The sequence below is a fragment of the Photobacterium lipolyticum genome (assembly GCF_003026475.1).
Classification (GTDB): Bacteria; Pseudomonadota; Gammaproteobacteria; order Enterobacterales; family Vibrionaceae; genus Photobacterium; species Photobacterium lipolyticum.
Genome location: NZ_PYMC01000011.1, coordinates 1 through 56,629 on the forward strand (window position 1 = coordinate 1; position 56,629 = coordinate 56,629).

Annotated in this window: 52 protein-coding genes, 13 tRNA genes and 1 rRNA gene (1 of these 66 cut by a window edge); 20 read left to right on the plus strand and 46 right to left on the minus strand. The window is 47.6% G+C overall.

Annotated features, from left to right (window positions below):
* The first annotated feature begins 3 nt into the window (after positions 1–3).
* From rrf to C9I89_RS14970, 4 genes are all read left to right on the plus strand, one after another.
* Positions 4–119: ribosomal RNA gene (gene rrf / locus C9I89_RS14955) — 5S ribosomal RNA — on the plus strand.
* 31 nt (positions 120–150) lie between these two features.
* Positions 151–227: transfer RNA gene (locus C9I89_RS14960), tRNA-Asp, on the plus strand.
* Between the two features lie 38 nt (positions 228–265).
* Positions 266–342, plus strand: a tRNA-Trp gene (locus C9I89_RS14965).
* 262 nt (positions 343–604) lie between these two features.
* Positions 605–1,447 (plus strand): endonuclease/exonuclease/phosphatase family protein, encoded by an 843-nt coding sequence (locus C9I89_RS14970; RefSeq protein WP_107284145.1) that lies wholly within the window; start codon positions 605–607, stop codon positions 1,445–1,447.
* Here the strand turns inward: C9I89_RS14970 and C9I89_RS14975 are convergent.
* The 3 genes from C9I89_RS14975 to gloB all read right to left on the minus strand — a co-directional run bounded on the left by C9I89_RS14975 (position 1,437) and on the right by gloB (position 4,520).
* Positions 1,437–2,126 (minus strand): Yip1 family protein, encoded by a 690-nt coding sequence (locus tag C9I89_RS14975; protein ID WP_107284146.1) that lies wholly within the window; start codon positions 2,124–2,126, stop codon positions 1,437–1,439. The two genes, C9I89_RS14970 and C9I89_RS14975, sit on opposite strands and share 11 nt — an antisense overlap.
* Positions 2,123–3,691 (minus strand): lytic transglycosylase, encoded by a 1,569-nt coding sequence (locus C9I89_RS14980; RefSeq protein WP_107284147.1) that lies wholly within the window; start codon positions 3,689–3,691, stop codon positions 2,123–2,125. Before C9I89_RS14980 ends, C9I89_RS14975 begins: the two co-directional genes overlap by 4 nt.
* Positions 3,692–3,761: 70 nt before the next feature.
* On the minus strand, positions 3,762–4,520 hold the full coding sequence (gloB, locus tag C9I89_RS14985) for a hydroxyacylglutathione hydrolase (protein WP_107284148.1): 759 nt from the start codon (positions 4,518–4,520) through the stop codon (positions 3,762–3,764).
* Between the two features lie 41 nt (positions 4,521–4,561).
* On the opposite strand from gloB, the gene C9I89_RS14990 reads away from it, so the two are divergent.
* Positions 4,562–5,305: a methyltransferase domain-containing protein gene (locus C9I89_RS14990; protein WP_107284149.1), complete on the plus strand. Its 744-nt coding sequence runs from the start codon at positions 4,562–4,564 to the stop codon at positions 5,303–5,305.
* 27 nt (positions 5,306–5,332) lie between these two features.
* Here the strand turns inward: C9I89_RS14990 and rnhA are convergent, their stop codons facing one another.
* Positions 5,333–5,803 carry a ribonuclease HI gene (rnhA, locus tag C9I89_RS14995; protein ID WP_107284150.1) on the minus strand — a complete coding sequence of 157 codons (471 nt, stop codon included), beginning with the start codon at positions 5,801–5,803 and terminating at the stop codon, positions 5,333–5,335.
* 51 nt (positions 5,804–5,854) lie between these two features.
* Here rnhA and dnaQ point away from each other — a divergent pair, with 51 nt between their 5' ends.
* Entirely contained in the window at positions 5,855–6,583 is a 729-nt protein-coding gene (gene dnaQ, locus C9I89_RS15000; protein ID WP_211315263.1) for a DNA polymerase III subunit epsilon, read from the plus strand.
* 7 nt (positions 6,584–6,590) lie between these two features.
* Positions 6,591–7,832, plus strand: coding sequence for a TIGR03503 family protein (locus C9I89_RS15005; protein WP_107284152.1), 1,242 nt, complete (start codon positions 6,591–6,593; stop codon positions 7,830–7,832).
* A 72-nt stretch (positions 7,833–7,904) separates the two neighbouring features.
* On the opposite strand, the gene fadE is transcribed toward C9I89_RS15005, so the two are convergent.
* Positions 7,905–10,361, minus strand: coding sequence for an acyl-CoA dehydrogenase FadE (fadE, locus tag C9I89_RS15010; protein ID WP_107284153.1), 2,457 nt, complete (start codon positions 10,359–10,361; stop codon positions 7,905–7,907).
* Between the two features lie 586 nt (positions 10,362–10,947).
* On the opposite strand from fadE, the gene dauA reads away from it, so the two are divergent.
* The 3 genes from dauA (at position 10,948) to C9I89_RS15025 (ending at position 14,139) form a co-directional block, all read left to right on the plus strand.
* On the plus strand, positions 10,948–12,675 hold the full coding sequence (dauA, locus tag C9I89_RS15015; RefSeq protein ID WP_107284154.1) for a C4-dicarboxylic acid transporter DauA: 1,728 nt from the start codon (positions 10,948–10,950) through the stop codon (positions 12,673–12,675).
* Positions 12,676–12,737: 62 nt separating this feature from the next.
* Complete coding sequence (gene lpcA / locus C9I89_RS15020; RefSeq protein WP_107284155.1) at positions 12,738–13,316, plus strand: D-sedoheptulose 7-phosphate isomerase; 579 nt, start codon at positions 12,738–12,740, stop codon at positions 13,314–13,316.
* A 43-nt stretch (positions 13,317–13,359) separates the two neighbouring features.
* Positions 13,360–14,139, plus strand: a complete 780-nt coding sequence (locus C9I89_RS15025) for a class II glutamine amidotransferase (protein WP_107284156.1) — start codon at positions 13,360–13,362, stop codon at positions 14,137–14,139.
* Between the two features lie 105 nt (positions 14,140–14,244).
* Here the strand turns inward: C9I89_RS15025 and purN are convergent, their stop codons facing one another.
* Both purN and purM read right to left on the minus strand, forming a co-directional pair.
* The gene (gene purN / locus C9I89_RS15030) at positions 14,245–14,889 is read right to left on the minus strand and encodes a phosphoribosylglycinamide formyltransferase (protein ID WP_107284157.1); all 645 of its coding nucleotides are present in this window, start codon (positions 14,887–14,889) and stop codon (positions 14,245–14,247) included.
* Positions 14,890–14,893: 4 nt separating this feature from the next.
* Positions 14,894–15,934: a phosphoribosylformylglycinamidine cyclo-ligase gene (gene purM / locus C9I89_RS15035; RefSeq protein WP_107284158.1), complete on the minus strand. Its 1,041-nt coding sequence runs from the start codon at positions 15,932–15,934 to the stop codon at positions 14,894–14,896.
* A gap of 196 nt (positions 15,935–16,130) precedes the next feature.
* Between purM and upp the strand changes: the two genes are divergently transcribed.
* Entirely contained in the window at positions 16,131–16,757 is a 627-nt protein-coding gene (upp, locus tag C9I89_RS15040) for a uracil phosphoribosyltransferase (protein ID WP_107284159.1), read from the plus strand.
* Positions 16,758–16,868: 111 nt separating this feature from the next.
* On the opposite strand, the gene C9I89_RS15045 is transcribed toward upp, so the two are convergent.
* Positions 16,869–18,122, minus strand: coding sequence for a uracil-xanthine permease family protein (locus C9I89_RS15045; protein WP_107284160.1), 1,254 nt, complete (start codon positions 18,120–18,122; stop codon positions 16,869–16,871).
* A 293-nt stretch (positions 18,123–18,415) separates the two neighbouring features.
* On the opposite strand from C9I89_RS15045, the gene C9I89_RS15050 reads away from it, so the two are divergent.
* Positions 18,416–19,645 (plus strand): DUF2066 domain-containing protein, encoded by a 1,230-nt coding sequence (locus C9I89_RS15050; RefSeq protein WP_245905500.1) that lies wholly within the window; start codon positions 18,416–18,418, stop codon positions 19,643–19,645.
* Positions 19,646–19,741: 96 nt separating this feature from the next.
* Here the strand turns inward: C9I89_RS15050 and C9I89_RS15055 are convergent, their stop codons facing one another.
* The 4 genes from C9I89_RS15055 to bepA form a co-directional block, all read right to left on the minus strand.
* Complete coding sequence (locus C9I89_RS15055) at positions 19,742–20,179, minus strand: DUF2069 domain-containing protein (RefSeq protein WP_425440418.1); 438 nt, start codon at positions 20,177–20,179, stop codon at positions 19,742–19,744.
* Complete coding sequence (gene wrbA / locus C9I89_RS15060; protein WP_107284162.1) at positions 20,172–20,756, minus strand: NAD(P)H:quinone oxidoreductase; 585 nt, start codon at positions 20,754–20,756, stop codon at positions 20,172–20,174. The genes C9I89_RS15055 and wrbA overlap by 8 nt, the downstream gene beginning before the upstream one ends.
* A complete protein-coding gene (arsC, locus tag C9I89_RS15065; protein WP_107284163.1) occupies positions 20,756–21,106 on the minus strand; it encodes an arsenate reductase (glutaredoxin) in 351 nt (116 codons plus the stop codon). Before arsC ends, wrbA begins: the two co-directional genes overlap by 1 nt.
* A 167-nt stretch (positions 21,107–21,273) precedes the next feature.
* A complete protein-coding gene (bepA, locus tag C9I89_RS15070) occupies positions 21,274–22,731 on the minus strand; it encodes a beta-barrel assembly-enhancing protease (RefSeq protein ID WP_107284164.1) in 1,458 nt (485 codons plus the stop codon).
* A 350-nt stretch (positions 22,732–23,081) separates the two neighbouring features.
* Here bepA and C9I89_RS15075 point away from each other — a divergent pair, with 350 nt between their 5' ends.
* Both C9I89_RS15075 and C9I89_RS15080 read left to right on the plus strand, forming a co-directional pair.
* Positions 23,082–23,309: a sulfurtransferase TusA family protein gene (locus tag C9I89_RS15075; RefSeq protein ID WP_107284165.1), complete on the plus strand. Its 228-nt coding sequence runs from the start codon at positions 23,082–23,084 to the stop codon at positions 23,307–23,309.
* Positions 23,310–23,317: 8 nt separating this feature from the next.
* Positions 23,318–24,391: an AI-2E family transporter gene (locus C9I89_RS15080; RefSeq protein WP_107284166.1), complete on the plus strand. Its 1,074-nt coding sequence runs from the start codon at positions 23,318–23,320 to the stop codon at positions 24,389–24,391.
* A 130-nt stretch (positions 24,392–24,521) separates the two neighbouring features.
* Here C9I89_RS15080 and C9I89_RS15085 read toward each other — a convergent pair whose 3' ends face one another.
* From C9I89_RS15085 to C9I89_RS15095, 3 genes are read right to left on the minus strand one after another with little or no spacing between them, the layout of a single operon-like run.
* Complete coding sequence (locus C9I89_RS15085; protein WP_107284167.1) at positions 24,522–24,797, minus strand: hypothetical protein; 276 nt, start codon at positions 24,795–24,797, stop codon at positions 24,522–24,524.
* Positions 24,797–27,352 carry a ferrous iron transport protein B gene (gene feoB, locus C9I89_RS15090; RefSeq protein ID WP_107284168.1) on the minus strand — a complete coding sequence of 852 codons (2,556 nt, stop codon included), beginning with the start codon at positions 27,350–27,352 and terminating at the stop codon, positions 24,797–24,799. Before feoB ends, C9I89_RS15085 begins: the two co-directional genes overlap by 1 nt.
* 21 nt (positions 27,353–27,373) lie before the next feature.
* Entirely contained in the window at positions 27,374–27,616 is a 243-nt protein-coding gene (locus C9I89_RS15095) for a FeoA family protein (RefSeq protein ID WP_107284169.1), read from the minus strand.
* 256 nt (positions 27,617–27,872) lie between these two features.
* Between C9I89_RS15095 and C9I89_RS15100 the strand changes: the two genes are divergently transcribed.
* Together C9I89_RS15100 and C9I89_RS15105 are read left to right on the plus strand one after the other, a co-directional pair.
* Positions 27,873–28,187: a hypothetical protein gene (locus tag C9I89_RS15100; RefSeq protein ID WP_107284170.1), complete on the plus strand. Its 315-nt coding sequence runs from the start codon at positions 27,873–27,875 to the stop codon at positions 28,185–28,187.
* Between the two features lie 47 nt (positions 28,188–28,234).
* Positions 28,235–29,023 carry a DUF4198 domain-containing protein gene (locus tag C9I89_RS15105; RefSeq protein ID WP_107284171.1) on the plus strand — a complete coding sequence of 263 codons (789 nt, stop codon included), beginning with the start codon at positions 28,235–28,237 and terminating at the stop codon, positions 29,021–29,023.
* A gap of 78 nt (positions 29,024–29,101) precedes the next feature.
* Here the strand turns inward: C9I89_RS15105 and bcp are convergent, their stop codons facing one another.
* Entirely contained in the window at positions 29,102–29,572 is a 471-nt protein-coding gene (gene bcp, locus C9I89_RS15110) for a thioredoxin-dependent thiol peroxidase (RefSeq protein ID WP_107284172.1), read from the minus strand.
* 11 nt (positions 29,573–29,583) lie between these two features.
* Positions 29,584–30,123, minus strand: a complete 540-nt coding sequence (locus C9I89_RS15115; protein WP_107284173.1) for a glycine cleavage system transcriptional repressor — start codon at positions 30,121–30,123, stop codon at positions 29,584–29,586.
* Between the two features lie 161 nt (positions 30,124–30,284).
* On the opposite strand from C9I89_RS15115, the gene dapA reads away from it, so the two are divergent.
* Both dapA and bamC read left to right on the plus strand, forming a co-directional pair.
* On the plus strand, positions 30,285–31,166 hold the full coding sequence (dapA, locus tag C9I89_RS15120; RefSeq protein WP_107284174.1) for a 4-hydroxy-tetrahydrodipicolinate synthase: 882 nt from the start codon (positions 30,285–30,287) through the stop codon (positions 31,164–31,166).
* 30 nt (positions 31,167–31,196) lie between these two features.
* Complete coding sequence (gene bamC, locus C9I89_RS15125) at positions 31,197–32,225, plus strand: outer membrane protein assembly factor BamC (protein WP_107284175.1); 1,029 nt, start codon at positions 31,197–31,199, stop codon at positions 32,223–32,225.
* Positions 32,226–32,299: 74 nt separating this feature from the next.
* Here bamC and lipA read toward each other — a convergent pair whose 3' ends face one another.
* The 12 genes from lipA to leuS all read right to left on the minus strand — a co-directional run bounded on the left by lipA (position 32,300) and on the right by leuS (position 45,227).
* Positions 32,300–33,268 carry a lipoyl synthase gene (gene lipA / locus C9I89_RS15130; RefSeq protein WP_107284176.1) on the minus strand — a complete coding sequence of 323 codons (969 nt, stop codon included), beginning with the start codon at positions 33,266–33,268 and terminating at the stop codon, positions 32,300–32,302.
* The gene (lipB, locus tag C9I89_RS15135; protein ID WP_107284177.1) at positions 33,269–33,913 is read right to left on the minus strand and encodes a lipoyl(octanoyl) transferase LipB; all 645 of its coding nucleotides are present in this window, start codon (positions 33,911–33,913) and stop codon (positions 33,269–33,271) included.
* 164 nt (positions 33,914–34,077) lie between these two features.
* Complete coding sequence (gene ybeD / locus C9I89_RS15140) at positions 34,078–34,356, minus strand: DUF493 family protein YbeD (RefSeq protein WP_107284178.1); 279 nt, start codon at positions 34,354–34,356, stop codon at positions 34,078–34,080.
* Between the two features lie 213 nt (positions 34,357–34,569).
* Positions 34,570–35,745, minus strand: a complete 1,176-nt coding sequence (locus C9I89_RS15145; RefSeq protein ID WP_107284179.1) for a serine hydrolase — start codon at positions 35,743–35,745, stop codon at positions 34,570–34,572.
* A gap of 203 nt (positions 35,746–35,948) precedes the next feature.
* Positions 35,949–36,752, minus strand: a complete 804-nt coding sequence (locus C9I89_RS15150; protein ID WP_107284180.1) for a septal ring lytic transglycosylase RlpA family protein — start codon at positions 36,750–36,752, stop codon at positions 35,949–35,951.
* On the minus strand, positions 36,753–37,874 hold the full coding sequence (mrdB, locus tag C9I89_RS15155; RefSeq protein ID WP_107284181.1) for a peptidoglycan glycosyltransferase MrdB: 1,122 nt from the start codon (positions 37,872–37,874) through the stop codon (positions 36,753–36,755).
* The gene (gene mrdA / locus C9I89_RS15160) at positions 37,871–39,817 is read right to left on the minus strand and encodes a penicillin-binding protein 2 (RefSeq protein WP_107284182.1); all 1,947 of its coding nucleotides are present in this window, start codon (positions 39,815–39,817) and stop codon (positions 37,871–37,873) included. The genes mrdB and mrdA overlap by 4 nt, the downstream gene beginning before the upstream one ends.
* Positions 39,818–39,823: 6 nt before the next feature.
* Positions 39,824–40,294: a 23S rRNA (pseudouridine(1915)-N(3))-methyltransferase RlmH gene (rlmH, locus tag C9I89_RS15165; RefSeq protein ID WP_107284183.1), complete on the minus strand. Its 471-nt coding sequence runs from the start codon at positions 40,292–40,294 to the stop codon at positions 39,824–39,826.
* 6 nt (positions 40,295–40,300) lie between these two features.
* Complete coding sequence (gene rsfS / locus C9I89_RS15170; RefSeq protein WP_107284184.1) at positions 40,301–40,618, minus strand: ribosome silencing factor; 318 nt, start codon at positions 40,616–40,618, stop codon at positions 40,301–40,303.
* A gap of 135 nt (positions 40,619–40,753) precedes the next feature.
* Positions 40,754–41,785 carry a DNA polymerase III subunit delta gene (holA, locus tag C9I89_RS15175; protein WP_107284185.1) on the minus strand — a complete coding sequence of 344 codons (1,032 nt, stop codon included), beginning with the start codon at positions 41,783–41,785 and terminating at the stop codon, positions 40,754–40,756.
* The gene (locus tag C9I89_RS15180) at positions 41,782–42,477 is read right to left on the minus strand and encodes an LPS-assembly lipoprotein LptE (protein WP_107284186.1); all 696 of its coding nucleotides are present in this window, start codon (positions 42,475–42,477) and stop codon (positions 41,782–41,784) included. Before C9I89_RS15180 ends, holA begins: the two co-directional genes overlap by 4 nt.
* Positions 42,478–42,650: 173 nt before the next feature.
* The gene (gene leuS, locus C9I89_RS15185; RefSeq protein WP_107284187.1) at positions 42,651–45,227 is read right to left on the minus strand and encodes a leucine--tRNA ligase; all 2,577 of its coding nucleotides are present in this window, start codon (positions 45,225–45,227) and stop codon (positions 42,651–42,653) included.
* A gap of 185 nt (positions 45,228–45,412) precedes the next feature.
* On the opposite strand from leuS, the gene C9I89_RS15190 reads away from it, so the two are divergent.
* On the plus strand, positions 45,413–45,895 hold the full coding sequence (locus tag C9I89_RS15190) for a zinc ribbon-containing protein (protein WP_107284188.1): 483 nt from the start codon (positions 45,413–45,415) through the stop codon (positions 45,893–45,895).
* Between the two features lie 55 nt (positions 45,896–45,950).
* Here the strand turns inward: C9I89_RS15190 and C9I89_RS15195 are convergent, their stop codons facing one another.
* From C9I89_RS15195 to miaB, 6 genes are all read right to left on the minus strand, one after another.
* Complete coding sequence (locus C9I89_RS15195; RefSeq protein ID WP_107284189.1) at positions 45,951–47,513, minus strand: S8 family serine peptidase; 1,563 nt, start codon at positions 47,511–47,513, stop codon at positions 45,951–45,953.
* Positions 47,514–47,830: 317 nt separating this feature from the next.
* Positions 47,831–49,384: an apolipoprotein N-acyltransferase gene (lnt, locus tag C9I89_RS15200; RefSeq protein WP_107284190.1), complete on the minus strand. Its 1,554-nt coding sequence runs from the start codon at positions 49,382–49,384 to the stop codon at positions 47,831–47,833.
* A gap of 2 nt (positions 49,385–49,386) precedes the next feature.
* The gene (gene corC, locus C9I89_RS15205) at positions 49,387–50,259 is read right to left on the minus strand and encodes a CNNM family magnesium/cobalt transport protein CorC (protein WP_107284191.1); all 873 of its coding nucleotides are present in this window, start codon (positions 50,257–50,259) and stop codon (positions 49,387–49,389) included.
* Positions 50,260–50,337: 78 nt separating this feature from the next.
* Positions 50,338–50,802, minus strand: coding sequence for an rRNA maturation RNase YbeY (gene ybeY, locus C9I89_RS15210; RefSeq protein WP_107284192.1), 465 nt, complete (start codon positions 50,800–50,802; stop codon positions 50,338–50,340).
* On the minus strand, positions 50,802–51,968 hold the full coding sequence (locus tag C9I89_RS15215) for a PhoH family protein (protein ID WP_425440419.1): 1,167 nt from the start codon (positions 51,966–51,968) through the stop codon (positions 50,802–50,804). The genes ybeY and C9I89_RS15215 overlap by 1 nt, the downstream gene beginning before the upstream one ends.
* A 59-nt stretch (positions 51,969–52,027) precedes the next feature.
* A complete protein-coding gene (gene miaB / locus C9I89_RS15220; protein WP_107284193.1) occupies positions 52,028–53,452 on the minus strand; it encodes a tRNA (N6-isopentenyl adenosine(37)-C2)-methylthiotransferase MiaB in 1,425 nt (474 codons plus the stop codon).
* 239 nt (positions 53,453–53,691) lie between these two features.
* Between miaB and C9I89_RS15225 the strand changes: the two genes are divergently transcribed.
* Positions 53,692–54,852, plus strand: a complete 1,161-nt coding sequence (locus C9I89_RS15225; RefSeq protein WP_107284194.1) for a 2-octaprenyl-3-methyl-6-methoxy-1,4-benzoquinol hydroxylase — start codon at positions 53,692–53,694, stop codon at positions 54,850–54,852.
* A 144-nt stretch (positions 54,853–54,996) separates the two neighbouring features.
* Here the strand turns inward: C9I89_RS15225 and C9I89_RS15230 are convergent.
* The 11 genes from C9I89_RS15230 to C9I89_RS15280 all read right to left on the minus strand — a co-directional run.
* Positions 54,997–55,081, minus strand: a tRNA-Leu gene (locus tag C9I89_RS15230).
* Positions 55,082–55,128: 47 nt separating this feature from the next.
* Positions 55,129–55,203, minus strand: a tRNA-Gln gene (locus C9I89_RS15235).
* Between the two features lie 43 nt (positions 55,204–55,246).
* Positions 55,247–55,331: transfer RNA gene (locus C9I89_RS15240), tRNA-Leu, on the minus strand.
* Between the two features lie 139 nt (positions 55,332–55,470).
* Positions 55,471–55,555: transfer RNA gene (locus C9I89_RS15245), tRNA-Leu, on the minus strand.
* Positions 55,556–55,601: 46 nt separating this feature from the next.
* A tRNA-Gln gene (locus C9I89_RS15250) sits at positions 55,602–55,676 on the minus strand.
* Between the two features lie 43 nt (positions 55,677–55,719).
* Positions 55,720–55,804: transfer RNA gene (locus C9I89_RS15255), tRNA-Leu, on the minus strand.
* A gap of 138 nt (positions 55,805–55,942) precedes the next feature.
* Positions 55,943–56,027: transfer RNA gene (locus C9I89_RS15260), tRNA-Leu, on the minus strand.
* A gap of 47 nt (positions 56,028–56,074) precedes the next feature.
* Positions 56,075–56,149: transfer RNA gene (locus C9I89_RS15265), tRNA-Gln, on the minus strand.
* Positions 56,150–56,192: 43 nt separating this feature from the next.
* A tRNA-Leu gene (locus tag C9I89_RS15270) sits at positions 56,193–56,277 on the minus strand.
* A gap of 116 nt (positions 56,278–56,393) precedes the next feature.
* Positions 56,394–56,478 (minus strand) — tRNA-Leu (locus C9I89_RS15275).
* Between the two features lie 82 nt (positions 56,479–56,560).
* Positions 56,561–56,629, minus strand: a tRNA-Leu gene (locus tag C9I89_RS15280) (it continues 18 nt past the right edge of the window).

Below are 56,629 nucleotides of genomic sequence, written 5' to 3' on the forward strand. Positions count from 1 at the left end.
TTGTCTGGCGACCATAGCGCTGTGGCCCCACCTGATCCCATGCCGAACTCAGAAGTGAAACGCAGTAGCGCCGATGGTAGTGTGGGGTCTCCCCATGTGAGAGTAGGTCATCGCCAGGCGCCAAATTGCTTTATGCTGAATAGACACTGCGGAGTGGTAGTTCAGTTGGTTAGAATACCGGCCTGTCACGCCGGGGGTCGCGGGTTCGAGTCCCGTCCACTCCGCCACTTATTTAGAGTTGTATCGCTCTTTAAACTGATACGATAGGGGTGTAGCTCCAATTGGCAGAGCAGCGGATTCCAAATCCGCGTGTTGGGAGTTCGAATCTCTCCACCCCTGCCATCTTCGAAAGCCTCAGCAGAAATGCTGGGGCCTTTTTCGTTGTATAGCTCCAATTGGCATAGCAGCGGATTCCCCTAATACCAAGACAGCGCGTGTTGGGAGTTCGAATCTCTCCACCCCTGCCATCTTCGAAAGCCTCAGCAGAAATGCTGGGGCTTTTTCCGTTTATTCCTTTCCCAACTTATCCAGCTCTTCTATCACGACAGTGGTATGATTTCTGATATCAGTGTGTTTATACCTATAACAGTCGGAAATAATCGAGATGAAGCGTGGGCTTAAGTTTTTTGTTGGTGCTTGCACCCTTGTAACAAGCATTGGATTAGGGTTTATTTCCTGGTCATTTGATGTTGCCAAGGCGCCGGAAGTAACGGCAGATATCGCGAAACCCAATTATTCCTATCATTGTATTGATGGTGCCTCCGACCAACCTTTAGACCAAGATGGTATATTGACTGTTTCTGTCTGGAATATCTACAAACAGCAACGAGAGAATTGGCATCAGGCGATGGAATTGTTTACGGCAGATAGTGAACTGGTCTTATTGCAAGAAGCGAGTTTAAATTCGTCATTAAAGGACTATTTAGATGCATCGCAATGGCAAGTGACGATGGCAAATGCTTTTAAATTCTTAAATACGTCTGCCGGCGTTATGAATCTGTCGTCTGTCGAAGCCATTGAAACGTGTGCTTATCTTGCTATGGAGCCCTGGCTGAGGTTACCTAAATCAGCCCTGCTGGCTCGTTTTTCTCTGTCTAATGGCCAGACTCTGGCTGTCGTTAACCTGCATGGTGTGAATTTTACGTTTGGACTGGATGAATATAAGGCACAAATGGACCGCCTTGGAGCAGTACTTGCTAAACATCAAGGGCCAGTGATTTTGGCGGGAGATTTTAATAGCTGGAGACAAGGCCGGATCGATATTGTTAGAAATTTTGCTGAAGGCTTGCGGCTGAACGCCGTGGTGTTGAGAAAAGATCAGCGGAGTACGGTACTGGGCAAGCCACTTGACCATCTTTATTACAGAGGGTTGAGGTTAATCAAAGCAGAGGCCCCAAAAACGGAAGCCTCTGATCATAATCCAATTATTGCGACATTCAGGCTGTAATAATCATTATCGGCCAGATAATCAAAGTGAGTATCCAGGGTAGGATGGCAATGATAATCGCCTTAGCACGGTCAAAGTCTGTCCAGGCACCTACTGCCGCATAGGTCAGCGCGATGTACCAAGGTGCCAATAGAGGTATTGTGGTGGCAAACGGTGACCATGGATGGTTGAGTGGCAGTTTTAATAATCCGTTCAAACTATTCAGGTCGGCGGCATTAGGCAAAATGTCACTTGGGTTAAACATGATATTAGTATAACTGGCAACATCACCGATGATTGCGGGCAGCATAATAAAGCATGATGCTGCAAGCCATTTACCGAAGCTGTGTTGATAGCTGTTTGCTTTGGTCGCTAGATTTAACCAAAGGGCCAGCACAAAAATACAAGCTGTTCGGCCTAAAATGTCACTGAAGACCTCACCAGCGAGTAAAACCTCTTTAGTCAGCCAAGCTTCCTGAACGTCTTGCTCAACATTTGATAATTGAACAGTCAGCTCCTGCTGTAGCCATGCCATATTGACATGATCAAAGTATGTTCCCCAAAGGATAAAAGAGCCTAAGAGAATGACTAAATAAGGAAGAATCGCCCACTTAGGGCGTTCGTGTACTGCAGCAAAGCAGTCAATGGGTGATCGGAACAGATCCCATAAAGCGATTAATGGGTTTTTTGACGGTGTCATACACTTACCTTGGTTACATCAATGTACAATTTCAGCTTTTGTCCAGGCTTTAAATACTTGCTGGAACTGATTTTATTCCATTTTACTACATCAGAAACTTTTACTTTATAACGTTGAGCAATTTTACTGAGGTTATCACCCTGGCGAATTTCATAATATACCGTGCGAATTACGCCGCCATTGCTGCTGGTTTTCCAAATGTTCAGTTTCTGACCGATACGAAGAGATTGATTTTTAGAGAGGCCATTCCACTTTGTTAGCTGATCGATAGTCACTTTCTGACTGCGAGCAATGGTCCATAGGCTGTCACCTGACTTAACCTGATAAACGGTTCGGTAGCCGCTGCCATGGCTTTTCTGGCTGCGTACTTGCTGCGCTTGGTCTGCCGATGGGAATCCGTCACCATCTTTCATCGCGACAGGGATCAGGATATGCTTACCAGTCCGAATACTGGTTCCGGTTATTTTGTTGGCACGCTGGATTTGCTTCACTGTCGTTTTATGTTTGGTTGCCAACACGCTTAAACTATCACCGGGCTTCACCTGATAACGGACCACATTCATTCCCTGATGGCCATTTTTAGCCAGCTGAGTACTGAAGGCATCCACTTTGTTCGTCGGCAGGAGTAAATGGCTCGGACCATCCGGTGCGGTAGCCCACTGGTTATAGGCCGGATTCAGGCTTTGCAGTTCAGACAGTTTCAGACTGGCATATTGTGCAGCCATAGCCAAGTCCATCTGGATGCCAGGTTCAACGAGCTTTACTGCAGGTTTATTGGCAATGGCCGGGATCTCTATACCGTATGCTTTTTGATTTCTGATGACATCAGCTACGGCATACAGTTTGGGTACATAACCGCTGGTTTCTTTCGGTAAGTCCAGTGACCAGAAATCGGTTGGTTTACCTGCGGCTTTATTATTTCGGATGGCTCTGAATACCCGCCCTTCACCGGTGTTATACGCGGCTAATGCATGCTGCCAGTTTCCGTCAAATTTACGATTAAGGTATTCCAATAAATCCAGTGCGGCGCGAGTTGATTCAACGACATCGCGACGGCCGTCATACCACCAGTTTTGCTCCAGACCAAAGCTGCGGCCTGTTGGCGGCGTAATTTGCCATAAACCAGCAGCTCGGCCATGCGAGTAGGCAAATTGATCAAAAGAGCTTTCAACAATAGGCAGTAAAGCGAGCTCTAGAGGCAGTCCTCGCTTTTCGACTTCTTCAGTGATGTAATAAAGAAAGGGTTCGGCACGCTTAGAGACGGTTTTCAGATGCGTGGGATACTTCAAGTACCAGTTGCGATAATACTGAACCCGCTTGTTGTTTGGGATATCAGTCGTGATTTGCATACTGATCCGTTGCCAAACATCATCTTGTTCATGAGGCGTCGGTATTTTTTCTTCTTTTACAATGGGCTTAGCAGCAACTATCTGAGCAGGTTTGTCTGTTACCTGTGTCTGAGTTGACTTTACATTTTCATTGGTACTTGCTTGCTCTTCTATGGTATTCGTTATTTGGCAACCAGCCAGTAATAGCGCACTCGCTAATATAATTCGTGACTTCATGACACCTGCCTATAGCCAAAATGGTTGATGATAATACTTGTCCAACCACCTTGGTTACAAGTGACCTGAGTCAAAATTCGTCCTTCCATCTTCTCAGTGCGGCAAATGTCTCCAGATCACTATCGTCAAATGCTTTATCTGCAACAGATTTTTTGATACTTGGCTGATCGCAACGCAAAAACGGATTGACCAATTTTTCTTGTCCCAGTGTTGATGGAATGGTGCTAATACCTTGTGCCCGCGCGCGACTGACCTGTTCTCTGTAACGCTGCAGGTGAGGGTTGTCCTGTTCTGCAACTAACGCGAAAGATAAGTTACTGGTCGTATACTCATGGGCACAGTAAACTTCGGTTTCATCCGGCAGGGCGGCAATTTTCTGCAGTGAGCTGAACATCTGAGCCGGAGTACCTTCAAAAAGGCGCCCGCAACCCGCTGAAAAGAGAGTATCGCCACAGAATAGTTTACCGTCGCCAACGTAAGCAATATGTCCTAACGTGTGGCCTGGAACGCCGATGACCATAAAACGCTCGCCAAATAACTCGACCTGATCGCCATCTTCTACCGATTGGGAAATACCAGGGACAGGTTCAGCTGCCGGGCCGACAATATTGATCTGCGGGTAGCGGCGTTTTAGTTCGCTAATACCACCAATATGATCATGATGATGGTGAGTGATTAATATCGCCTCAAGAGTAAGTTGTTGCTCTTCTAATGCCTTGATAACCGGAGTTGCATCGCCAGGATCGACAACAACGCAATGATTATCCGGACTGTGAATCAGCCAGATGTAATTATCATTAAATGCGGGTATGCTTTGAACAGTTAGCATGTATTTAGTCTCCAGCCTTTGAAGGTGTTGAGCAATAACTTATGAAGCCAGCACGCACATTAAAACATATTGAAGCGCCTAACACCTGGTCACAAATAACAAATGGTGAATGGGCCGCTGAATTACTTCAGGCACAACTCGATGAATGGTGTCCGAAGCTGTTTGGCTATCATATGTTGAAACTGGGTGGTTTAAGCTGTGAGTTAGCGAGTGGCCATTGTAACATCCAGCATCAGATATGTATTGATAAGTACAACCCTCTGCATAATTTGATTGCCGAGCCTTTTGATCTACCTTTTATCGAAAAATCATTTGATGCTTGTCTTATTGCTCACCAGCTTGATTATTGCCCCGATCCTCACCGTTTGCTGCGTGAAGTAGACCGAGTGACGGTTGATGACGGCTATATGCTGATCAGTGGTTTTAATCCTGTAAGCCTTCTTGGCCTAAAGGGGTTGTTGCCATGGAACCGTAAAAAATATCCCTGGTCCGGACGGATGTTTATGCCGATGCGGATAAAAGACTGGCTAGGGGTGTTGAATTATGAAGTGGTTTATCAGGATGATTTCGCGGTTTTGCCGGCAACGAAACACCGGGCTTGTGCTGCCTGGGCCGAAAATATGGTAGCGGATCCACTTTCAGCTATTGGGAGCATGTATTTTATCGTCGCCCGCAAGCGTACGTTCCCGTTAAGGCCGATTAAACCCCGCTGGAAATTACGCCGTCAGTTAGCCCCGATGGGGGTCAATTGCCATACTAATGTCAGTCAAAAAGTGAAAAGTTAGCCAGATGTCATCTGACTAACGGTTGGGTCAGACTTCGGCTTGATAACCGACATCGTCTTTGGTCGGAGATTCAGCCGCGCTACGTGCCAGTTCGTCGCAGCGTTCATTTTCGGCATGGCCCGCGTGACCTTTTACCCAATGCCAGTTAACTTCGATATGACGCTGAGTTTCTTGATCCAGGCGTTGCCAGAGATCGGCATTTTTAACCGGTTGCTTAGCAGCTGTTTGCCAGTTCCGTTTTTTCCAGTTATGGATCCATTGGGTGATCCCCTGACGGACATACTGACTGTCAGTTGTCAGGTCAACTTTACACGCCTCTTTTAAGCTGGATAAGCCAACAATGGCCGCCAGTAATTCCATTCTGTTATTTGTTGTCATGAAAAAGCCCGCATTAAGCTCTTTTTCATGTTGTTTATAACGTAAAACCGTACCATAACCACCGGGGCCGGGGTTACCTAAACAAGAACCATCGGTGAAAATCTCTACCTGCTTCGTCATATTTGGTAGTATTCGTTTTAGGGAAAACTTGAGTCTGACATGATCGCTACTATGAAAGCTACTAACGAACGAATTATTGTACTCGATACCGAAACCACGGGTATGAATATGACCGGTCCTCATTATGAAGGCCATCGTATTATTGAAATTGGCGCGGTTGAGATTATCAACCGTAAATTGACCGGAAACACCTTCCACGTTTATATCAAACCTGATCGCACCATTGAAGATGAAGCGGTTGGTGTCCATGGTATTACCGATGAATTTCTGGAAGATAAACCCGTTTATAAAGACGTTCATGATGAATTTCTGGAATTTATTCGTGGTGCAGAGTTAGTCGCCCATAATGCCCCCTTCGATGTGGGATTTATGGATTATGAATTCCGAAAGCTCAATCGTTCAATAGGTAAGACAGAGGATTTCTGTAAAGTTACCGATACCCTGGCCATGGCGAAGAAAATCTTCCCGGGTAAACGTAACAACCTCGATGTGCTTTGCTCTCGTTATGGTATCGATAACTCGCACCGTACACTCCACGGCGCCTTACTCGATGCTGAGATCCTGGCTGATGTTTACCTGTTAATGACGGGGGGACAAACGTCTTTAGCACTTAATGCCGGGAGTGAAGAAAGTGATGCTGGTGCAGAAAGTGGGATCAAACGTCTTGCTTCAGGACGGAAATCATTAAAGATCATCCATGCCTCTGCCGATGAAATACAAGCGCATGAATCGCGTTTAGATATTATTAGCAAAAAAGGTGACGTCCTGTGGCGTCAGTAGGGGATCTATGCTGCAGCGGTTATTACTACTGGTGATGTTATTACCGGTACTCTCTTGGGCAAAAGAGAGTACAGCAATGTCGTGGCTGGATAACCGTTTTCGAGTTGATCCCACTGTGGATCAGGTCTCATTTATGGTGCAAAGAGAAAAGCAGAGTAGCGCTGTGGTACTTGTGCGTCCTGATGGCACGAAATACTACCCCTGGCGTCATCCCGATAATGTCTCATGGCATGAAGAGCCAGAGATGGACATTATTTCCATTGAAAATCCAATGCCCGGTCCCTGGCAAGCCGTTGGCAAGATAACACCGAACAACCAGGTGAAAGTGTTATCGAACTTGAAATTAGAAATCGACGATTTTCCTTCCAGACTATATCAGTCAGAAACCCTTAAATTTACCGCTCGGCTGAAGCAAGATGGCAAATTGCTGACGTTAAGAGATTTTCTGGATCGCATTAAGCTCACTGTGATTTTTTACGAATACGTTGAAAATGCAGAATTATTGCCGAAGGAAACATTACCCGGCCCAATTAAGATTGGTGAATTTACCGATGATGGCTTAGGGCTTGATGAAGAACCTGGAGATGGCATTTTTACTGTCGCCCTGCCGGTCGAGACCCTACCGGGAAAATACAGGGTAAAGATAACATCCAGCAACGGGATCTTCTTGCGTGCCGTCGAGCAAGAAGTCTTAGTTTACCCGCCACCACTGACGGTCAGCTTCATCCAAGGGCGAGATCGCGATGAACCTCACGAGTTAGCCGTAACGGCTGAAGAAGGGGCGTTAGTGCCAGGATCCTTTGCCGCTCATATTGAGCAGGAAGATCCGGAAGGACACGTTGCGATCAGCCAGGGCCATGCCCTGGCTGATGAAAATGGTTTGCGAATTCCGATTCCGCACGGGAAAACACCAGGACGTTATGGCTGGTCAGGTTGGTTATATGCAACTGACACCCTTAATGGGCGGGAGTTGATTTTTAAACTACCGAAAAATCACTTTGCGGTAATGGCAGAATTACAGCTTGATAAGAACCTGGAGGTTTTCCGCTCTCAGCAAGAAGCAAAAGCACAAGCTGAAGAGCAAAAGCGTAAGCAAGAAGAGCAGGAGGCGGCGCGTTCTAACGCCCTGAAAATTGTGCTGGGAAGTAATTTGGCCGTTATTTTTCTGGTTATTATCGTGGGTTTTGTCTGGCGTAAGCGTCAGGTTAAAAAAGCGATAGCTGAAGAATTGTTAGTGATCCCAACTTAATACCCATTCTCGTAATAATCAGACAAAAAAAGGGAAGCATTTTGCTTCCCTTTCGTTTTACGTCAATTAGGGTTAGGCGGCATTACCGATATTGTTTTCGATAGCGTGGTAAGGTTTGGCTGCAAGCTCTTCTGAGGCGAAGTCATCGACATTGATTGTACGTAAACGACCTTCTTCCGCTTTACGTAGCAGGTCTGCTTCTTCCTCATTGATGGCGTTAAGCTCTAAACCGGTCGCCGCAACCTTATCAAGCTGCATGAACGGTAGCTTTTTGCCTGCGGCCTGGCAGACACGATCATAGATGGGTTCAGCAGCCAGAATATCTTTCAGAGCCAGCTCAATCATACCGACGGCATTATTTTCGGTTGCTTCAAGGAATTGGCCTTGACCAATTCGGCTACGTGTATCACAAGGGGTCTGGATAATACGAGCCACTTTATGATCAAGCTTGTCACTGGGTTTTGCACGCCCCTGACCAAGCGGGAAAATAACGGCACGCAGCATGCTTGCAATAAAGCGATTCGGGAAGTTAGCCAGGAATTGATCCAGGGCTTCTTCTGTCTGATACAGAGAATCCTGCAGCCCCCAATGAACAAGTGGCAGATCTTCTTGTTTACAGCCGTCATCAGCAAAACGTTTTAGCGTCGCCGAGGACAGATAAAGCTGACTTAACACATCTCCCAAGCGAGCAGACAGACGTTCTTTTCGTTTCAGTGAACCACCCAATACGGCCATTGAAATATCGGCCAGTAAGGCGAGGTTAGCACTGTAGCGATTCATTTGCTGATAGTAACGGACTGTTGGATCCTTGCGTGGTGCAACAGAGCCACGGCCATCTGTTAAGCCTAGCCAGAGCGAGCGAACCATGTTGCTTATCACAAAACCAATATGACCAAACATGGCTTTATCAAAATCAGTTAACGCCTGCTCCGGATTGTCATTGTAGGCTGCATTCATTTCGTCCAAGACATATGGATGGCAGCGGATGGCACCCTGACCAAAGATGATCATTGATCGGGTCAGGATATTAGCGCCTTCAACGGTAACGGCAATGGGGGCTCCTTGATAACCACGAGCCAGGAAATTACTTGGCCCCATACAGATCCCTTTACCACCGACGATATCCATTGCATCAATAACACTGCGTTGACTACGATGCGTACAGTGATATTTGACAATGGCTGAGATCACAGATGGTTTTTCGCCTAAATCGATGCCAGCGACAGTGAGGTTACTAGCAGCATCCAGGACATAAGCATTACCGGTAAGGCGTGCAAGCGGTTCTTCAATCCCTTCCATTTTACCTATTGGCAGTTTGAACTGGCGACGAATACGGGCATAGGCACCAGTTGCCATTGCCGCTGTTTTAATACCCCCGGTAGAGTTTGACGGTAAGGTAATACCGCGGCCGACAGACAGGCACTCAACCAGCATGCGCCACCCCTGGCCTGCCATTTCTGGGCCACCAATGATGAAATCTATTGGTACAAAGACTTTGTTACCCTGAGTTGGACCATTCTGGAAAGGTACATTGAGAGGGAAGTGGCGTCGGCCGATTTCAACGCCTTCTATTTCGGTCGGGATCAAGGCACAAGTAATGCCGGGCTCTTCTTCATCGCTAAGTAGATGATCAGGATCAAAGAGCTTAAACGCCAGCCCCAATACTGTCGCTACAGGCGCTAAGGTGATGTAACGCTTATTCCAGGTCAGCTCCATGCCGAGCACTTCCTCGCCTTGCCAGATCCCTTTCTTCACGATACCGAAATCAGAAATCGATCCAGCGTCAGAACCCGCTTCCGGGCTGGTCAGGGCAAAACATGGGATCTCTTTCCCTTCCGCCAGGCGAGGCAGGTAATGGTCTTTTTGACTTTGGGTGCCATAGTGCTGCAGCAGTTCGCCGGGGCCTAATGAGTTCGGTACACCGACTGTCGATGACAGTACGGCAGAAACCCCAGTCAGTTTTTGTAACACAAGGGATTGTGCATAAGCTGAAAACTCCAGCCCACCGTATTGTTTATCGATGATCATTGCGAAGAATTTATGATCTTTCAGATATTGCCAGACTTCAGGAGGTAGATCGGCCAGTTCATGGGTGACCTGAAAGTCGTTAACCATGCGGCAGACTTCGGTAACGGGCCCTTCCAGAAAGGTTTTTTCTTCTGCACTCAGACGCGGCGCCGGGATGTCATGCAGTTTGTTCCAATCAGGATTACCACGGAACAGATCCGCTTCCCACCAGACAGTCCCCGCATCAATGGCCTCTTTTTCGGTCCGGGACATTTCAGGCATAACACCTTTAAACAGTTTTAAAGCGGGCTGGCTGAGGAAACTTTTGCGGAGGGAGAAAATATTGATTGGTACCGCAATGACGAGGAACACCAACCAGCTGTATAGACCAACCACATCAAGTACTGAGCCGATTGCAAGTACCGCAGCCAAGGCCAGAGTAAAGGTTTTCAGACTTGTTCTATGGTAGGCGAGTATGCCCGTTATACCTATGAATCCTAGTAGGTACATGAGTGTTACCATGGTGATTCTCCTTATCGGGGCGTAACGTCTCACCTCATTGCTATTTCGTTCAACACTGCTTATTTTTCAAGCAGTAGAGAAAGCGTTCATTTATCTCGATAAATGTCATACGAAAAAATCGCTGCCTTCCCTGTTATTGAACAAAATAGCTGTGAGTTGACCCGTTACAGAATATTTTTAATAAATATACTTTGTTGGACTGGGTACACTTTATGCAAGGTAAGAGGTCTTACCACCAGTTGTAAGTGTAATGGTTTTTTTAACGGAATGTAAAATAATTTTCCACCCTGAAATGGGGTTGTTACGTGCTTGTGGTTTGCTATCCGTTGATATAACTGGGGTTGATCAAAATCAGTGAGTTACTTTTTTGTGCTTGCTAAAATCATCCAGCCTATTAATATAGGAGCATATTGTGATGTTGTTCACGTTAATGCCATGACTATCGACTTCTGTCTGGCGGTAGTGGGCAACATTTTGTCATCTGTTGCCTTTCCCGATCTCCGACTGACACATGCCCGCCGGATCCCTCTTTCGGGTTGACAGCTATTCCTGTTTTTTCTTGTGTACGTAAGTGCAGGGGTTTGTCGTGTTGCTATTTCATGCTTTATCACAAGCGTGGAAGGATGGTTATTCCTTCTCTAAATTTCGTTCTGATATCGTTGCGGGTGTGACGGTCGGTATTGTTGCTATTCCTCTTGGCATGGCTTTGGCTATTGCCGTTGGTGTGCCGCCACAACATGGCCTGTATACCGTTATCGTGGCGGGTTTGTTGGCGGCATTATTCGGCGGCTCTCGATTTAACATCACAGGTCCGACGGCGGCATTTGTGGTGATCTTGCTACCCATCACCCAGCAATATGGTCTGAGTGGTTTAATGCTGGCGACATTAATGTCGGGTGTGATCCTGGTTCTGATGGGGATTTTACGTCTTGGTCAGCTGGTGGCATATGTTCCTTATCCGGTGACAACGGGCTTTACTGCCGGTATTGGTCTGGTTATTGCGTTTCTGCAATTAAAAGATCTGCTTGGGTTATCGGTGGTAGGAAATCCCATTCACTTCCCGGAAAAAGTGATGGCTTATGCCAGCGCGTTACCAAGCGTGGATTTTGCCGATACGACTGTTGGCCTGATCACCATCACCGTATTTATAGCATGGAGTAAATTAAAGACCCGTATTCCACCACATGTTGTTGCTTTGGTGAGCGGTACATTGTTGGCTTTGCTGATGAACCATTTCGGGTCCTCTCACGTTGGATTACTGGGTGAAAAATTCCATTATCAGATCGGAGATTTGATTGGTCAGGGGATCCCTCAGGTATTGCCCCAATTTAGTGTGTTATGGCACAACGATAGTGTGAATTGGTCGCTGGTCGTCGAGTTGCTGCCTGCTGCTTTTATTATTGCGATGTTAGGCTGCATTGAGTCGTTGCTCTGTGCCGTTGTTGCCGATGGTATGACGGGCAAGAAGCACAACCCCAATGCAGAACTCGTAGGCCAGGGGTTGGCAAATATTGTTGTGCCATTTTTCGGCGGTATTCCGGCAACGGCTGCTATTGCCCGTACCGCAACCAATATCCGTTCAGGCGCCTTCTCTCCGGTTTCAGCTATCATTCACGCCCTTTTCGTGCTGGCAGCAATGATTGCTCTGGCGCCAATGTTATCTTATGTGCCAATGAGTGCGTTAGCTGGCCTGTTGATCATGGTGGCTTGGAATATGTCAGAAGCCCCGCACTTTGTGCATACTCTGAAAGTGGCGCCTCGTCGTGATGTCGCAGTACTGTTAACCTGTTTCACGTTGACTGTAGTGTTCGACATGGTAATTGCTGTGGTGGTGGGGTTGTTGTTAGCCGGGGTGTTGTTTATCCAGCGTATTGCCAGCTTGACCACGGTTACTGTGGTAGGTGAACAGCATGAACATCTGGATCTTGGTTCTGATGTGGTTGTTTACGATATTAACGGTCCTCTCTTTTTTGCTGCGAGTGAAAAAGCATTTTCAGTGATTGATCGTTCATCGATTGATACGCGTGCCGTTGTATTGGATTTCACGGATGTTTCTACCATTGATATTACGGCGATTCATGCATTTGAAAATGCATTAGATCGTCTTCGTCATTATCCGGTGTACTTATTGGGAGTTGTCCCGCATGTTAAGACTAAGCTGGCCAATGCGGGCGTATTGGCTGCAGATAATATCACCCTTTATGCTTCTGCTCCGTCATTACGCGAGCATTTGGCAATAAACCATCACAATGTGTCCTCTCAGGAGTCGACACCCTCGACCGTTTCTTTGTACACTGCAGATACAGGCGTATAGCAATTCAGGTGTGTGAAATGTGCCCTGAAAAATCTATTTAATGAATAATCAGAGATAAGCCTATGTATCAAGATATGATTCGTGCAGAGTTAGGTGAAGCTGCCGAAGTGTTAAACCGCTTTTTGAACGACGAAAAAAATATTGCGGATATTGAAGCGGCAGCAAAGCTGCTGGCTGATTCATTTAAACAGGGTGGTAAAGTCTTATCGTGCGGAAACGGTGGTTCTCATTGTGATGCGATGCATTTTGCTGAAGAACTGACAGGCCGTTACCGAGAGGATCGTCCAGGTTACCCGGGTATTGCGATTTCGGATCCCAGTCATTTGTCATGTGTCAGTAATGACTTTGGCTATGAGTACGTGTTCTCTCGTTATCTTGAAGCAGTCGGCGCGCAGGGGGATGTGCTGTTTGGTCTGTCTACCTCAGGTAATTCAGGCAACATTCTTAAAGCGATTGAAGCCGCCCATGCAAAAGGCATGAAGGTGATTGCGCTGACGGGGAAAGACGGCGGCAAGATGGCGGGTTTGGCCGATGTGGAAATTCGTGTTCCGCACTTTGGCTTTGCCGATCGCATCCAGGAAGTGCATATTAAAATTATTCATATTTTGATTATGCTGGTGGAAAAAGAGATGGCGGTATAGCTGTTAAAGAAAGCTGCTATTTAAAAAGAGAGGCATCAGGAATATGTGTGAATTGCTTGGCATGAGCGCAAATGTGCCAACAGATATCTGTTTTAGTTTTACTGGCCTGATGCAGCGCGGCGGAAAAACGGGGCCTCATCGTGATGGTTGGGGAATCGTCTTCTATGAAGGCAAAGGGTTTAGAACATTTAAAGACCCTAATCCGAGCTATCAATCTCGTATTGCCGAGTTAGTTCAGGAATACCCGATCAAAAGCTGCGCAGTGGTCAGCCATATCCGGCAGGCTAATCGGGGAGGGGTGAGTTTAGAAAACACCCATCCTTTTACCCGGGAGCTATGGGGACATTACTGGACTTTTGCCCATAATGGTCAGCTAACAGGCTATGAAGTGCTTGATACCGGACGCTTTAAACCCGTCGGGGATACAGATAGTGAAATTGCTTTTTGCTGGTTGCTAAACCAGTTAGAAGCTAAATTTCCAGATTTACCCAATGACTTCGCGCCAGTGTATGACTATATCGCACAGTGTTGCGATCGCTTGCGCCAGCTTGGTGTGTATAACATGCTGCTCAGCAACGGCAGCTGTGTTGTGACTTACTGTACCAACAACTTGCATTGGATCACGCGCCGCGCCCCATTTGGGCAGGCATCGTTGATCGATGAAGATGTCACGATTGATTTCCATAAGGAAACAACACCCAATGATGTGGTAACCGTGATTGCGACTCAGCCTCTCACCAATGATGAGCGTTGGCATAAAATGCAGCAGGGGGAGTTTAGCGTGTTCCACTTTGGTGAACTCGTTCATAACCGGACCCTGTAGGCGGATGTTGCTGCTCAAGGCGTTGTGATCTAATAGCTGATGCGCTAATGCCGGGTGTGAACAATTTGACGAATAAATAAAAACGCGGCCAGCTGGCCGCGTTTTTTATTCGTCGGCTGCGTAGCCATGGGGAGGCAGTGGTTCGCGGTCTAATACCGCGGCTTCATTCTCCATCATTAAACGATCTTGCAAGAACCAGTTCGCAACTAAAGGATAAATGCGATGCTCTTGCTGCTGTACTCTGGCTGTTACTTCTTCAACCGTATCCTCAGCAAAAATAGGCACTTTTGCTTGCAGGATCACCGGGCCACCATCTAATTCTTCGGTGACAAAGTGGACACTGGTACCATGCTCCTTATCACCAGCATCTAAAGCGCGCTGGTGGGTATGAAGACCGGTGTATTTCGGCAACAAAGAAGGATGGATGTTAAGCATTTTGCCCTGATAGTGACGGACAAACTCATCACTAAGGATACGCATGAACCCGGCCAATATGACTAGTTCTGGCTCGAAGCTATCGATTTGCTCTGCCAATGCCTTATCGTAAGCTTCGCGATCAGCGTAATCACTTGCGGCAAGAGACACCGCTTCAATTCCTGCCTGGCGAGCGCGTTCAAGGCCATAAGCATCAGCTTGGTTTGATAGCACGGCCGTGACTTTTGCGTCTTCAATGGTCCCATTCTGACAAGCATCAATGATAGCTTGAAGATTTGAACCATTACCAGAAATTAGGACAACGATGTTTTTCATCGACTTACTTGATCTCCACCTGCTCTTCGCCTGCGTCAGCGTTAGCAATTTCACCGAGCAGCCAGGCGTTTTCGCCTTCTGTCTTCAGAATTTCAATTGCTTGCTCTGCTTGGGCTTGTGGTAAGGCAATTACTAGGCCAACACCACAGTTGAAAGTACGGTACATTTCGTAGGTTTCAACATTGCCGGCTGTTTGTAGCCAGTTGAAGATTGCAGGCCACTGCCAGCTGTTGCCATTAACAACCGCTTTAGTTCCTTTTGGAAGGACTCGTGGAATATTCTCCCAGAAACCACCGCCAGTGATATGAGAAATCGCGTGAACATCGCAGGATTCCATCATTTTCAGCGTTGATTTCACATAAATCTTGGTTGGGGTTAGCAGGTGATCCGCGAGTGATTTACCTTCCAGATCCTGGTTAAGATCAGCTTGTGACACTTCTATGATTTTGCGGACGAGTGAATAGCCGTTTGAGTGCGGGCCGCTTGAGCCAACAGCGATTAGTGCATCGCCAGCTTTCACTTTAGAGCCGTCGATGATGTCAGCTTTTTCAACCACACCGACACAGAAACCAGCAACATCGTAATCTTCGCCGTGGTACATGCCCGGCATTTCAGCCGTTTCACCGCCGATTAACGCGCAGCCCGCCAGGATACAACCTTCGCCGATACCAGCAACAACACTTGCTGCGGTATCAACTTCCAGCTTGCCTGTTGCATAATAATCAAGGAAGAATAGCGGTTCGCCACCTTGAACAATCAGGTCGTTGACACACATCGCAACGAGATCGATACCGATCGTGTCATGCTTGTTCAGATCCATCGCTAAACGAAGTTTAGTGCCCACGCCGTCGGTGCCTGATACCAATATCGGCTCTTTATACTTGGTTGGTAACGAGCATAGTGCCCCGAAACCACCAATGCCGCCCATTACCTCTGGGCGGTGGGTGCGTTTTACCACCCCTTTAATACGATCTACTAATGCATTACCTGCATCGATATCTACACCAGCATCTTTGTAACTAAGAGAAGAGTTATTGCCGCTCACAGGAGGTCCCTCAACGTATTAAAGTAAAAAAGCGGGAGTATGATAACAGCAGTCAGGGCGGAAAGGGAAACGTTTGCGTCAATAAATCTTGCTGGGTGTTTCCTGAGCAAACGATACCCTTTCCCCTATCAGAAGGTTAATGGTCTAGTGTATAATGGTTCGATTTTTTTAAATTTTGTTTGCTTAGGAGTCAGAAATGAAAGTCGTTGAGGTTAAACACCCACTGGTTAAACATAAGATTGGTCTTATGCGCGAAGGCGACATCAGCACTAAGCGTTTTCGTGAGTTAGCAACGGAAGTAGGCAGCTTACTGACGTATGAAGCGACTTCAGACTTCGAAACAGAAAAAGTTATCATTGAAGGGTGGAATGGTCCAGTTGAAATTGACCAGATCAAAGGTAAAAAGGTAACGGTTGTACCTATTCTTCGTGCTGGCCTTGGTATGATGGACGGTGTACTTGAACATGTACCAAGCGCACGTATCAGCGTGGTCGGTATTTACCGTGATGAAGAAACATTAGAGCCTGTTCCTTACTTCAACAAGCTAGCATCAAACATTGATGAGCGTATTGCTTTGGTTGTTGACCCAATGTTGGCGACTGGCGGTTCAATGATTGCAACGCTGGATCTGCTAAAAGAGAAAGGCTGTAAGCAGATTAAAGTCTTAGTACTTGTTGCTGCGCCTGAAGGTATTGATGCACTGGAAAAAGCACATCCAGATGTTGAGCTGTACACCGCTGCTATCGATGAGAAGCTAAATGACAAAGGCTACATCGTTCCTGGTCTGGGCGATGCGGGTGATAAGATCTTCGGTACTAAGTAAGCCCGAAGTCATGATAGAGAAAAGCCGAACGTAGTCCGGCTTTTTTATTATCTGAATTGGTATAAAGGCTGCAGCTAAGATTGCAGCCTTTTTTATTAGAACTACAATGCCTTAACTTTCTGTGGCATTTCCCATCTGAGCATTATCAACAACATGATTCTCACCCAGATCGTCAGGCAGGATCAGGTTCAGCAAGATGGCAACAATACCGCACAGGCTCACACCTTGCAGGCTGAACTCGCCGATACCGAAAGCCATGCCGCCAATACCAAATACCAGTGTTACCGCCACGATAACCAGGTTACGTGCTTTGTGCAGATCAACCTGGTTCTTGATGAGCGTATTGAGGCCAACGGTTGCAATGGAACCAAAGAGCAGGATCATGATGCCGCCCATAACCGGGACCGGAATAGTTTGCAATATTGCACCTAGCTTGCCGACAAATGCCAATACCAGTGCGGTTACGGCAGCCCAGGTCATGATAATTGGGTTAAAGGCTTTGGTTAGCATCACTGCGCCTGTGACTTCTGAGTAAGTGGTGTTAGGCGGCGCACCAAACATTGATGCCGCAATGGTAGCAATCCCGTCCCCCGCCATCGTGCGGTGCAGGCCCGGTTTTTTCAGGTAGTCTTTACCGGTCACGTTTGAAATCGCCAGTATATCGCCCACATGCTCTACCGCGGGAGCAATCGCCACGGGGATCATAAATAACACGGCGTTAATGTTGAACTCAGGGAAAGTGAAGTTTGGCATCGCGAGCCAGCTTGCCTGAGCAACTGGCGAAAAGTCGACAACGCCAAAGCCCAAGCTCACACCGTAACCTGCAACAATACCGCCCATAATCGGGACCAACTTCAGGAAGCCTTTGGCAAAAACACTGAGAGCGATAGTCACAAGCAGAGAGACGCTTGAAATCCAAAGCGCAGCATTACCATTAACCAATTGAGCCGCGCCATCGCCAGTTTTTCCTAATGCCATATTTACGGCGACGGGTGCTAAGCCTAAGCCAATGACCATGATAACCGGGCCAACGACAACGGGTGGCAGGATTTTATGGATAATCGCAACGCCACGTACTTTGATGATGGCTCCCATCAGCACATACACGACGCCAGCCATCATCAGGCCACCCATGGTGCCAGCGATTCCCCAGGTTTGGACGCCGTAAATAATTGGAGCGATGAATGCGAAAGAGGAAGCGAGGAAGATGGGAACGGAACGTTTAGTGATGATTTGAAAAAGAAGAGTACCAATACCCGCACCAAAGAGGGCAACACTAGGATCCAGCCCGGTAAGTAACGGAACCAGAACCAACGCACCAAATGCGACGAACAGCATTTGTGCACCTTGCAGTACCTGCATCATTGTATATTCCATCCTGTCTGAAAAAAAAATCGCGCAATCCTAGCATGGAAGCAATCGATTACCTAACGGAATTTGTGAGTTAAATCTCACTTTCACCCAGGTTTGTCTGGAATTGCTTGATACCTCATCTTTTCATGAAAATTCCTCGATGTTTATCATCAGGGTCTGTTTATCTTTCAACATGGCAGCAATTATGTTGAAAGATAAACAGACCCTGGTTCATAAGGTAATAATAAACAGTTACACTTGCTGAACATTACCTGATCCCATTATGATCAGAAACTAACTAAGTTATGAAAGAGTTTACTATGTTGCGTTGTGCTTTTTTATTTTTGGCTTTATTAGCCTTGCCGCTTAAAGCCGCAACCGTTACTAATTTATATCAGGCACAGGTTGTCTTGCCTGATACGGATAAGCAATCAGAGCAACATGCTCGTGAAAAGGGCCTTGAGCAGGTTCTGATTAAAGTGTCAGGACAGAGTTCGGTTGGCCAAAATGACGTTATTCGTAAAGCGATGGCGAACAGTGGCCCTTATATCAGTCAATTTGGTTACGGTAACTTAAACGGTGAGCGAACCTTAGAGCTGACGTTTAATAGTGGCCAGATCCGTAATCTGTTAACTCAGGCCCATTCCACAATATGGAGTGAGCAGCGTCCAACGATTCTGGTCTGGATGGTGGAAGACGCCAATCGCGAGCGTGAAATCCAATGGGATCAGTCTGGTAACTCTCTGGAATTGCAGGTGAAGCGAGCCGCAGAGAGACGAGGCTTACCAGTGATGATGCCAATTGGTGATTTCGATGATGTGACTGCGATCAATATCCCTGACTTGTGGGGGGGATTTGTTCAGCCGATTGCTGATGCGAGTATGCGTTACCATCCGGATGCGGTGCTGGTGGTACGTGCCCGTCAGAAGGGCTCTGATGATGTTGAGCTGGCATGGCAGCTATTCACCCAGAAACCAGAACACCTGGTTAACTCTCAACAGGCACCATCGGAAGGTCAAGCCGGAGGGGCGGTTGCTACGGCAACCACCGAGATGATTAATGAGGTGGCAGATAGACTAGCAGCTAAATATGCCGTTCCATTAGGGGGTGTCAGTGAGGGTAAATTCGCCATTCAGCTTGCTAATGTGCAAACGACGGAAGATTTTTTTGCCCTGGAAAGAATGCTGACAAATCTAACGTCTGTGGCATCGGTAAATGCTAACCGTCTGCAGGGGGATAAAGTCACCTTTGACGTTAATCTACTCAGTACTGAAGATGCTTTCCGTCGAGAATTGGGGCAAGATGACCGTATTAGCGAGCAACCTGTTGATGGGCAGAGTACCGTTGACTTCGGTGATGGCAGTGTGGCGATTGCGAAAGATACCACGGCAGACATAGAATTACTGATCAAGCCAGTAGATCCACAAGCGGTTGAAAATGGAGCTGAGGCACCCGTCGATCCGAGCATGGTTGACGTAAGTGCCACGATGGAGCCCGTTTCCGGTCAGATTGAGACCTATTATTGGCAACCATAAATACCAGGTTACCCCAGTCGTGTTGCTAGGTAAGCTTCGATCTAAAAAAGCGCCGTCAGGCGCCTTTATTGTCAGAGAGGCTGGTTGGAGTAACGATTACTTTTGTCCGTGAGCTTCTTTTTCTTCTTTTTCGACCTGAGAGAGACGTTTTAATCCCGTCCCTAATTCTTTGCCGCGAATACGGGCAAACAGGATATTGGTGACAAAAGCCCAGGATACCAGGCCTAATTCCACCCAAGCTAACCAGCGCTCGCCACCATCAACCCATAATATGGTCAAAGCATGAAGGAAATAGAACATCAGGATGAAGTTAGCCCAAGCATGGGTATAGGGCTTTCCTTCAAGGATGCCTTTTAAAGGCAGCAGCAGCGGTAACACCCACATAATAGCAATCACATAGCTGTTCAGGTGCGGGTGAGGCGAAATCATACTCTGCCATAACCCCACCCATAGAATGAGAGATAGGTTGGCGATTAAAGTGATATACCGCAGGCTTTGTGTTCTAGGGCTCATTTTTGTCATATCGTCATCCATTTAACTTCTGTGCTGTCCAGGCCAGTCTTTTTCCGAGGGCTTGTGCTAATACTGCTTCGTCAGGGTGAATGTGTTTACTTTGTCCCTCATTCAGATGTGACGCTCCATAAGGTGTACCGCCATGGCGGGTGGTATGCAGCAGTGGTTCTGAGTAGGGCAGGCCTACCACCAGCATTCCGTGATGAAGCAGGGGCAGAAGCATCGATTGTAAGGTCGTTTCGTGCCCGCCATGCATTGAAGACGAAGATGTGAACACGCAGGCAGGCTTGCTAATTAATGTACCGGACAGCCACTGGGCGCTGGTACTGTCGATAAAGTGCTTGAGAGGTGCGGCCATATTGCCAAAGCGAACCGGGCTGCCTAGTGCCAATCCGGCACATTGCTGAAGATCGGCATGGGTGACAATAGGATCGCCAGTTTGTGACGATCCCGCTAATTGCCCCTGGGGATCAATATCGGCAACGGTGCGTAATATCGCTTCACAACCATCAACCTGTTCAATACCACGCGCGATATGGCGTGCTAACTGACGGGTATTGCCATGGCGGCTGTAGTAGATCACCAGGATTTTCAGCATTACAGAATGTCCAATACCTGCTCTGGCGGGCGTCCTATTGCGGCTTTGTCACCGTTCACGACAATCGGACGTTCGATAAGTTTAGGGTTCGCCGCCATTGCATCAAACAGTTGCTCTTCTGTTACGCTGTCTTCGCCCAGAGATAGCTCTTTATAGACATCTTCTTTGGTACGCATCATTTCCCGAACTGAGCTATAACCCAGTTTGGCGAATAAGCCTTTCAGTTCATCTGCCGTTGGTGTGTCATCAAGGTATTTCACAATTTCTGGTGCAACGCCTTGCTCTTCAATCAGTGCAAGAGTCTGTCGGCTTTTTGAGCAGCGCGGGTTGTGGTAGATAGTGACTGACATTGTTTCTTCCTTTTTAATAATATGTTGCAGTCCCATTGTAGTGGAACTGCAACATATAAAAAAAGAAAAATAGTCAGGGCCTGTTTATCTTTCAACATAATTGCTGCCGGAGACTATTTTTTCAGTCTTTACAGCTGCAATGTTGAAAGTTAAGCAGGCCCTCATAACTACTGCAGATTCTCGAAGCGCTCGCGGGAAAGGCGAAGCTGGTCAATCCGGGCGTCGTAACGTGCCTGATCCAGTGAATCAACATCGACAATCTGGCTTGCCTGGATATAGTGATTGATCGCTTTGTCCCACTGTGCTCGTAATGCCAGTAATTCGGCACGGGCGGCCAGTTCACCATCGCGTTTTCCGCTATAGGCATAGGCTTGTGCCAGCAGGTTCCAGCCATTGGTATCCTGAGGATTGTCATAGGTGTAGCGGGTCAGAATAGAAATACTGTCCGTCGTACGTCCTGCTTCCTGCAGGGCATGAGCCAGGTTTAAGCGCAATACTTTATGGTCCGGGTTCTGCTTTAAAGCAACTTCTAACCGGTTGACAGCGGCATCATATTTCTTCTGGAACAGATCGAGATCGGTTGCTGAGTCAATGAAAAAACGGTTATTCGGTTCGGCTGCCACTAATGGGTCAAGTAGCTGATGTGCCAGGTCAAACTTGCCAGAGTCCATATAGACGAGGGCTTTGCCGTAGTTTAAGGCGGCTTTCTGACTGGGATTCGCCTTTTTCAGCTGGCGATCAAACCAATCTAATGCAGCATCGCTGTCAATTCCGGCAAAGCGCGCAACAATGCGGGCGCGGGCTAACTGGTAACGTTCAGAGGTATTTACCCTGACGGACGGGTACTGATTTGCACGGCTGCGGGTATCTGAGACACGCGCTTCAGGCAATGGGTGAGTCAGCAACATTGCTGGTGGTTTGCTGGCATAGCGATACTGATCGGCCAAGCGGCCAAAAAATTGCGGCATCGCTTGTACGTCAAAACCTGATTTTGCGAGTGTTGCAATACCAATACGATCAGCTTCTTTTTCATTACTGCGGGTATAGTTGATCTGTCCTTGCATTGAAGCGGCGGTGGTCGCGTGAATGGCTGCAATACCGGCCTCAGGTGAAGCAATGGCCAGCATCAGAGAGCCAATCAGAGCGGCCATCGTCGCCGGGGATTTTTTCGCCTGATCTTCCATACTTCGAGCAAGATGACGCTGGGTGACGTGAGCAATTTCGTGAGCCACAACAGAGGCTAATTCACTTTCTGTCTTGGCATGTAAAAACAACCCGCTGTGCAGAGCAACATAGCCACCAAAGAAAGCAAAGGCGTTAATTTCTCGGCTTTGGATCATGAAGAAATTAAAAGGGGTGCGAACATCCTCGGCATTGGCAACCAAGCGATGACCTAAGTCCAGTACATATTCTGACAGTAAAGGATCACTGATGACAGGTTTACTGGCCCGCAGCATACGCATGTATGCATCACCGTATTCCTGCTCTTTTTCTATCGTTAACGTTGATGCTGCTGCTGTGCCGATTTCCGGTAGGGTGTTGAAATTATCAGCATTTACCGTAAAACTTGAGCCCAATAAAGCACTTATTAAGAGATAGCTTGGCGCTTTAGAAAATCGAAACATGTTAATAATACAACCGCCTTCTGTGGTGATTCCAAGACATTATACTAATGACACTAATAGATCAGTTACTGATGTCATTAAAATTAAGACAACAAAACTTATGACGGGTTTCTTTTTTAGTTGAACCGGTGTCATTTATACCCAAGTAACCTCAAGATGCGAGATTCAGAGGTGCGCCCAAAGGGCAAGTATCATTGGCTTCTATGCTGTGTTGCTGATTTTTGACGTAGAGCAACTATGTCTTCAAATCAGCGCCTTACCTAGAAGCCAATAAATTCTCGCTGATACGAGCATCTTGAGGTCACTTGGGTATACAATACCTGATGGATAATAACTGTCAGTATACTGGAATGGAAATCCAATCGCTTGATTTGACATCAGAACGTTGCCCTATGGCACTTTTATTGGCTAAACGCGTAAGTAAAGGCCTTCGTTTTGATCAAATTTTGCAGATCCACATCTCAGATCCCGGTGGCAGACAAGATATTCCCCGTTATTTGTTAAACCATGGGTTTAATGTTGAGGTACAAGCTGATAGTTATCAAAAGCTTGTAATTGTTGTGACAAAAAGGCTGTAAATATATTTATGCTGGATATGCTAACTCGCTGGTATCAGCGACGATTTTCTGATCCCCACGCGGTAAGCCTGGTTGCTATTCTGTTAGGTGGTTTTCTAACGATCTACTTTTTCGGCCATCTTATTGCACCATTATTGGTGGCAATCGTACTGGCTTACTTACTTGAATGGCCTGTCATGCGATTAAGTCGCTTAGGGCTGCCTCGCTCGTTGTCGGTGATTGTAGTACTGCTGATTTTTGCAAGCTTAATGGTACTGGCAATTTTCGGTCTGGTACCGACAATCTGGCATCAGGTTGGCAACTTTGTTGCAGATGTGCCAAATATGTTCAATGGCCTGCAGGAGTACGTGTCCAGCTTGCCAGAGCGTTATCCTGATCTTGTCCAGCCGCATCAGATCGTGACGTTCATGACGACGCTGCGTGAAAAAGTACTGGGAATGGGGGAAAGTGTCGTCAAAGGCTCATTAGCCTCGCTGGTCAGCCTGGCAACCCTGGCTGTGTATTTAATCCTGGTGCCGTTATTGGTCTTTTTCCTTTTGAAAGATAAAGAGGAAATGCTGGCGACCCTGAGTGGCCTATTGCCGAAAAATCGCCGTTTGGCGAGCAAGGTCGGGGTGGAAATGAATGAGCAGATCACGAACTATATTCGCGGTAAAGTGACTGAAATTGTCATTGTCGGCATCACCAGCTACATCACCTTTGCGGTGATGGATTTACGTTATGCCGTGCTACTTGGGGTACTGGTTGGTTTTTCTGTGTTGATCCCATATATCGGCGCGGCGGCCGTCACTATACCGGTGGCAATGGTTGGTTTGTTTCAGTGGGGCTTATCCCCTGATTTCTGGTGGTTGTTAGTTGCTTACGGCATTATTCAAGCATTAGATGGTAACGTTTTAGTGCCGGTCTTATTCTCGGAAGCCGTTAACCTGCACCCTGTTGCCATTATCGTTGCAGTATTGGTTTTTGGTGGTTTATGGGGGTTCTGGGGAGTGTTTTTTGCGATTCCGTTAGCGACCTTGGTGAAAGCAGTATGGAATGCCTTGCCCGCCAAAGAACTCGATGATGAGACGGTGAGTGAATAGGCCGATAGTGCTTACAAGAAGAAATACCGTATTTGGGAAATGCCAGTCAGTTAAACGGACTGGCATTTTTTATTGCAAGTCGGCTATTTTTACTACTTATCCCAGTTGGTATTAGGATGATTTTCTTGGTTCAGCCGCTACTCTGATTGGTCGATTTGTTTGTTGCTGTCTTGTCATCAGAGGGGAGAGATATCACTGATATCGTGCCCATCTGCTGACAGCGGGGTTGACGCATTGCTTTGCCACACCGGTTGCAACCGTCACACCGTCCCTTGTTTTTCCACCACTTAATATAGAGATAAACAAGCGCGGCAATGATCACCGGGCCGGCAACAGCGATATCCTCCCAGCTGGTGGTGGCAGTCAGATAAGGTAATACTGCTAAAGTAGAATCTGTATTCGCCATCAGAGCGCTCCACTATTGTTTAGTGGGGCGGTGTTGCCAGCAGCAGGCATAAGTCCGCGTTTGATGGCCGGATAAAACCCGACGGCGAGCAGCAATGCCAGACCGCTAAAGTACACGCCGCTCATCATAGCAATGCCAGACGCGCCCAGTGCCAGACCCAGACTGTAAGTCGTACTTGCAACGCCCAGTCCCAACGCGGTGGGGAAGATCAGTGAGAGCAGCATCCAGCGATATTGTCCTGTCTGCACCCTAACCATGATCATCGTAGCCAGACATGGCGGATACAGTGCAAAGAACAGGATCATTGCCACCGCGGTGAGTGATGTAATGCCTTCGGTTTGCTCACCCATACGTTGTTCAAGGCTGGCATTCTGATCATCTTCCTGTTGGAACAGTACACCCAGAGTGGCAACGCTACTTTCGCGGGCGGCAAAAGAAGAAAGCAGGGCAACGTTAATTTTCCAGTCAAAGCCTGCAAACTGTGTGACAGGTTCCATTGAACGGCCAACAGATCCGAGAAAGGATTTGGTCAGGCGTTCTTCTTTTATTTCCCGGCGAATTGATTTACGGGCGCTAGTCAGATTACGCAATGCTCGATTGGCTTTTTTCGCCAGTAGGTCTCCCTTAGGCGCTTTAACAAATGGGAAGAAAGTCGGGTTACGTTGTTTGAATGTTATATTAACCGCTTTGGAAGCTTCCGCGCCTTTGGCATTCAACTTGGCACGTTTGAAATCGTTGTAATAGTTGACCAGTGATACCAGCTGCTCACCTTGTGCGACATCAAGGTAGGGGTTTCCTGCCATTGCCTTCTTGAACTTTTGAATTGCTTGTGCTGAGCGTTGTTGATAGAAGTTGTCTCGCTCAGGGGGCAGGCCTGGATATTGTAGTAGAGTAAAGATCACTACAGATACGGCAATGACAATGGTGCCAACCTTCTTGATGTAAATCCAGGTACGTTCAGTCGAGCGGGTTAGCACAGCGCGAACTGTGGGCAGGTTGTAACGTGGCAGCTCTATCACAAATGGGGCACTTTCCTCACCGCGCAATACGGTCAGAGACAACAGCTTGGCAACCAGTAATGCAGCGATAATGGTCATGGTTGAAATGTAGAACATCATCAGTGCTTGGTCCTGCTTGAAAAAGATACCAACCAGCAGGGTATAGAGAGGAACTTTGGCCAGACAGTTCATAAACGGCACGGTGAGTATGGTGGCCATTCTGGCCCGGTGATCCGGAATGCCTTTGGTTGCCATAATTCCGGGTACCGCACAGCCGCCGGCGAATACTCCACTGAGAATGAGCGGTAGGGTGCTCTGGCCATGCAGACCAAAACGATGAAGCACTTTGTCGATCACAAAGGCGATCCTCGCCATATAACCTGAATCCTCCAGAATGGCAATCAGCGCAAACAAAATCAGAAATATAGGAACATAGTTCAATAGAGTATTGGCGGAATCGACGATCCATAGCCCCAGCGACCGGGTATAAGGATCAAACAGGAATCCGGCTTCCGGTAGTAACCCGGCGACGAACTCCCGGAAGTTTGCCAGATACGGCCAAGTATAGTTGGTTAGTGTATAGCCATGGACGATCGCTAGCTGGTAGATCATAAAGACGGTCAGAACCAGGAACACCGGAGCCAGAAAACGATTCAGTACGACTTTATCAATACGTTGTGACACGGTTGGTCCCTGATGCGGTATGACGACAACCGCGTCGGCGAACAACGATTGCACAAAAGCTTCGCGTTGAGCGGCAATGTAGTCATTTATACCGGTTTTGTATTGGCGATCAAACTTTGCGCGCAATGCAGATACCATTTCGAGCAGTGGTGCCAGCTCGGTTTCTGGCAGTCTGTCAGTCAGGCAGCTGATAATCTGGGCGTCATTTTCCAGCAATTTAAGCAGCAGCCAGTAGCGCGGTAGCTCGTCAATTTCTTCCTCAACACCAACCAGTTCGGCATCAATAGTGGCTATAGCTTCCGTCAGCGCAGGATAGTGAGGCAGATTTCCATGCTGAACCGCGGACTTTGTGTTGGCCGTTTTGATTGTTTTCGCTGCGGTCTGAGTTTTTATTACCTCGCAAAGCGCTTCTCGTCCTTCCCCTTTGCGCCCGACAGTGGTCACGACCGGTATCGACAGGCGCTGGCTGAGACGCTCAGTATCAATGGTCATCCCTTGTTTATTGGCAACGTCCATCATGTTCAGTGTCAGCACTGTCGGGCAGGCCATTTCTAACAACTGGACTGTTAAGTGCAGTGAGCGTTTAAGGTTTGCGGCATCGACAACGTTGATGATGAGGTCGGGCTTTTCAAAGCAGAGAAAATTCCGGGCTACTCGTTCTTCAAGAGAGAAAGGCGACAAACTGTAGGTGCCAGGCAGATCAACAGCCTGATAAGGCTGATTCTGATAGCGAAAATAGCCGTATTTCTTATCGACGGTTACCCCAGGGTAGTTGGCTATATGCTGCCTGGCCCCTGTGAGAAGGTTAAAAAGCGTGGATTTGCCTGCATTTTGTTGTCCGGAGAGAGCAACTAGTGGCGTGCGATTTGTCATTTTACTTTCCTTTTCCCTGCATTAACACGCTTCGGGGGGAGCGATTGCTACCACTTCAATCCTTGCCGCTTCTGTGCGGCGCAGTGAGATATGGGTATTGTCAATTTTGATTTCGATCGGATCGCCGAGCGGGGCACTTCTGATCATCGTGACAGTGGTATGAGGCATGATGCCTAAATCCATCAGGCGTTGTCTTATCATTCCCGTTGCGCGATGACGGTGAACAACAACAGTTTGATTTGGATTAATATCGTTTAGTGTCATAAAGGTCACTCACAATTGGCTAAAAAAGAATGCTGTTAAGATAATGCTCATTTCAATATTAGGCTTATAAATCAACGTCATTCAACCTAAATGATAATTACTATCACCATCATTGATCTGCCTCAATAAAAATACGAATAAGAAGGATTCTCATTTGGAGTGGTGGTATCTTGCTTTCGGTATTCAGTGTGTTGCTTATTTGTTCGGTTGAATTCGACCGTAATTGGCAACAAGAAAATAGTAATCAGGTCTCGATATGAATAAAAAACAACTTTCGTTTGCGCTCATGTTATCCATGGTTCCGCTGACTGGTATGGCGCATACCCCATTGTGTTCCTGTTATGACAACGGTGACGGCACCGTGTTATGTGAGGGAGGCTTCTCTGATGGTTCTTCAGCGGCCGGTGTTGAAGTTATTGTCGCCGATGCAGAAGGTCATCAATTACTTGCTGGCAAGATGAGTGAGGACAGTGAGTTTGAGTTCAACAAGCCGCAAGGCGATTACAAGGTTCAGTTTAATGCAGGCCCTGGCCATCTGGTTGAAATCGGAAGTGAAGATATCACCGAATAATATGCAGTTACTGAGGTATTTCCTCTAAGTAGAAAGGATTGAAATTAATGAAAAAAACATTTATTACATCACTTAGCTTTGCCGCTCTGGCTATTTCTGGTGCGGCTAATGCTCACTTTCAGCTGGTCTATACACCGGATGTGATTGTGGAACAACCGACTGAGATCGACATGAAGCTGGTATTCGGTCACCCGATGGATAACGGTCACGTGATGGACATGGATAAGCCAGAGCAGTTCTTCGTTCAGTTCAAAGACAAGCGTATAGATTTAATGGGCAAGCTGAAACAGATCCGCTGGGCGGGTCCGGAAAATACAGCAAAAGCTTACCATGCTGACTACAAAGTTAAGCGTAACGGTGATTACGTCTTTGCCGTAGTCCCTGCACCATATTATGAAAAAGGTGAAGACATTTATATTCAGCAGATCACCAAGTCGTATGTTAATAAAGGTGGCCTTCCAACTGGTTGGGAACAGCCACTGGAGCTGGCGACGGAGATTATACCGCTGAATAAGCCATACCAGGTCTTTGCTGGCGGCACATTTACCGGACAGTTGCTGAGTGAAGGTAAGCCAGCGGCAGGTGTTGAGTGTGAGATTGAATTTATTAATACTGACATTGACATGAAAGACAATGCTTTCGGTAAAAAAACGTACCGTGAGGCACCGGAAACGGCAATTGTGGCAATCACCGATCAGGATGGAGAATTCACATTCGGTATTCCAAAAGCCGGAGTATGGGGCTTTGCTTGCCTAGGGTCAGGTCCTGTGACTGAGCATAAAGGTAAAGAGATGTCTCAGGATGCAGTTATCTGGGTGAATGCACAGGAGCTGTAATTTCCCCTCCCCGTATTCATAAATCGTTCATAGACTGAAGGCCCCTGCTGCTGTGCAGGGGATCTTGTCGGTGCCATATTACTGATGGTTGTTGAGGTAGTTCAGCACAATCTCATGGTGATCTTTGGTTTTGAACTTATTGAAGACATGTTCAATAATGCCTTCTTCATTGATCAGGAAGCTGATACGGTGCAGACCGTCGTATACCTTGCCCATAAATTTTTTCTCGCCCCAGACCCCAAATTGATCGGCGACAGCGTGGTCTTCATCCGATAAGAGGGTGAAATTAAGGTTATCGCGCTCAATGAATTTAGGCAGACGTTTAACCGCATCAATGCTAATGCCCAACACCACCACATTCTTTTCGTCTAACTCTGCTTTACTGTCCCGCAGCCCACACGCTTGAACGGTACAACCGGGGGTCATGGCTTTAGGATAAAAATAAGCCAGTACTTTCTTACCTTTAAAATCAGTCAAGTTGACAGGTTGGTTATCCTGATTCAGCAGGGTGAAGGCTGGAGCTGGCATGCCAGCGGTCAGAGTCTTCATACAATTTTTCCTTATTGATTATGACCGATGAAATTGACGGTACCGGTGGCAAGGAGATCATGACAAAGGGCTTCGAACTCTTCTTGCAGTGACATCAAATTACAGCCTTCAGGCAAATTGGTGCTGATCTGTAAAATGAAACGATTCGTCGAGTCGTGATTAGGGGATTCCTGGGTATGGGCGCTTAAGGATGAAATGTCAATTTTACGCACGGCAAAGAAATGAGTAAATTGTTCGATAATCCCAGGAGTGTCATCGGCTTCGATGAAAAAATCGGCCGTGTAAGGAAAGAAGCGATCTTTGTGTTTCGTCGTTCTTTTCATCACCGTGACTAAATCATGTTCTTGTGCTTTTAATGGTAATGTCGATTCCACGCGAGAGATGGCATTACCATTACCGGATAGCAACATAATTAAGGTGAACTCAGTGCCGAACAGAGCGAGGCGGCTATCTACAATATTGCAATTACATTGCGTGATGAGTCGGGTAATTTCAGCTGAAATTCCGGGGCGATCCGTACCAACCGCAGTAATGACAAGGTAATGTTCCATATTTATTCACATCGTTTTGCTATCTTTCCTGCATGTTAGCACAGGAAGCAGGCCGGGATAATAAGCCTATCTATTTAGTTGACTGTTTTACTTACTATCACGCTTGAGTTTACGGTCACTGAAAAGTACCATGAAGACTTATATAAAAAGGGGAGATGGACATGTTTTCAGGAAGCATGGTAGCGCTAATAACACCATTAGATGAGGCTGGCGAAGTAGATTATGCCAGCCTGGCCAACTTGGTGGAATATCATATTGCCGCTGGCACGGATGCAATTGTTGCCGTTGGTACGACAGGCGAGTCGGCAACGCTGACCGTTGATGAGCATGTGAAGGTCGTATTAAAAACGTTAGAATATGCCAAAGGTCGTGTGCCAGTTATTGCGGGTACCGGGGCGAACGCAACTCATGAAGCCATCACCTTTAGTAAACTTTTTTCTGGTACGGGGGTTGCTGGCTGTCTGTCCGTCACACCGTATTACAATAAACCGACACAAGAAGGTTTATTTCAACATTATAAAGCCATTGCGGAAGCGACAGATCTGCCTCAAATTCTGTATAATGTGCCGGGTCGAACTGCGGTTGATTTATTGCCTGAAACGGTTGCCCGTCTTGCCAAAATAGACAACATCGTCGCGATTAAAGATGCGACGGGGGATTTATCCCGTTTACAAAAAACTCGGGAACTTTGTGGCGAAGATTTCATCCAACTAAGCGGTGATGATGCAACAGGTTTAGATTTTGTTGCTCAAGGCGGGCAGGGTGTCATCTCTGTAACGGCGAATGTGGCTGCTGCAGATATGGCAAAAATGTACAAGCTGGCTCTTAGTGGCCAGTTCGAGGCCGCAAAAAAAATAAATGAACGCTTAATGCCGTTGCACAAACACCTTTTTGCCGAATCGAATCCAATTCCAGTCAAGTGGGCCGCCCACAAACTGGGTTTGATTGAGCATGGGTATTTGCGTTTGCCGCTTACAGAATTAAGTGAGTCAGCACAGCCAGTGGTTATTCAGGCTCTTAAGGATGCCAATGTGCTGCTGTAGTTTGCATAAGCGTAGGAGCGCGAAGCATAGATGAATTGTAATTACAGGCTTGTATTAACTGCTGTTATGGTTGCCAGCTTGGCTGCCTGTTCTGGTGGTGCCGAGCGACGACGTCAAGCAAATCAGGATTTTACCTATCTTGATTCCAAGCCATTAGAAAACTGGTCTTTACCTGCGGGAGCCGAATCATTCGCTGCCACAGATTACGCTATTTCTAGTCAAGTCTATCAAGGTGAAATAGGTTCCGCCGTTGATATTCGTCCACCGCAACAGGTATTAGCGCTTATTCCTGGTGCCCGAAGTGTCCAAGATGCTGATGGCGTCACTTTGTTATTGCCTAAACCGACTGTTTTAGCACAAGTATGGTCGTTAACTCAGCGTATTATCGCTGAGCGCAATATCAGTCTTCGTAGTCAGTCAGCGAACGCTATTGAGACTGATTGGGTAAATTGGATGAATGACGACGAAGAAGCTGAAGTCGGCAGTCGTTATCGGATTGAAAAATCCTCCGATCCTGAACGTCATAGCTTTAAGATTTCGCTGGTTGACTGGCGGGAAGGTGGCGTTGAAAAACCCGTATCGCTCGTTAATAAAGTGCGTTACAGCATTTTAATGACCAACCTGGTGACATCGCAGTATGATCAGCTGCTTCGTGACGAAGCTCGTGTTCGTGCTGAGGAACTGGTTAAACAGATCCCGATCTCATTAGGTAAAGATCGTAGCGGCCTGCCTGTGATTATTGCGCGTGCACCTTATAACGTGTTCTGGGAACGTCTGCCACCACTTGTTACTGAGCTTGGTTTCACGGTTGAAAGCCGTAACCGTTCACAAGGTGCGGTGGAAGTGAAATTCCGTTCTCCGGATGATGAGTTCTGGACCGAGCTGGGTGTAAAACCCATTATGCTGGATGACAGTACTTATAAATTACAACTGGGTGATTTAGGTAACCGTACATCAATGAGTGTGACGGATTCAAATGGTAAGCCGATCACTGAAGAAGCATTAAATACGATAGCACTTGTATTTGCTACCGCCATTGAGCGCGACAATAGCCAATAGTACAAGCAGCGCGAGGTATAAAAAAACCGCTTTGGCTTGCGCCTAAAGCGGTTTTTTTAACTAAAAATTAGAAACTATTTTATCTCAACACCTTTTGCCTGCAGGTCGGCATGGTAAGAAGAGCGTACAAATGGACCACATGCAGCGTGAGTAAAACCCAGCTCTAATGCAATTTCTTTTAGCTCATCAAACTCAGATGGCGGAACATAACGTTCGACCGGCAGGTGATGACGGCTTGGTGCCAGGTATTGTCCCAGAGTCAGCATGGTGACGCCATGTGCACGTAAATCTGTCAAGACCTGAACGATCTCTTCTTTGGTTTCTCCCAGGCCCATCATCACGCCTGATTTGGTTGGGATCTCCGGGTGCATTTCCTTGAATTTCTTCAGTAGATCCAGAGACCACTGATAGTTAGCTCCCGGACGCGCTTTACGATACAGGCGAGGGGCTGTTTCAAGGTTATGGTTAAAGACATCTGGCGGATTATCACGCAGGATTTCTAGTGCATTATCCATACGTCCGCGGAAATCAGGCACCAGTGTTTCAATTCGAATTTCAGGGTTTTTCAGTCGAATTTCACGGGTACAGTCAGCAAAGTGCTGGGCTCCGCCATCACGAAGATCATCGCGGTCTACAGACGTAACCACGACGTATTTAAGCTTCATATCTGAGATGGTTTGGGCTAGCTGCACGGGCTCTTCTGCACTTGGTGGCAGTGGTCGGCCATGGGCAACATCGCAGAATGGGCATCGGCGAGTACAAATGGCACCCAGGATCATAAAGGTTGCAGTACCGTGGTTAAAACATTCAGCCAGGTTAGGGCAAGAAGCCTCTTCACAAACAGAGTTTAGATTATTCTTACGCATAGCGGCTTTAATGTCTTGAATACGTTTGCTGTCTGATGGAAGCTTAATTTTCATCCATGCAGGCTTACGTAATACTTCTTTTGGCGCCTCTTCTGCAACATGACGTACAGGGATCAGAGCCATCTTGTCGGCATCACGGTATTTGACACCCTGTTCGATTTTTATTGGTTTGCTCATTTAACTGCTCTCCGTTATCCACTCAATGCTCTGGTAATCGAGCAATTTTGTCAACTCTTCAACAAGTACAGGCTGAACTTCGAGTAGTTCAGAAGGGCCATTCAACAAGGATAACTGAGTCATTTCCATGCCAGCATAACCACAAGGATTAATGCGCAGAAATGGTGTCAGATCCATATTGATATTGAGCGCCAGACCATGAAAAGAGCAGCCACGCCTGATACGTAACCCGAGTGAACAAATCTTCTTATTGTCGACATACACACCAGGGGCATCTGGTCGGGCATTAGACTCCACCCCAAAATGGGACAGAGTATTAATGACGGTGTTTTCAATATGTGTAACCAGTTCACGTACACCCAATTTGAGCCTTCTCAGATCAATCAGGATATAAGCGACTTGCTGGCCCGGACCATGATAGGTTACCTGCCCGCCACGATCGCTTTGTACCACAGGGATGTCACCTGTATGCAACAAGTGCTCTGCTTTACCGGCCTGCCCCTGGGTAAAGACAGGGTTGTGTTCAACCAGCCATACTTCATCAGGTGTTTGTGGTGAACGTTGATCGGTAAACTCCTGCATCGCCTGCCAGGTCTTTTCGTAATCCTGGCAGCCAAGGTTTCGAATGATGAGACTTTTTTGCAATTTATCACACCCATATGGTAACCAGGCAAAGCCTGAATGAAGGAACCCTGCATAACATACCGCATAGGGCAAAGCTTATGGGGAATTATAAAGCTTGGCGGCTGAATTATCAGCCGCCAATTTTGTAGGGGTATTGGTTTGCTCGATCCTTGGCTAACCCAGGCTCAGAGTACCACGCGAACGATGTCGATATCGCCAAGCTCTGTATATAGCGTCTCTACCTGCTCGATAGAGGTCGCGGTAATGGTCACTGAAACGGCACTGTAAGTGCCTTTGCCACTAGGCTTAACCGTTGGCGAATAGTCGCCTGGCGCGTGGCGCTGAATGACTTCTACAACCAGATCGGGTAATTCTGGTTTATTAAACCCCATCACCTTGTAGGAGAACTTACAAGGGAATTCAAGTAGGTCTTTTAGTTTTGGTTGCGCTTGTTGCTGTTGCATTCTGAACTCCAGGGGTCCGCATTCGGTATGACTGAATGTAATATCTGGCTGATTATTTTCTTTGGGTACGTAACCACTCAGATTGATATTAGGCGAGCATAGTAATGTGTCATTAACTAGAAAACAAGCATCGTGGGAGCAGGTTGTCGGAAGGTGTGTAAAGAAAAAGGCGACCATTGTGGTCGCCTTTGTACGGATCTGTGTGGGATTTGATTAACTTAACCAGCTTTTAAACAACATCATGATGTAGTCAATCAAGCGACTGAAAATTCCGCCTTCATTGACATCGTTAAGAGCGAGTAGCGGATATTCAGCGATATCTTCCTCGCCAACACGGTAATAAAGTTTCCCTACCACATCGCCTTTCGCGATTGGTGCCTTCAAATCTTTTTCAAGAATAAAGCTGGCTTTTAAGTCTTTTGTCTGACCGCGAGGCAAAGTGACAAAGGTATCTTCACTGACGCCCAGTGATACCTCATCAATGTCACCCATCCAGACTTTTTCTGTCACAAACGTTTCGTTAGCTTTGTGTGGCGAAACTGTTTCAAAGAAACGGAAGCCATAGTTAAGAAGCTTCTTACTTTCGGCTTTACGGGAATTGGCGCTTTTGGTTCCCATTACCACAGCAACCAGGCGCATTTTTCCCTCAGTTGCGGTGCTTACCAAGCTATAGCCAGCATTGTTGGTATGGCCCGTCTTCATGCCATCAACATTTAAGCTGTTATCCCATAGTAGGCCGTTGCGGTTGTATTGGGTTATACCGTTATAAGTGAATGACTTCTCTTTATAGATAGCAAATTCTTCTGGTACATCACGGACCAGAGCCTGACCAAGCAGGGCCATATCATAAGGTGTGGTGTACAGGTTATTATTATCTAAGCCATGAACATTGGCGAAATGGGTGGAGTCCATACCAATGGTTTTCGCCCATGCGTTCATCAGATCAACAAAGGAATCTTCTGAGCCGGCTACGTGCTCAGCCATCGCCACACATGCATCGTTACCCGATTGGATAATGATACCGCGGTTCAGATCAGCGACTTTGACTTCAGTGCCGACTTCGATGAACATTTTCGAAGAGCCAGGAAAATTTTTTGCCCATGCATTTTTGCTGATGACAACAGTGTCATCCATGGAAATATTGCCACGCTTAATTTCCTGGCCGATGACGTAACTGGTCATCATTTTGGTCAGGCTGGCTGGCGGTATCTTATCGTTAGCTTGGTTGCCGGCTAGGATTTTACCTGAATGGTAATCCATCAAGACATAGCCTTTTGCGGCAATTTGAGGTGGATCCGGCACCACAGCGGGTGCAGCAGCTGCAGAAGCAGAGGCCAGCATCAACGCCGAGATGGCTAAAGTTCGGGAAGTTGCAGCAAATTTATTCATGATTGTTGTAACTTAATTTGTCGATTACAAAAAACTGTACACACTATATCAGATTGAAAATTCAGAACCAGTTGAGAAAGGGTGAGATGTCGAAATCCTGACATTAATCATCTCCAGTATTGAATCATTTGAGACGTTACTCTTCCTAAATCGTGTCACTGATTGTTGTGCGTGATAGTCGGCGGTTACTTGATACTTATTTTCTATTTTTGTTCAAACTCACGTTGAGTTGTGATGATAAAAGCTTTCGGGTAGTTGTTTGCTTTGGCTTTATCCCGTTGACCAATTGCTTCATCACGATCAAGGTAAGGGCCTAACCGTACCCGATAGACGGCTGCAGACTCGGATTTTTTCAGGTCAACGGATGTCGCAAAGGTTTCCGCTAATTTATCGGCTACCAGCCTGGCCTTATTTTCATCGCTTACTGCAGCTAACTGCACGTAGTAATAGTTAGGATTTGCTGTTTGCCATTCATCGGGTGAGACGGGCTTCGCCACCTGGATCAACTCTATTTTCACGGGGGCGGTGCCGTCTTTGATTAGGTCCAGTTTCGATGCGGCAGCCATACTTAAATCGATGATCCTGCCATCATGAAACGGGCCACGGTCGTTAATCCTAACGATGGCTGTTTTACCGTTTTTCTGATTGGTCACTTTGACATAACTGGGTAATGGCAGGGTTTTATGGGCTGCTGTCATCGAGTACATGTCGTAGATTTCACCGTTAGAGGTCTTATGGCCATGAAACTTCTTGCCATACCAGGAAGCATGACCTTCTTGGGTAAAGCCTTCCTGGTCGGTCACGATCGTGTAATCTTGACCGCGCAAGGTGTAATTTTTATTGCCCGCCAGGCTGATGGGTTCATAGCGAGGCTGGGCATCTTCAATATGGTCCAGAGTCGGTGAATTTTCCGGAGCCACATCGTCAGTGATATCGTAGCGTTCTTTGCTTGGCGTTGAGCTACAACCGGTCAGCAGTAATAAAAAAAGAATGGATAATGCACGCATTTAGGTCGCCTTCGACAACATTTTTCTATGAGTATGAATAGACATTAGAATGCCAAAACCAGCCATCAGGGTCACCATGGATGTCCCGCCGTAACTTATTAAAGGAAGTGGTACCCCAACAACAGGTAATATGCCGCTCACCATGCCGATATTTACAAAGATGTAAACGAAGAAGCTCAGAACGATACTGCCGGCCATCATTCGGCCAAATGCCGTTTGGGCACGACTGGCCAGCAGTAATCCCCGGCCGATAATAAACAGGTAGATACCCAGCAGGCAAGCGACGCCGGCTAATCCCCATTCTTCAGCAATCACGGCGAAGATAAAGTCAGTGTGGCGCTCTGGTAAGAATTCTAGTTGTGATTGTGTACCGTGCAGCCAGCCTTTTCCGGCGATACCGCCTGAGCCGATGGCAATTTTGGATTGAATAATATGATAACCCGCGCCCAGTGGATCGGACTCTGGATTGAACAGGGTCAGTACACGGGTGCGCTGGTAGTCGTGCATTAAGAAAAACCACAAGATCGGAATAAAGGCCCCGAGCAGGACTGCGGCAGCAGTGATGATCCGCCAGCTAATGCCAGACAGGAACAGAACGAATATACCGGATGCGGCAATCAGAATGGATGTGCCTAAATCGGGCTGTTTCGCGATCAGGATCGTCGGTACAAATATCATCATCAAAGCCACGACAATATTGCGGAAACTGGGCGGCAGCGGTTTATTGCCAATGAACCGGGCGACCATTAAGGGCACGGCCAGCTTGATGAGTTCTGAGGGCTGGAAACGGACAAAACCGAAATTGAGCCAACGCTGCGCCCCTTTTGATGCTTCGCCAAACACCAGTACCCCAAGCAACAGTATCAATCCGACCCCGAACAGGTAAGGTGCCCAGGCCTCATAATGACGCGGGGCGACCTGGGCTAAGATAAACATGATACTAAGGGATAAACACATACGAACAGCCTGACGCTCCATCATTGGCAGGCTTTGGCCGCTGGCACTGTACATCACTAATAAACCGAAACCCATCAGGGCTAAAAGACCTAACAGTAGTGGCATGTCCAGATGTAAGCGGTCACTGAGGGAGCGTTTATTCCCAGTTGTAGCCATCACACTCATTGATTTACCTCAGCTAGCTGGGATTGTTTTTCTGGCTCGGGTTGCTTGGGTTTCAGCAATACATGGTCGAAAATCTTACGTGCCACGGGGCCACCATTGGATGAACCGCCTCCGGCGTTTTCCAGCACCATAGACACCACGATCTCTGGCGCTTCAAAAGGGGCGAACGCGGTAAACAATGCGTGATCTCGCAGGTGCTCTTCCAGTTCTTCAGCGTTATATTTCTGATCTTTAGCTAAACCGAAGACCTGGGCAGACCCCGATTTACCACCCGCTTGGTAAGGCGTGCCGTAGAATGCACGTCTCGCGGTGCCTCGGGTGCCGTAAAGTACGCGATGCATGCCTTCTTTGGCAACATCCCAATACTTTTGTTCGACACCGGTGATTGGCGGATATTCATCAAAGACGGCAGGCGTCTCATTTTCATCATCAATAATGTTTTTTAACAAATGAGGGGGACGCACAATACCATTGTTAACCAGTACCGTGGTTGCTTTGGCTATCTGTAACGGCGTCGATGTCCAGTAGCCTTGTCCGATACCGACCGGAATGGTATCACCCTGGTACCAAGGCTGACGGAAACGGGCTTGTTTCCATTCACGCGTCGGCATATTGGCTTTACTCTCTTCGTAAATATCAATACCGGTGTATTCACCGTAACCGAATTTAGTCATCCAGCTCGACAGGCGATCAATGCCCAAATCGTAAGCCACTTGATAGAAGAAAGTATCAACGGATTCTTCAATGGCTTTTCCCAGGTTCACTTTACCGTGCCCCCAGCGTAGCCAGTCACGGAATGGACGGCTGTTTGAATTTGGGATCTTCCACCAGCCCGGATCGTTACGGGTGGTTCGGGTGGTGATCACCCCTTCGGTCAATGCGGCTACAGAGATCAGTGGCTTAACGGTTGATGCCGGCGGGTAAATACCCAATGTGGCCCGGTTAACCAGCGGTCGGTTTATGTTATTAAGCAGCTCGCTGTATTTCTTGCTGGAGATACCATGAACAAACAGATTAGGATCATAGCTTGGGCTGGACACCATGGCTAGTACGGCAGAATCGCGAGGATCCAGCACCACCACGGAGCCGCGTTTATAGGTTACGGCTTCTTCGCCGGTATCCGGATCCAGTTTTCGTTCGGTCAGCAGTTCTTTCACATACAGCTGTAACTCAATGTCGATATTGAGTTTGATATCTTTGCCTGGAATTGGCGGGACATATTTCAGGGTGCGAATAATACGGCCACGGCTATTGACTTCGACTTCCTGATAACCGGATGTACCATGAAGCAAGTCTTCATAGTATTTCTCGATGCCCAGCTTGCCGATATCCCGTGTGGCTTTGTAGTTGTTGATTTTTTCTTCTCGTTCCAAACGCTGGAGATCACGGTCGTTGATTTTAGCAACATAGCCTAAAACGTGGGTCAGTGAGTCACCGTAAGGATAATGGCGCTTGAGGTAGGCTTTGACTTCTACCCCGGGAAATTTGTGCTGATTGACAGAAAACAGTGCAACTTGCTGTTCCGATAACTGATTTCGAATCGAGACAGATTTAAAGCGGCGGCTACGTCGGCGCTCTTTCTTAAAGTTCTCAAATTCTTCGTCAGTGATCCCCATCAGAGATTGCAGGCGAGCAAAGGTATCTTCGAGATCGGATACTTTTTCTGTCGTAATTTCGAGGGCGTAAATCGGGCGGTTTTCAGCCAGCAGTACACCGCTGCGATCGTAAATCAGGCCGCGGTTAGGGGCAACCGGGACGATTTTGATTCGGTTGTCGTTAGAGCGTGTTTGGTAGTCGGCATGTTGGCTGACCTGAATGTGATACAGGTTGGTAAGCAGCACACCGACCAGTACGACGATGCCGATAAATGAGACAAGAGCCCGGCGAAAAAAGAGTGCCGACTCAGCCCGATGGTCGCGGATCTGGGTTCGCTTTTGTCTCATTGACACTTATTCCCTGTGGTAAGGATGGTTGGCGGTGATACTCCACGCGCGGTATAAACTTTCGGCCATTACAACCCGTACTAACGGATGCGGTAGTGTTAACGGAGATAAAGACCAGCTTTGCTCTGCCGCGGCTTTACACGCCGGGGCCAGTCCTTCCGGACCGCCGATCAGAATTGACACATCACGTCCATCGAGCTTCCAGCTGTCAAGTTGCTGGGCTAATTGCTCGGTATCCCAGCGCTTGCCCGGAATATCCAAGGTGACAATACGGTTACCTTTAGCAACTGCGGCTAACATGGCTTCGCCTTCTTTTTGTAAGATGCGAGCAATATCAGCATTTTTTCCCCGTTTCCCGGCAGAAATTTCAATCAACTCTAGTGGCATATCTTTAGGGAAACGACGGCTATATTCTTTATAACCGTCTTCGACCCATTTGGGCATCTTAGTGCCAACAGCAATCAGTTGAAGCTTCATGGTTGGTTAGCTCCAAAGCTTCTCCAGCTGATAAAGTTCACGCGTCTCTTTCTGCATCACGTGTAGCATTACGCTGCCCATATCAACAATCACCCACTCGGCATCATCTTCACCGCTGATACCAAAAGGAGGGTAGTCAATCAATTTAGACTCTTTGTCTACATTATCGGCAATAGAAGCCACATGGCGGTTAGAGGTACCGGTACAGACAACCATCAAATCGGTGATGCTTGATTTACCTCGTACGTCCAGTGTCACAATGTCCTGGGCTTTCATATCGTCAATTTTATCAACAATAAAGTCGTGTAGTTCTTGAACCTGCAAAGGTAACCCCTCATTTGAGTGAAATGTGAAAATAATTCGGTGTCAGATAGATCTGAGTCACAATTTAGCGGCGCAGTATATCACTCGCGATAAAGTCATTAAAAGCTTTATACCGATAGGCATTCGATGCCACTCTTAAAATTTAGCCATTGTCGTGTGGGTTGGGATACCACACATTTCAGCACATAATGCACTTAGCGCAGGCCAGGGGTTGCTGTCAAAATCCGTTTTCACTTGTACTTCAAGCAAGGCTAATCGCTGCAGGAGCTGGATCAATGTTGCCAGCGGCAGCCGATGCAACGCGCCAATAAAGACTTCGCGGCGGCTTTGCCACACTCTGAACTGTTCAAAAATGATGTTCAGAGGGGTCCCTTTTTTGCCCATTTCCTGCATTTTGTAAAGCTGGGTTAGTTCACGCTGTAAGGTGCGCAGTAAGATGGTGGCTTCCACCCCTTCGCCCTCCAACTGTCTTAATATCCGTTGACTGCGTTTGGCCTGGCCAGCGAGCAGGGCATCGACCAATTGAAATGGCGTGTAGTGATTATGACGGCTCAGGGCTTCTTCTAAGCGTAAAACAGTCAGTTCACCATCAGGATAGAGCAAGGTGAGTTTCTGCAAGCTTTGAGCCAGCGCAAATAAGTTACCTTCGTGCCACTGGGCCAGCATGAGTACGGATTCATGATCGGGCTTTAACCCTAATGACTGACAACGGGCTTGAATAAAACGAGGTAAATGGCGCGGATCTGGTGTGTTGCATGGAATATAAAGGCCGGTATCTGCTAAGGCCTTAAACCATTTTGCACTTTCTTGCTTTTTATTCAGGCGAGGACCATGCAGCAGCAATAAAATATCGCGGTGTAAACTGGCAGTGACTTCCTGCAGGGCTTTGGCCTGGTTGGGATTAAGGCCAGAATCCGGAATTTCAAGCTCAATAATTTGCTGATCGGAGAACAGACTCATTGCATTGCAGCAATCGAGAACCTGGTTCCAGTCCAACTGGTTATCGATGGTGAAGGCATGCCGCTCAGTAAAGCCGGCTTGCTGGGCGTGGTGTTTGATCTGGTCGCCACATTCTTGCTTAAGCAGAGGCTCGTTGCCGAACAGAAGGAAAGCCTGATGCAACCCCTTTGTCAGTTGCTGAGCCAGTTGTTCTGGGTAGATTCTCATTCCGCTTTGTTGTCTAAGTGAGTGCTATCCTGGCCGTTAAATAAAGCCTTGGCCGCTTGCGTATCTTCTACTGCTTCTGTCGTGATGATGGTTGAACCTTCAGGTGTCGTACCCAGTGTGTCTGTCTCGCTATTCATCCCGGTATCCAGCTCTGCTTCGAGCGCTTCTTCTGCCATTTTGTTGAGCACCGCCGTTAAGCGGGCAAGCTGACGCATGATTTGTTGTGCGGCCTGTTTGCGCATAACATCTTCAAGCTCATCTTGTTCAACAGATTTTGCCAGAGCAGTGAGTGGGTTATCTAAAAATGTACGAGTGACTTTGGTGGTAAACGTCTGCGAACCTTTTTCTGGCACAACGACTCGATAGCTAACCGTGTAGATAAGCTCATACTCAGCCTTACCACTATTTTGATACAGCGATAAGGTACGCTCACCCGTTGATTCACCGATCAAATGCAGGTTAGGGACGGTGGCCGCGGGTGGAACCGATTCAATACCATGCAGTTCAAACTGCGACTCGACCAAACGCGTCAGCTGACTGTATTTATCAAAGCTGGTGAGTGACAGTTTGGCGATATCGTCAGGCAGCATATAGTTACCACGAAGATGAAAACCACAAGAAGCAGTGGCTAGGGCCAGTACTGCAACAAACAGGGTTCGGATGGCGCTTGGTAGGGAAAATAAAGCTTTCACCGAGTCAGCTCCTTGAAAAAGTATGTGAAAACTGATCGATTACAATAATGACCGTCTCGATTAAGACAAAAGCTGTCATTACTGGTTCAATCAATAGCGCGGCAGAAAGATCCCCGCATGAGCGGGGATCATATCTTAAGGCTTTTTAGTTGTTACTTTTGTTTACGTAAAAGCTAGTTGGCAACAATGTTGAGTAGCTTACCTGGAACGTAAATCACTTTACGGATGGTTGCCTCTGCGGTGAATTTCGTCACACGCTCATCGCTTAGCGCAAGCTCTTCAACTTGTTCTTTGGTTGCATCTGCCGCTACGGTCAGTTTTGCCCGTAGCTTACCGTTAACCTGAACAATGATTAGCTTCTCGTCTTCAACAAGAGCCTTCTCGTCAGCAACCGGCCATACCGCGTGATCAATATTTGTCTCGCCTAGTGCTTCCCACATTTCAAAACAAATGTGTGGGGTCATCGGGTAAAGCATTGCTACGATAGCTTTCAGTGCTTCATCAAGCAGTGCGCGATCTTGTACTGATTCTTGAGAGGCTTTTGCCAGCTTGTTCATCAGCTCCATGATTGCAGCAATCGCAGTGTTGAATGTTTGGCGACGGCCAATATCATCACTCACTTTGGCGATAGTCTTGTGGACATCACGGCGTAGTGCTTTCTGATCTGAAGACAGAGCAGCAACGTCTACCGCTTCTGCTGCACCTTTTGATGCATGCTCGTTAACCAGCTTCCATACGCGTTTCAGGAAGCGGTTTGCACCTTCAACGCCAGACTCCTGCCATTCAAGAGTCATATCTGCAGGCGCTGCAAACATCATGAATAGGCGCACGGTATCTGCACCGTATTTGTCTACCATCTCTTGCGGGTCGATACCGTTGTTCTTCGACTTAGACATTTTGATCATGCCTGAGTGAGCAACTTCGCGGCCCTGGTCATCAACGGCTTTCTCGATACGGCCTTTACCGTCACGCTCAATAGTCACGTCAGTTGGAGCAATCCACTCTTTCGTGCCCTTGTCGTTGGTGTGGTAAAAGGCATCTGCCAGTACCATGCCTTGGCAAAGTAGCTGCTTGAACGGTTCGTCCGACGTCACATAGCCTGCATCACGTAGCAATTTGTGGAAGAAGCGCGAGTACAGCAGGTGCATACAAGCGTGCTCGATGCCACCGATGTACTGGTCTACTGGCAGCCAGTAGTTTGCTTTTTCCGGATCCAGGATGTCGTCAGCTTGTGGTGAACAGTAACGCGCGTAGTACCAAGATGATTCCATGAAGGTATCAAAGGTATCGGTTTCGCGAAGTGCCGGCTCGCCATTGAATGTTGTTTCAGCCCAAGACTTGTCTGCCTTGATTGGGCTTGTTACGCCATCCATTACCACATCTTCAGGAAGGATCACCGGTAGTTGATCGGCGGGTACTGGGTGAACTTCACCGTCAGCAGTTGTGACCATAGGGATTGGTGCCCCCCAGTAACGCTGGCGAGAAACGCCCCAGTCGCGCAGACGGAAGTTAACTGTTTTCTTGCCTTTACCTTCAGCTTCAAGCTTGGCAGCAATGGCATCGAAAGCCGCTTGGAAGCTAAGGCCATCGAACTCGCCAGAACCGAACAATACACCTTTTTCGGTGTAAGCCGCTTCAGAGACATCTAGCTCGCTACCATCTTCTGGCTTGATAACCGGAACGATATCAAGACCGTACTTGGTTGCGAATTCGAAATCACGCTGATCGTGCGCAGGAACAGCCATAACAGCGCCTGTGCCGTAATCCATTAATACGAAGTTAGCGACGAAAACAGGCACTTCACGGCCATTAAGAGGGTGGATGGCTCTTAAGCCAGTGTCCATCCCCTTCTTTTCCATTGTTGCCAGTTCAGCTTCAGCAACTTTGGTGTTACGACATTCATCAACGAACGCAGCAAGGTCTGGATTGCTGGCCGCCGCTTTTTCAGCAAGCGGGTGACCGGCAGCAATACCGACGTAGGTCACGCCCATCAATGTATCTGGACGAGTGGTATAGACTTCTAGTGGTGCATCTTCGCCATTTACGGCGAAAGAGAGTTCAACACCTTCTGAGCGACCGATCCAGTTACGCTGCATGGTTTTCACCATGTCGGGCCAACCGTCAAGGTTATCTAGATCGTCAAGCAACTCTTGTGCATACTCAGTGATTTTAATGAACCACTGTGGAATTTTCTTTTGTTCTACCGGGGTATCACAACGCCAGCAGCAACCATCTTCAACTTGCTCGTTGGCCAGAACGGTCTGGTCATTCGGGCACCAGTTAACAGAAGACGTTTTCTTATACACCAGGCCTTTGTTATAAAGCTTGGTGAAGAACTCTTGTTCCCAACGGTAGTACTCAGGGGTACATGTGGCGAATTCACGATTCCAGTCGTAGCCAAAGCCCAGCAATTTAAGCTGGTTTTTCATGTACTCAATGTTTTCGTAAGTCCATGGTGCTGGTGCGGTATTATTTTTTACCGCCGCATTTTCTGCTGGCAGGCCAAATGCATCCCAACCAATTGGTTGCATTACATTTTTACCTTGCAGGCGCTGGTAGCGAGAAACAACATCACCGATGGTGTAGTTACGAACGTGGCCCATGTGAAGTCGACCACTTGGGTACGGGAACATGGAGAGACAGTAGAATTTTTCTTTATTAGGGTCTTCACTTACAACAAACGTCTTGTTGTTGTCCCAATGTTCTTGAACTTTCTGTTCAATGTCCTGCGGGCGATATTGTTCTTGCATCGATGACATCCAGGATTCTGTGAGTTGAGTACAAACACGGTCAATATAATCGACATAGAATAACTAAAGGTAAAGGTGTCAACAATAGCTGAGGTCAATTCGGAGTATTAATTGTTGGTTTTGGCCGGAATTTTGCGGTGTTCCTGTCGATAATCAGCCTATGATTATTGGAACGGAGGTGATTTATGGCTAAGCAAAAAAAGGAATATGAAGCGTTACTGGAGCAAGTTACGGAAACCTTGAAGCATAGTCCGGATGAGCTTAAGCACTGGGCTGAAATCACGGCGAAGTACCGTCAGGCCGCCAGCGACATGACCAAGGATGAATGGGCCCTGATTTCGGCTTACTTAAAGCGAGATTTGGAAGAGTTCGGACGGAATGTCAGGGAGAGCCCTGAACCTTTTTCGGAAAGCCCGTTCTATAAGTTGGTGTCTGAATCCATCTGGGAGGGATTAGCGGAAATTACCGATAAAACGCAGCTTGAATGGCGTGAAGTGATGGACGATCTTCAGCATCAGGGGGTCTATCAGGCCGGTGAAATTGTCGGCTTAGGGAACCTGGTATGTGAAAAGTGTGGCCACCATGAAATCTACACCCATGTGAAGCGTCTTGAACCCTGTACTAAATGCGGTCACGTTCAGTTTACTCGTCAGCCGCTATCACCTTAAAACAGAGCAACCATATTAAATTAAACAGCGGGCCGGAAGGCCCGCTGTTGAGAGGTTACTGACATTGGCCTAACAGAGTCCAGACTCCCCAATCGGCAGTGTTCTCTGCCGGTGGCTGGTTCTGGTTCCACCATTTTGCTTGGTAGGCGATACCGTTTTGCCGGGCTTGTTCTCCTTCCAGGTACACATTGCCCGCAGACCATACGGATAAACCGCTGCAATCTACAGTGCCCGGTTGTGGGTTAGGCCCCGGTGCTGGCTTGATCCCTTTTACGCGCTGTAAAGCCGCGAAGGTGTCGGTAATACCAGCGCCGCAGTTTGTAGTGTTACAGGTGCTTCCTGCCGGGAAGGGACGCGCCGTTTCCGTTATATATTGTTCGATTTGATCCGGTGTCAGGCTGGTATCCAATGAGTACATCAGGGCGGCGATACCGGCAACGTGAGGGGCAGCCATGCTGGTGCCCATGGAGTGTTTATAGGTATGCCGCTCGGCCTGTCTTGTCCCTGAGTTGTGGGTTGACAGAATACCTCCGGAGCGGCCACCACCAGGAGCTGCAATATCGATCATGGAGCCGTAGTTGGAATAGAAGGCTCGGCCGCCTGTCTTATTGTTGGAGGCGACCGAGATGACACCTTGGCAGTTGCCGGGAGTAAAGCCGCGCACATTCTGGTTGTCATTACCGGCGGCCACAACGACAGCAGCCCCTTTGGTTCGGACGTCATTGATTGCCTGTTGGTAGGTGATGCCACATGCCCCTTTTCCACCCAGGCTGAGGTTCAGGACTTTCGCCGGATAAGGGTTAGCAGGTGCTCCGGCAACCGGTAGGCCTGCTGCCCAGCGCATACCGTCGGTAATGTCAGAGGTGTAGCCACCGCAAGCGCCCAGTACACGTACTGGCACAATGCTGGTTGACCAGGCAACGCCAGTGACACCCTGACCGTTATTGCCCTCGGCGGCAACGGTTCCGGCGACATGGGTACCATGCCAGGAAGAGTTTCTGTCGCGTGGCGGGTAGTTTTGACCGCATTGTCCTGCAACTAGCCAATCCCCTTCATCTGTCGCATCTGCATCTCGACCATCGCCATCACGCGCCGCTGCAGCATTCTTAATAAAGTCATAGCCAGGTAACAGATTGTTCATCAGGTCGGGGTGTTCGGGCTGTATGCCGGTGTCAATTACGGCGACAATAACATCGGAACCGCCAGTGGTGAGGTCCCACGCTTTAGGTAGATTGATCCCGCTGATCGATGAGGAGTAATGCCACTGTTTGACGTACTCGGGATCATTTGGGATTGCGGTCGGCCACATGATCCGGTCGGGCTCGGCATATTCAATATTGGGATTTTGATTCAGTTGCTCGATAACCGCTTTGAGGTCGCTTTGAGCGGGTACTTTTAGAATATGGGTGTCGTTAGCGCTGGATCGGACATACTGTACATCGGCATCAACCATTTGCTGCAATTGGGTGGCGCTGTTGCTGGCCGATACTTCGGCACGCATCATTGGGCTGTCGGTACGGTATTTAACGATGATCTGATCGGTTAGAGGCTCGCTGTTTTGAGCGAAAGCTGGGCTGCTGGCAATTAGCACAGCTAGTGCGGTAGGTATGATTCTCATCTTTCGTCCTTGGTTAATTATTATTGTGAGGGAAGTGGTTCTTCAAATTCAACTTTTCACAATTAATAGTTGTTGTGCAGACTGAATAATGAGAACTCGGGGGTATATCGAAAAAAGAATTTTCGATTTCAACGGGTTAACTTGAAGATGTGATATGCGGCAGGGTTATGTTTTGGTATTAATAAATCACTCTGGTCGATACTTCTGCGTTTGTGTTGATTGTGCAATGCTTTATGTCGGTAAGAGGTCGTCAAACAGATTGTCGTTAAAGGGAGTATGCAAAAAAGGCGAATGGTTAATCTTCGCCTTTTCAATTTCTATTCAGTCTCTTGCGGCCGGTTATCCCGGAATCCCCCTTCACGTCGCCTTATCAGGATTGCTGACAGTGTCAGCGACCACAGCACGTAAAAATACAATGGCCAGTTGCCCAGCGTCGTATAAGGGGTAACCCCTTCAGTCAGCGTTACCGTTGCTCGTAATACCGCCGTTTTGAATTGAGGCAACTGGTCGGTTATTTGGCCTGTATAGTCGACGATAGCTGTAACACCGGTGTTGGTTGCCCGCAACAGGGGCTTGCCAAGTTCCAGAGCGCGCATCTGTGCGATTTCCATATGCTGGAATGGCCCTATCGAGGTGCCAAACCAGGCATCATTAGAGAGGGTTAGTAGCAGCTCGGTATCGATATTCACATTTTGTCTGACTTGTTCGCTGAAGGCGATTTCGTAGCACAAGGCCGGTGCAATGGAATACCCGTTAGCTTCCAGATTTGGCTGAACGAAGTCACCGCGACTGAATGAAGACATCGGCAAGTTAAAAAACGGTGCAATAGGGCGCAACAGATCACCAAACGGGACAAATTCACCGAAAGGCAGTAAGTGATGCTTGCTGTAACGAGTGGCTTTATCGTACTGATATGGCCCGTCAGTATTTACCCCTAACGTCAGAATGTTATTAAAGTATTCACGGTCCTCTTTTTGATCTAGAACACCTGTGATGATCGTGCTGTTATTACTGCGCGCCGCACTGTCGAGGTTCTGTAAAAATGTCGGCAAATGCGCCTCTAAGGCGGGAATAGCCGCTTCAGGCCAGACAATCAGATCCGCATCCCAGTTCTCGCGGCTGAGATCGGTGTATTTCATCAGGGTCGGCCAGCGCTGGCTGGGCAGCCACTTGAGCTCTTGCGGCACATTGCCCTGAATTAAGGCGACATCAACATTTTTTTCGGGATTGGGGGTGACCCACTGAACGGAACCCGTTAGCCAGATCAGCCCTGTCATCATGGCCGGAACCAGCAAGGGTCTCCAGTTTCGACTGTACCAGGCCGCGACAAAAGCACCACAGCCCAAGACCAGCGCCAGGGTGATCCCTTGAACGCCCAAGACAGGAGCAATGGCTGATAACGGGCTGTCAATTTGGCCGTAGCCCATCCATAACCAGGGGAATCCCGTGAATGCCCAGCCCCGCAGCCAGTCCAGTAATAACCAGATAACCGGGCCGCTTAACATCAGCTGGTGGAAGGGGCGACCGCGGTTAAACCGGTTAAATAAGGCCCCGAAGGCGGCGGGATATAAGGCCAGGTAGCTAATCAGTGACAGCATTAAAAAGATGCTGGCAATCTTCGGCATTCCGCCAAAGGTATCAATGCTGACATGTACCCAGCTGATCCCGGTACCGAATAATCCTAAACCCCATAAAAAACCGACTAAGCCTGAGCGCTTTATGCTCTGGTTTTGTAATAACCCGAGTAATAAAACAATAGACACAGGGGCCAGCAGCCAGTAGTTATAGGGCGCGAACGAGAGTGTGGCGATAGCGCCGGCCGGGACGGCCAGAAACAGCCGTCCCAACGAGAGGAATGATTTTCTTGTCATCATTAAGCAGTGGTTGTCGGTTGATACGCTTCGTGGGGAATCGTTACCTGCAATTGGATAACCCGGCGGCTATCGGCAGAAGTCACTTTAAAGGAGTAACCATCCAGCTCGACAATTTCCCCTCTGGAAGGCAAATGACCAAAGCTGGTCATCACGAGCCCGCCGACGGTATCCACTTCCTCGTCACTGAACGTGGTTTGGAATAAGTTGTTAAAGTCTTCGATGGTTGTCAGTGCTTTTACCGCATAGGTATGTTTGCTTAACTGACGGATATCCTCTTCTTCCTCATCGTCGAATTCGTCTTCGATTTCGCCAACGATTTGTTCAAGAATATCTTCAATGGTGATAACCCCTGAGACCCCGCCAAACTCATCGACAACGATAGCCATGTGATAGCGTTCCTCTCGGAACTCTTTCAGCAGGCGATCGACGCGCTTACTTTCCGGCACAACAACCGCCGGGCGCAGCACTTTCTCCATGTCGAATGGCTCACTTGTCGGCAGCAGGTAACGCAGCAAATCTTTTGCCAGCAGAATACCTTCGACATGATCCTTATCATCGCTGATAACAGGGTAGCGTGAGTGTTGGGCGTCAACAATTAAATCAATCAGATCTTCTAACTTCTGAGAACGTTCAATGGTTGTGATCTGAGAGCGCGGGATCATGATGTCACGAACACGCATCTCTGATATTTCCATCACACCTTCGAGCATGTCGCGGGTGTCGTGATCAATCAGATCGTTTTCTTCCGAATCACGGAATACTTCGACCAACTCTTCGCGGTTTTGTGGCTCGCCTTGGAACAGTTGACCGATACGTTCAAAGAAGGACTTTCTACTCGGACCTTCAGAATTTGGGGGGTTATCTTCGTTCATTGCTTTCTTAGTCAGCTAAGTGGAATCATCCACGAAATGTTACACATCAATACAAATGAGTAACGGTTATCTGTGATGTTACAGCTTTTCTTCGGCATACGGATCGGTAAAACCCATTTTTACCATAATTTCCGTTTCCAAAGATTCCATTTCTTCTGCTTCATCGTCTTCGATATGATCATAACCTAGCAGATGAAGACTGCCGTGTACAACCATATGTGCCCAATGGGCATTCAGCGGTTTCTTCTGTTCAGCTGCTTCTTTTTCAACAACCTGTCGACAAATAATTAAGTCGCCTAGCAGATCCAACTCTATTCCTGGAGGTGCTTCAAATGGAAAAGATAACACGTTGGTAGATTTATCTTTGCCGCGATACTCATGGTTTAACGCATGGCTCTCTTCTTCGTCAACTAAACGAATGGTCACTTCTGCATCAGCCTGAAATGGCGTGACAGCGGCATTTAACCAGCGCTGGAACTCAGTGTCGCTAGGCAGGCCGTCTTGGCTTTTAGTGGCGTGTTGCAGATCTAGGTAAATTGCCATTAATTACTCTTTTCTGTTTTAGCTTGGTTTGGCGTCTCTTGGGTTACAGCCGCTTGTGCTAGCTGTTCGTCAAGGCGGCTACGTTCTTCACGGTGTCTTTGTTCAGTCAGTTTTTTTTGTTTCTGATCTTCGTTTTCCCAGATTTCATAAGCCTGCACGATACGTGCGACAACGGGGTGGCGTACGACATCATCGGCCTGGAAAAAGTTGAAGCTTATTTCATCGACATCGGCAAGCACTTCAATGGCATGACGAAGGCCGGAACGTGCCCCTCGCGGCAAATCAATCTGGGTAACGTCACCGGTGATCACGGCGCGTGAATTAAAGCCGATACGGGTCAGGAACATTTTCATCTGTTCTACCGTGGTATTCTGGCTTTCATCCAAAATGATAAAGGCATCATTTAGGGTACGGCCGCGCATATATGCTAACGGGGCCACTTCAATGACGTTTCGTTCAATTAATTTTTCAACCCGTTCAAAACCGAGCATTTCAAACAAGGCATCGTAGAGCGGGCGCAGGTACGGATCGACTTTCTGGCTTAAATCACCAGGCAGGAAGCCGAGCTTTTCACCGGCTTCAACCGCTGGACGAGTCAGTAGAATACGACGGATCTCCTGACGCTCCAGTGCATCGACGGCGGCAGCAACGGCAAGATAGGTTTTACCGGTTCCTGCAGGGCCGACACCAAAGGTGATGTCATGGGTAACCATGTTAGCAATGTACTGAGCCTGGTTCGGCGTGCGCGGCTTGATCAACCCTTTTTTGGTTTTGATGTGGATCTCTTTGCCGTAAGGAATAGAAGACTCTGTGCTTTGCTCTAAAACCCCCGACTCTTTGATTGCTAAATGGATTTGATCCGGCTCAATATCTGGGGTGGTCGTGTTTGCCGAACCACTGCGAACTGGTGCGGTATCGACATACAGGTTTTTGATGATTTCGGCTGTCGGCCGGGCGGTGTGGGGCAGCCCGACAACACTGAAGCTGTTGCTGCGGTGGTTAATTTCAACACCCAAACGGCGCTCTAATTGTTTGATATTATCGTCGAAAGGGCCACAAAGACTGGAAAGGCGCTGGTTATCGGCGGGTTCCAGGTTAAACTCTACAGTGATAATTTTGCTCAAGATTTGCCTCTCATTAAGGTCGCCCGGCAAGCGGGCAACCATATCTTTCAGGGCATGCGTCCTACTGGTTATTTTCAGACATACGTTAGACGCAGGTCTTACTACGGAGTATATACGCCAACACCCAATTCATCTTCTTTACGTGCTTTTTCCATAACCTCTGCCGGTGACATCGCAACACGAAGGTTCATCTCGGCTTCTGTACGTACCAGCTCTCCACGAAGAGAGTTGGTGAACACGTCAGTGATCTTCACATCAACAAACTGGCCGATGAGATCGGCTGAGCCTTCAAAGTTGACTACTCGGCTGTTTTCAGTACGGCCGCGAAGCTCCATGATGTTCTTTTTCGAAGGACCTTCAACCAGAATACGCTGCTCAGTACCAAGCATTTGACGCGAGTAACGCATCGCCTGAGTATTGATCTGTTGTTGCAGTTCATACAAGCGTTGTTTTTTCACTTCTTCTGGCAGATCACACGGATAATCCGCTGCCGGCGTACCTGGACGCGCAGAGAAGATAAAGCTGAAGCTCATATCAAAATCAATATCACGAATTAGCTTCATGGTATCCTGGAAGTCCTGATCGCTTTCTCCCGGGAAAGCAACAATAAAGTCAGAACTGATCGTAATGCCCGGACGTGCTTTCACGAGCTTGCGGATTTTTGACTTGTATTCAAGGGCCGTATGCGGACGCTTCATCATTGTCAGAATACGGTCAGAACCGCTTTGTACCGGCAGGTGAAGGAAGCTAACCAGCTCCGGCGTGTCTTTGTACACTTCAATAATATCGTCAGTGAATTCGATAGGGTGACTCGTGGTATAACGAATACGGTCAATACCATCAATTGCAGCCACTAAACGTAGCAGCTCGGCAAACGTGGCGATTTCACCTTCATAGGTATTACCACGGTAGGCATTGACGTTTTGACCAAGAAGGTTGACTTCGCGAACACCTTGTTCAGCAAGCTGCGCAACTTCGTACAGTACGTCATCAAGTGGACGACTGACTTCTTCACCGCGAGTATAAGGTACGACACAGTAGGTACAGTATTTTGAGCAACCTTCCATGATCGATACAAATGCGGTTGCACCATCAGCTCGGGGCTCAGGCAGGTTGTCGAACTTCTCAATCTCAGGGAAAGAGATATCCATAACCGGCAAGTGATTAGATTGAGAATCCTTAATCATCTGTGGCAGGCGGTGCAGGGTTTGCGGGCCAAAAATAACGTCAACAAATGGCGCACGCTTGCGAATTGAATCGCCTTCCTGGGTTGCTACACAGCCACCGACGCCAATCACAAGATCAGGCTTTTTATCTTTTAATGTTTTCCAGCGGCCTAGCTGGTGGAAAACTTTTTCTTGCGCCTTTTCACGGATAGAGCAGGTGTTAAGCAGCAGAACATCTGCTTCTTCTGGGACTTCCGTAAGCTCGAAGCCATTGGCAGCATTAAGAAGATCGGCCATTTTTGATGAATCGTATTCGTTCATCTGGCAGCCCCAGGTTTTAATCAGCAGTTTCTTAGCCATGTCTAACTCTTCGCTCGTAATGTTTATTCATTGCATTCAACATTGCATCTGGTATTGCTTTTCATCTGGTAATTGCGGGTCTCTCTGTGGCAGTTACCAATAGCAAGCCGCGTATTGTACTGCTTTACGTTCTGTCTGACTAGATCATAGCCACCCCGAATAAATCGGGCCTCTGCTTTCCCTTAGCAAAAATAGTCAGGCGAGGTAGAATAGCGACAGCCAAACAAAGAGATATGAGCATGGAACAGTTTGATGTAGTGATTGCCGGTGGTGGTATGGTAGGTGCTGCGGCCGCATTAGGGTTAGCACAGCAAGGGCTGACCGTTGCCATTTTAGAAGGACAAGCCCCGGAATCGTTTGACCAACAGCAAGCGATGGATCTGCGTGTCTCGGCCATCTCACCCCATTCTGTTGCCTTACTGACGCGCCTCGGAGCTTGGGACAGCATCATGCAGATGCGAGTCTGCCCGTTCAAGCGTCTCGAAACCTGGGATCAGCCAGAATGTCGTATCCGGTTTAATGCCGATGAGATGAAGATGGACCGGCTGGGTTTCATTGTTGAGAACCGGGTTATTCAGCTTGGACTGTGGCAACAATTTTCGTCTTACCACAACTTAACCTTATTGTGTCCGGCACGTATGGTTCATTCTAAGGCCGGTAAAAATGGTTATCAGGTCGAGCTGGATGATGGTCGCCAGATACAGACTAAGTTATTAGTGGGAGCCGATGGGGCGAATTCACAGGTTCGTCAGCAAGCGGGGATTGGTGTCACAGCCTGGGACTATCGCCAGCACTGCATGCTCATTAATGTCGAGACAGAATTACCGCAACAAGATATTACCTGGCAATGGTTTACCCCTCGCGGCCCTCGCTCGTTTTTACCGCTGCCCGGCCATCAGGGTTCGTTGGTCTGGTATGACAGCCCTAAGCGAATTAAACAGTTAAGCACAATGTCTCAGCAGCAGTTGCAAGCGGAGGTTGAAACGCATTTTCCCGCGGAGTTAGGGAGCGTTAAGGTGCTCAATTGGGGAAGTTTCCCACTGACCCGCCGTCATGCTCAGCGCTATTTTAAACCCGGTGTCGTTTTATTGGGGGATGCCGCCCATACCATCAATCCGTTAGCCGGCCAGGGCGTCAACCTTGGTTTTAAAGATGCGGATGTATTGCTGCATGAGATAGAAAAAGCCGGAAAAGAGTGGGCCCGAACATCGGTACTGCAAGCGTATGAATGTCGTCGGCGGCCAGATAATCTGCTGATGCAAGGCGGGATGGACGTATTCTACGCCACCTTCAGCAACTCGTTATTCCCGATCACGCTAGTCCGTAACATTGGCCTTAAAGTCGCCGAGCATACCGGGCCGATAAAAAAACAGGTGCTGAAATACGCAATGGGGATGTAGGAAAAGAAAAAGCCGAATGTCATAAAAAACATTCGGCTTAACAACCAGAGAGATACGATCATTTTTTAGGTTGTAAAAACGTTATTGCTGCCGTAATTATACTGCAGACAAAAGAAAACCCACCAAAAGGTGGGTTTCTAGAGATGGTGCGGAAGGAGAGACTTGAACTCTCACACCTTGCGGCGCCAGAACCTAAATCTGGTGCGTCTACCAATTCCGCCACTTCCGCGTACTTATCGTACTTAACTGAAAACAGTCAGAACGCAAAGTAAAATATGGCAGGGCTACCTGGATTCGAACCAGGGAATGGCGGCATCAAAAGCCGCTGCCTTACCGCTTGGCGATAGCCCTACAGGTAGTATCCTAAAAGATAATAAATAAGTCACAGAGAGAATGGTGCGGAAGGAGAGACTTGAACTCTCACACCTTGCGGCGCCAGAACCTAAATCTGGTGCGTCTACCAATTCCGCCACTTCCGCATATTGTCCCAATCGAATCATCGAGTGAGTATTTCTCTGGAGCTTATTATACAGATCAAAGAATTGGTAAAACCCAATCTGTATTTTTGTTGTTAATTATGAATAAACATAACTAACGATTCTCTTATTTAAGAGAAAATGGTGCGGAAGGAGAGACTTGAACTCTCACACCTTGCGGCGCCAGAACCTAAATCTGGTGCGTCTACCAATTCCGCCACTTCCGCATACTTATCGTACTCAACTGAAACAGTCAGAACGCAAAGTAAAATATGGCAGGGCTACCTGGATTCGAACCAGGGAATGGCGGCATCAAAAGCCGCTGCCTTACCGCTTGGCGATAGCCCTACAGGTGTTATCTTAAAAGATAATAAATAAGTCACAGAGAGAATGGTGCGGAAGGAGAGACTTGAACTCTCACACCTTGCGGCGCCAGAACCTAAATCTGGTGCGTCTACCAATTCCGCCACTTCCGCATATTGTCCCAATCGAATCATCGAGTGAGTATTTCTCTGGAGCTTATTATACAGATCAAAGAATTGGTAAAACCCAATCTGTATTTTTGTTGTTAATTATGAATAAACATAACTAACGATTCTCTTGTTAAGAGAAAATGGTGCGGAAGGAGAGACTTGAACTCTCACACCTTGCGGCGCCAGAACCTAAATCTGGTGCGTCTACCAATTCCGCCACTTCCGCGTACTTATCGTACTCAACTGAAAACAGTCAGAACGCAAAGTAAAATATGGCAGGGCTACCTGGATTCGAACCAGGGAATGGCGGCATCAAAAGCCGCTGCCTTACCGCTTGGCGATAGCCCTACAGGTATTATCTTAAAAGATAATAAATAAGTCACAGAGAGAATGGTGCGGAAGGAGAGACTTGAACTCTCACACCTTGCGGCGCCAGAACCTAAATCTGGTGCGTCTACCAATTCCGCCACTTCCGCATAATGTCCCAATCAAATAAATCGAATGGTCTTTCTCTGGAGCTTATTGTACAGATCAAAGAACTGGTAAGCTTGAACTGTATTCCACTATGATAATTCATAGTCACAAGTATAAATGGTGCGGAAGGAGAGACTTGAACTCTCACACCTTGCGGCGCCAGAACCTAAATCTGGTGCGTCTACCAATTCCGCCACTTCCGCGTATTTATACTATCTCGCTGATTAAGCCTTTCAACTTAAGTCAGGGTTATTGGCTAACACCTTAAAGGCATTAACACAAATTTGGTGCGGAGGGAGGGACTTGAACCCTCACATCCTTTCGGACACTAGCACCTGAAGCTAGCGCGTCTAC

What these genes read in the sequence shown, in the direction of transcription:
- C9I89_RS14970 (WP_107284145.1), top strand. Translation starts at nt 605, where the DNA reads ATGAAGCGTGGGCTTAAGTTTTTTGTTGGTGCTTGCACCCTTGTAACA.
- C9I89_RS14975 (WP_107284146.1), bottom strand. Translation starts at nt 2,126, where the DNA reads ATGACACCGTCAAAAAACCCATTAATCGCTTTATGGGATCTGTTCCGA.
- C9I89_RS14980 (WP_107284147.1), bottom strand. Translation starts at nt 3,691, where the DNA reads ATGAAGTCACGAATTATATTAGCGAGTGCGCTATTACTGGCTGGTTGC.
- gloB (WP_107284148.1), bottom strand. Translation starts at nt 4,520, where the DNA reads ATGCTAACTGTTCAAAGCATACCCGCATTTAATGATAATTACATCTGG.
- C9I89_RS14990 (WP_107284149.1), top strand. Translation starts at nt 4,562, where the DNA reads ATGAAGCCAGCACGCACATTAAAACATATTGAAGCGCCTAACACCTGG.
- rnhA (WP_107284150.1), bottom strand. Translation starts at nt 5,803, where the DNA reads ATGACGAAGCAGGTAGAGATTTTCACCGATGGTTCTTGTTTAGGTAAC.
- dnaQ (WP_211315263.1), top strand. Translation starts at nt 5,855, where the DNA reads ATGAAAGCTACTAACGAACGAATTATTGTACTCGATACCGAAACCACG.
- C9I89_RS15005 (WP_107284152.1), top strand. Translation starts at nt 6,591, where the DNA reads ATGCTGCAGCGGTTATTACTACTGGTGATGTTATTACCGGTACTCTCT.
- fadE (WP_107284153.1), bottom strand. Translation starts at nt 10,361, where the DNA reads ATGGTAACACTCATGTACCTACTAGGATTCATAGGTATAACGGGCATA.
- lpcA (WP_107284155.1), top strand. Translation starts at nt 12,738, where the DNA reads ATGTATCAAGATATGATTCGTGCAGAGTTAGGTGAAGCTGCCGAAGTG.
- C9I89_RS15025 (WP_107284156.1), top strand. Translation starts at nt 13,360, where the DNA reads ATGTGTGAATTGCTTGGCATGAGCGCAAATGTGCCAACAGATATCTGT.
- purN (WP_107284157.1), bottom strand. Translation starts at nt 14,889, where the DNA reads ATGAAAAACATCGTTGTCCTAATTTCTGGTAATGGTTCAAATCTTCAA.
- upp (WP_107284159.1), top strand. Translation starts at nt 16,131, where the DNA reads ATGAAAGTCGTTGAGGTTAAACACCCACTGGTTAAACATAAGATTGGT.
- C9I89_RS15045 (WP_107284160.1), bottom strand. Translation starts at nt 18,122, where the DNA reads ATGATGCAGGTACTGCAAGGTGCACAAATGCTGTTCGTCGCATTTGGT.
- C9I89_RS15050 (WP_245905500.1), top strand. Translation starts at nt 18,416, where the DNA reads ATGAAAGAGTTTACTATGTTGCGTTGTGCTTTTTTATTTTTGGCTTTA.
- C9I89_RS15055 (WP_425440418.1), bottom strand. Translation starts at nt 20,179, where the DNA reads ATGGATGACGATATGACAAAAATGAGCCCTAGAACACAAAGCCTGCGG.
- wrbA (WP_107284162.1), bottom strand. Translation starts at nt 20,756, where the DNA reads ATGCTGAAAATCCTGGTGATCTACTACAGCCGCCATGGCAATACCCGT.
- arsC (WP_107284163.1), bottom strand. Translation starts at nt 21,106, where the DNA reads ATGTCAGTCACTATCTACCACAACCCGCGCTGCTCAAAAAGCCGACAG.
- bepA (WP_107284164.1), bottom strand. Translation starts at nt 22,731, where the DNA reads ATGTTTCGATTTTCTAAAGCGCCAAGCTATCTCTTAATAAGTGCTTTA.
- C9I89_RS15075 (WP_107284165.1), top strand. Translation starts at nt 23,082, where the DNA reads ATGGAAATCCAATCGCTTGATTTGACATCAGAACGTTGCCCTATGGCA.
- C9I89_RS15080 (WP_107284166.1), top strand. Translation starts at nt 23,318, where the DNA reads ATGCTGGATATGCTAACTCGCTGGTATCAGCGACGATTTTCTGATCCC.
- C9I89_RS15085 (WP_107284167.1), bottom strand. Translation starts at nt 24,797, where the DNA reads ATGGCGAATACAGATTCTACTTTAGCAGTATTACCTTATCTGACTGCC.
- feoB (WP_107284168.1), bottom strand. Translation starts at nt 27,352, where the DNA reads ATGACAAATCGCACGCCACTAGTTGCTCTCTCCGGACAACAAAATGCA.
- C9I89_RS15095 (WP_107284169.1), bottom strand. Translation starts at nt 27,616, where the DNA reads ATGACACTAAACGATATTAATCCAAATCAAACTGTTGTTGTTCACCGT.
- C9I89_RS15100 (WP_107284170.1), top strand. Translation starts at nt 27,873, where the DNA reads ATGAATAAAAAACAACTTTCGTTTGCGCTCATGTTATCCATGGTTCCG.
- C9I89_RS15105 (WP_107284171.1), top strand. Translation starts at nt 28,235, where the DNA reads ATGAAAAAAACATTTATTACATCACTTAGCTTTGCCGCTCTGGCTATT.
- bcp (WP_107284172.1), bottom strand. Translation starts at nt 29,572, where the DNA reads ATGAAGACTCTGACCGCTGGCATGCCAGCTCCAGCCTTCACCCTGCTG.
- C9I89_RS15115 (WP_107284173.1), bottom strand. Translation starts at nt 30,123, where the DNA reads ATGGAACATTACCTTGTCATTACTGCGGTTGGTACGGATCGCCCCGGA.
- dapA (WP_107284174.1), top strand. Translation starts at nt 30,285, where the DNA reads ATGTTTTCAGGAAGCATGGTAGCGCTAATAACACCATTAGATGAGGCT.
- bamC (WP_107284175.1), top strand. Translation starts at nt 31,197, where the DNA reads ATGAATTGTAATTACAGGCTTGTATTAACTGCTGTTATGGTTGCCAGC.
- lipA (WP_107284176.1), bottom strand. Translation starts at nt 33,268, where the DNA reads ATGAGCAAACCAATAAAAATCGAACAGGGTGTCAAATACCGTGATGCC.
- ybeD (WP_107284178.1), bottom strand. Translation starts at nt 34,356, where the DNA reads ATGCAACAGCAACAAGCGCAACCAAAACTAAAAGACCTACTTGAATTC.
- C9I89_RS15145 (WP_107284179.1), bottom strand. Translation starts at nt 35,745, where the DNA reads ATGAATAAATTTGCTGCAACTTCCCGAACTTTAGCCATCTCGGCGTTG.
- C9I89_RS15150 (WP_107284180.1), bottom strand. Translation starts at nt 36,752, where the DNA reads ATGCGTGCATTATCCATTCTTTTTTTATTACTGCTGACCGGTTGTAGC.
- mrdB (WP_107284181.1), bottom strand. Translation starts at nt 37,874, where the DNA reads ATGAGTGTGATGGCTACAACTGGGAATAAACGCTCCCTCAGTGACCGC.
- mrdA (WP_107284182.1), bottom strand. Translation starts at nt 39,817, where the DNA reads ATGAGACAAAAGCGAACCCAGATCCGCGACCATCGGGCTGAGTCGGCA.
- rlmH (WP_107284183.1), bottom strand. Translation starts at nt 40,294, where the DNA reads ATGAAGCTTCAACTGATTGCTGTTGGCACTAAGATGCCCAAATGGGTC.
- holA (WP_107284185.1), bottom strand. Translation starts at nt 41,785, where the DNA reads ATGAGAATCTACCCAGAACAACTGGCTCAGCAACTGACAAAGGGGTTG.
- leuS (WP_107284187.1), bottom strand. Translation starts at nt 45,227, where the DNA reads ATGCAAGAACAATATCGCCCGCAGGACATTGAACAGAAAGTTCAAGAA.
- C9I89_RS15190 (WP_107284188.1), top strand. Translation starts at nt 45,413, where the DNA reads ATGGCTAAGCAAAAAAAGGAATATGAAGCGTTACTGGAGCAAGTTACG.
- C9I89_RS15195 (WP_107284189.1), bottom strand. Translation starts at nt 47,513, where the DNA reads ATGAGAATCATACCTACCGCACTAGCTGTGCTAATTGCCAGCAGCCCA.
- lnt (WP_107284190.1), bottom strand. Translation starts at nt 49,384, where the DNA reads ATGACAAGAAAATCATTCCTCTCGTTGGGACGGCTGTTTCTGGCCGTC.
- corC (WP_107284191.1), bottom strand. Translation starts at nt 50,259, where the DNA reads ATGAACGAAGATAACCCCCCAAATTCTGAAGGTCCGAGTAGAAAGTCC.
- ybeY (WP_107284192.1), bottom strand. Translation starts at nt 50,802, where the DNA reads ATGGCAATTTACCTAGATCTGCAACACGCCACTAAAAGCCAAGACGGC.
- C9I89_RS15215 (WP_425440419.1), bottom strand. Translation starts at nt 51,968, where the DNA reads ATGGTTGCCCGCTTGCCGGGCGACCTTAATGAGAGGCAAATCTTGAGC.
- miaB (WP_107284193.1), bottom strand. Translation starts at nt 53,452, where the DNA reads ATGGCTAAGAAACTGCTGATTAAAACCTGGGGCTGCCAGATGAACGAA.
- C9I89_RS15225 (WP_107284194.1), top strand. Translation starts at nt 53,692, where the DNA reads ATGGAACAGTTTGATGTAGTGATTGCCGGTGGTGGTATGGTAGGTGCT.